Source organism: Hyunsoonleella pacifica (genome assembly GCF_004310335.1).
In the GTDB taxonomy this organism is placed as follows: domain Bacteria; phylum Bacteroidota; class Bacteroidia; order Flavobacteriales; family Flavobacteriaceae; genus Jejuia; species Jejuia pacifica.
This window is the reverse complement of record NZ_SIRS01000001.1, coordinates 807,400-849,299: the sequence shown is the minus strand read 5'-3', so window position 1 is coordinate 849,299 and position 41,900 is coordinate 807,400. Positions and strand designations below refer to the sequence as shown.

Genomic DNA, 41,900 nt, shown 5'->3' with positions numbered 1-41,900 from the left:
TAAGTAACCATTTAGGTAATGTTCTTACCGTAATAAGTGACAGAAAGTTAGTAGACGATCCACTTAATTTTACTAACTTTACAGCAGACGTTCTTTCATATAATGATTACTATCCCTTTGGTAGTCTGCTTCCAAATAGACACGGAAGTACTGACAGCTATAGATACGGATTTAATGGAGAAGAGAACGACAATGAAGTAATGGGAGAAGGAAATTTTCAAGATTATGGTATGAGAATGTATAATCCAAGAATAGGACGTTTTCCATCTGTTGACCCATTAACGAAATCTTACCCAATGTTATCACCTTATCAATTTTCTAGTAATACACCTATTTGGGCAGTTGATTTAGATGGTTTAGAAAGACTTATTTACACAGATAAAGCTTTGTACCACGAAGATGCTAATAAAAAAATTACTTGGTCAGTAGTTGCCAATAGTGGTAGATTAGAATGGCTTAATGACCCAAATTCTCAAGATATAAAATATGACCACGATACTGGAGAAGGTGGTGGACCTATTCCATCAGGCAATTACTTCATTAAACTAGACAGTAAAGAAAGGCTAGAAAATGGAGATAAAAGTGGTGGTGCTTGGGGTAAATATGGAATACGATTAGATTATGGTTTTGGTCAAGCAATAAAGCTAAAATTAAAGTATAAAAATAGAAGCGGATTTTATATCCACGAAGATGGCAATCAATTTACTGAAGGAGGTCTAGGTAGTGGTGGATGTATCGCCTGTACAAAAGGCAACGACATTTTAAAAGTAAGAGACCAATTAGTAGACTATTTTGAACAAGGATTGGAAGAACTTGAAGTTGTTGTTGATTATAATTTTGAATTGCCAATTGTAAGTCATACAGTTAAAAGTGGAGAAACGGTTGGTAAAATTGCAAAACAATACAATACTACTGTAGAGCAGATAGTCAAGGATAATAATTTAAAGAATCCTGATGTGATTAGAAAGGGGCAAGTGTTAAAGATTCCTGGGCAACAAAAAGAAGAGAAAAAGGAAAAGTCGAAAATTGATTGGTCAGAAATATTAAGAGGTCCAAAATATTAAAACAAGAAAACGTGAGAAAGCTAATTTTAACCTTATTTGGAGTAATATTTATCCTGTTCTTATTGGTTTATGGATATTATGCAATAAGGAAAAATAGTTCCGAAGACTTATATAGTCAAAAAGAAATTTTGAATAAAACTAACTTGTTTTTTAATAAAGCATTACAAGGAAATGAAATATACTTTGATACGATAATACAAAAAATGCAAAACGATTATGAAATTGAAGTTGTCAATCAGTATCATCTAAAATTTTTTCCTAAAAATTTTAGTTCACCTGATTTTTACGGCTACGAATTAATGGTTGACTCTACTAACAGAAAAATTAAATATATAGGTCTTTATAAACCTTAAAAAAAAGCTATCGGAAACGGTAGCTTTTTTGTTTTAAGAAAACGCCTGTTTAGTCTTGAAGTTCTGTATTATATTATCAATAAGAAAAAACAGTTTGCTTCTGGTGTCCTCGTCAAGCTGTTCGATATCTTCAATACGTTTTAAGACTTCTTTATCATAATTGGATAAAGAACCCTCCCCTGATGCCGTTAGTTTGTAGTTGTGGCTACCGCTAGCATTTGCTAGTGGCGGTAAAGATTGGAACAAGAGTAAGAATAAAGAAAAGTTTTTATAGAAATATAAAGGCTTTTTTGTTGTTTTGGGAACACTAGCTACAAGCTAGTTGTAGCGTGCTACTCCATGAATAGAGAAAAAAGAGTTAGAAAAGAAAAAAGAACCACCTTATAAACAACATTACCTGCAATCTCAACCCCATTAATTTTTTTCATGTAGATTTATACGCTATAAATAATTACAAGGGTATAGCACATGAAAAAAACCACACTCCTACTCCCATTATTTAAACAGTTTATTCGCGATAGCGAAACAGGAAAACGTCTGAAGAAAAACGGAGAAAGAATAACTAAGGGTTCTATAAATAATTATAAATACACATTTAATAACCTACAGAAATTCAGTATTGATACAGGTTTTGAATTACGCATTTGTGATGCGTCTAAATTAAACAAACGCGAATTACGATCAGAAAAGAATTACTGGAAAAAGTTTTACAAAAACTTTACCGATTACATGTATAAAAATGGATGTTTTGATAATTATGTAGGTGCCAATATAAAGTTAATACGCACCTTTTTTAATTATCTAAAATACGATAGGGACTTCCCTACTGGCGATTTTCAACATTTATTTTATGTAAGAAAAGAAGATATAGATATTCTAGTATTATCTCCAGAGCAACTAAAGTTTTTAATACACGATACCGAATTTGAAAATAGCTTAACACCAGCTATAAAACGTACTAAATCTATTTTTGTATTTGGCTGTACAACTGGCTTACGCTTTTCTGATATTTTTAATTTAACCAATAAAAACTTTGAACAGCAAAATAACGATTGGTACTTAAAAATAAAATCTCAAAAAACAAAAACCTATAGTTTTATTAAACTTCCAGAATACGCCATTGACATTTATAAAACATATAAATCTAAATCTTCTAAAATCCCTGTTTTTAAACCCATTAGCTTATTCATTTTTAATAGAAATCTAAAGTTAATTGGAGAAAAAGCAGGTTTTACGAACCCCATTGCAATGACACGGGAGCGCCAAGGTAAAACTAAAATGCTACATAAAAATGTAAAGCAAATACGCTTTTGTGATAAAATGAGCTCACACATGATGCGACGTACTGCAATAACCACACTACTAATATTAGGTATGCCAGAGCATTTGGTTAGAAAAATTAGTGGGCACAGTTATGCAAGCAATTCCTTTAACAGATATGTACATTATGCACAAGCGTATATTGATAAGGAAATTGATAAAGTACATAGTAAATTGGAGGCATACTAAAAGCTACCTAAAGTGATAATTACTGTATGTTTATCACAGCAATAAAAGTCACGGTATGTAAGTAGGATGAACATTGAGCTTAGTTTAGAATTTCATTATGAAAAATATGAGCATGAATTGCAATAACGCGATTATGTGTTCAGTCGTTTTTGATTAATGAAGATCACGAACAGGATTCACCTCGTGCATACTGGAAAGATATCTATAAAGAAAAACACAAATAGCAACAAAATAATCAGGCTATTAGTTCGCTTTTAACTAATAAAAATAACGAACAGGATTCACTTCGTGCATACTGGAAAGATATCTATAAAGAAAAACACAAATAGCAACAAAATAATCAGGCTATTAGTTCGCTTTTAACTAATAAAAATAACGAACAGGATTCACTTCGTGCATCCTGAAAAGCTCCGCTTTGAAAATAGTCCAAATAAAAAAACGCTCAAGTACACTTGGCGTTTTTTTATTTGGACTATTTATTCGTGATCGCGACAGGATTCGAACCTGTGACCGTCTGCTTAGAAGGCAGATGCTCTATCCAGCTGAGCTACGCGACCATTGACATTTTAAATAAAAATTTATTTAAAAGCGGTGCAAATATAAAATAGCTGTAACTATTAAACAAGATAAATGTTTTTTAATTTGACTTAATTTTTCAGCTAATCAAAATAGCTAAAACTTTCGCCTTCTTTTATATTTAAAAGTGATTCGTAAATTAATTTAATCACGTTTTCCACATCGTCTTTATGCACCATTTCTACTGTGGTATGCATGTAACGTAATGGTAATGAAATTAATGCAGAAGCTACCCCTCCATTGCTATACGCAAAAGCATCCGTATCTGTTCCTGTGGCTCTGGATAATGCCGAACGCTGAAATGGTATTTTCTTTTCTTCAGCTGTATCAATAATTAAGTCTCTTAGTTTTTGCTGCACTGCTGGCGCATAAGCTACAACTGGCCCCTTCCCTATTTCTAGATGTCCTTCTTTTTTCTTTTCTATCATAGGGGTTGTAGTATCATGCGTTACATCAGTAACAATAGCCACATTAGGTTTAATCGTTTCAGTAATCATCTGCGCACCACGTAAACCTATTTCCTCCTGTACTGCATTGGTAATGTATAAACCAAAAGGTAATTTCTTTTTACTTTCTTTTAATAAACGTGCTACTTCTGCTATCATAAAACCACCCATACGATTATCTATAGCGCGACATACAAACTTGTCGTCATTTAATATATGAAATTCGTCTGGGTAAGTTATAACACAGCCTACATGTACGCCTAATTTTTCAACTTCTTCTTTGTTTGCACAACCACAATCAATAAAAATATTATCAGGTTTTGGTGGCTCCTCTTTTGCTCTATTTCTAGTATGTATTGCTGGCCACCCAAAAACACCTTTTACAATACCTTTTTTGGTATGTATATTCACTACTTTACTCGGTGCTATTTGATGGTCGCTTCCACCATTTCTAATAACGTAAATAAGTCCGTTATCCGAAATATAATTTACATACCAAGAAATTTCATCAGCATGTCCCTCTATAACTACTTTATATTTTGATTTTGGATTAATAACCCCAACTGCCGTACCGTAGGTGTCTGTAATAAATTCATCTACGTAAGGTTTCAGGTAATCCATCCATAGTTTTTGCCCGTCCCATTCGTAACCTGTAGGTGCTGCGTTGTTTAAATATTGCTCTAAGAATTCTAATGATTTTTTATTTAAAATCGATTTTTTCGCCATGTGTTCAAGATTTTGCACTAAAATAAAATATTAATATGATTTTAAAGTTCTTAAAGTACGTTTTTATGTTATCTATATTATAATTTATGGACGTAATTCGCATTAGGGATTGCAGTGGTAGCTTTTGGCGAGGCGAGCATCGAGCCAAAACTATTAACGGAAAGCCAGACCCGAGCAACAATATGTTATGAAACTTACAGTATATTCATCGAGGGTAATGCCCAAAAAATAATATTGATTTTAAAGCGAAACAGCTTGTAAATTCTTAATTTTGGTACTGATTTTGCTCCTAAGGTTTTATCATGAATTATTTAAAATACATACTGCTATTGTTGCCTGTTTTGGCGTTTTCTCAAGTGAATGAGGTAGAACAGGATTCTACTGAGTTAACGTATATTGTTGTTGAGGGCGATTCTATACCTAAAACGGCAATTGATTTAGATGAAGTGATGCTGCTTCACAAACTGAAATTTGACAGTAAAAAAGATAGAATCCGCTATTTGATTTTAAGACGTAAAACGATTAAAGTATATCCTTATGCTAAAATGGCTGCCGAACGTTTGGACTCTCTAACGACACATCTTGCTAAACTCACTAAAAAGCGTGAAAAAAAGCGCTATACCAAAAAAGTACAGAAATATATTGAAGGAGAGTTTTCTGATGAGTTAAAGAAATTAACGCGTACCGAAGGACAAATTTTAGTAAAATTAATACACCGTCAAACAGGGCGTACAGCTTTTGATTTGGTTAAAGAGTTACGTAATGGTTGGCGAGCGTTTTGGTATAACACTACCGCCAATGTTTTTGATATAAAACTTAAGAAGGGGTACGACCCTTGGAATGATAAAGAAGATTATTTGATTGAGGATATTTTGCAGCGCAATTTCCAGAGTGGCCGTTTAGAACGCCAAAAATCTAAACTGGACATTGACTTTTACGAACTGACTGATAAATGGGTATATAATAAACCCAAAACTGAGCAGTAATGCGCATTCAATCTGTATTAGAAGAAAAGCTAAATGCTTGGAGTCACGGTTTAGGAGCTATTTTTGGGGTTGTAGCATTAATACTTCTTATAATTTTTGACACTAAAAAAACGGATTACAGTTTAACTAGCGTTGTTATTTATGGTTTTTCTATAATTATACTATTTAGTGCTTCTACATTTTATCATGCTGCGAAAAACGAACGTAAAAAACACTTCCTTAGGGTTGTTGACCATATTAGTATATATCTCTTAATTGCTGGTACCTACACCCCTGTGCTACTTATTACTTTAGAACAAAGTTTAGGGTGGACGTTGTTTTACATTGTTTGGGGTATTGCTGCTTTTGGTGTTATATTAAAACTATTTTTTACCGGTAGGTTTGAAATTTTTTCTACCCTACTCTATTTGGCTATGGGCTGGCTAATTGTTTTTGATTTTTCTACATTAACCAACTTAATGCATAACAACGGTATTTTACTTTTATCAGCTGGAGGTGTAGCTTACACCGCTGGCATCATTTTTTATGTAATTGAAAAAATACCGTTTAATCATGTAATTTGGCACCTATTTGTGTTAGCTGGTGCTATATGTCATTTCTTTATGATATTTTTATATGTAATATGATTACGCTTACCAAGGCTATAACACATACACATTTTAAAGCTATAGAAACACTTGCCTATACCATTTGGCATGAGCATTACATCCCCATTACAGGAAAACCTCAGGTAGAATATATGCTAAATAAATTTCAGTCTGCAAAGGTAATTGCAGAGCAGACAAATGATGGGTTTCAATATTTTATTTTAAGGTATAATGAGATTAATGCGGGTTATATTTCAATTAAAAAAGATGATAATACCTTATTTTTAAGTAAGATCTATATATTGAAACCGTATAGAGGTAAAGGTTTTGGGAAGAAAGCAATGCAATTTATTGAAGAAAAAGCTATTGTGTTTGGTTATAAATCAATCACTTTAACGGTAAATAAAAATAATACAGATTCCATTAAAGCATATAATCGTATGGGATTTAAAAAACTTGAAGCTATAGTTATAGATATTGGAAATGGGTTTGTGATGGATGATTTTAAGATGGAGAAACAGATCCTATAACTTTTTATTCTTCTTAAAGGGAGGTAAGACTAATTCTGTGAATAGGCGTTATATGAGTTGATAAAATACTATATTTAGAACGACAATTAACCCCTAGCTTCAAAAATCTTTAAATGGATAAATGTTGCCATTTTTCTTGCGCGTCGCTTAGCATTTTCTGCATAATCACCTTCAAATAGTTCGTTTATAGTTTCAAACCACAGATTGAGCCAAATCCCAAAATGTAGTTCTGAAATGGAATGGTTAAAATTTTTATCTACTTTAACGTGAGCCGCCAAAGGATCTCCTGAATAACGTGTTTTCAAAAACAGACTGGATTCCCAAAATGTAGTAAGATGCTCTAAATGCGCATCCCAATCTTGTATGGTGTTGTTAAAAAAAGGTCCTAAAACTTTGTTAGCTCTCACTTTTTTGTAAAACATATCTACTAATAAAAACACATCCTCTCTACTTTTAATATCAGATTTTACCATATCTCAAAGATACTTTAATCTCCTTTTAAAACTAATATTACTTCTGTATTTTAGCAATATGATTTCAGTTATAATCCTTGGTGCAGGCAATGTTGGCACGCATTTATTTAAAACTTTTAATAAGAGTAAACAAATTACTGTAAAACAATGGTTTAACAGGAGTTTGAATTCTATATCTAAATATAAAAATGAAACTAATATTACTGACGATTTAAATGCTTTAGAAACAGCTGATGTATATATTATTTCGGTTAGCGATACTGCTGTAGCTGAGATTTCATCTGCATTACCTTTTGAAAATAGATTAGTGGTGCATACCGCAGGAAGTATTAACGTTCATGATTTAGATAAGAAAAATAGGCGTGGCGTATTTTACCCTTTACAATCGTTTACAAAAACTGCAGATTTAGATTTTTCTAATATTCCTATCTGTATTGAAACTCTAGATAAAAAAGATTATCACATTTTAAAATCCTTAGCACTATACCTAGGAAGCCCTGTAAAAAAGGTAAATACAGATCAGCGTAAAGTACTGCATCTGGCTGCCGTTTTTGTTAATAATTTTACAAACCAAATGTATCGTATCGCTCATGAAATCACAGAATCTGAAGCAACAGAGTTTGATTTATTAAAACCTCTTATATTAGAAACAGCAAAAAAAGTACAAGATGTATCGCCCTATATCGCGCAAACAGGTCCTGCAAAACGTAATGATAAAAAAACTATTAAAAATCATCTAAAGCTTTTAGAAAAAGAGACACATAAAAACATATATAAATTAATTACCAAATCAATCCAAGACACCCATGGCTGAAAAAAGTTATAAAGAATACCTAAATCAAATTACCACATTTATTTTTGATGTGGATGGCGTACTTACAGACGGCACAGTACACATAACATCTTCTGGAGAAATGCTACGCACCATGAATATAAAAGACGGTTACGCCCTTAAAGTTGCTGTAGACAAAGGTTATAATGTGTGTATCATTACAGGAGGAAGTAACGAAGGGGTAAAAAAACGTTTAGCAGGTTTAGGCATAACAGATATTTACATGGGAGCTCATAATAAAATTGAGCAATTAAACGATTACTACAAACGTAAGAATATAAGCTCTGAAAACGTACTATATATGGGAGATGACATCCCTGATTACCCTGTTATGAAAGACATTGCCTTACCCAGTTGTCCGCAAGATGCAGTACCAGAAATCAAGGCCATTTCTAAATACGTATCACATAAACATGGTGGTAAAGGTGCTGTGCGAGATGTTATAGAACAAGTATTAAAAGTACAAGGTAAATGGAGTGGTAATTTTGATGCGAAGTATGATTAGTTTGAATAAGCTGTGTTCAGTGAAATAACAGATGAGAGGTTTTGAATTTATGAAGCAATGAGACGCAAAAGTAGACGTATTAGTATTGGTTTTGGTTACATAGGCTTTGGGAACAAGCAAAGTAATTTCAATCAGAAAAATGACAATCCGTTTACTACTGCAAAAGAGCGATTGCATGAAGCATCACATTATCACTTTAAGCTCGATTTTAAACACAAAAACCTATCAAAAGCAGATAAAGCCCTCATTAAAAATAAAATTAGAAAAGCTGAAAAACGTAAAATTATTATCGCAACCATCATAACCCTTATTGTGATGATTATTCTATATTTTCTAGTAAAAATCTATGTGTTTACAGCCATAGATAACAGAAATACACCAATTGAATATTGAGTTTTTTAAACCTAATACGCTGGAAAAATTTAGCAATGATTGTACTAGTACAATTATTAATAAAATATGCATTATTAGAGCCCTTTGGTATAGCATTAGCGTTAGATGGATTAGGGATAATACTATTAATTTTAGCCACAGTAAGCATAGCGGCGGCGGGTAATATAATAAACGATATTTACGATAAAAATACCGATGTGATCAATAAACCTAATAAGATTATAATTGGTAAATCTATTTCAGAAAAAACAGCCTATAATAGCTTTATAATTTGCAATATAATTGGTGTTGGCATTGGGTTTTACCTTTCGCATCGCATAGGAAAAAGTTCGTTTTTTACCATTTTCGTACTAATCTCAGCATTACTCTACATCTATTCATTTTATTTAAAAGGTATTATACTTATTGGTAATATTTTAATTTCACTATTAGTAGCGGCAAGCATACTAATAGTTGGATTATTTGAGCTTACTCCAACATTAACTGCATTAAATAGAAACATTCAGCTTACGTTTTTCAATATTATTTTAGACTATGCCATATTTGCTTTCATGATAAGCCTATTAAGGGAAATGGTAAAAGATATTGAAGATATTGATGGCGATTACCAATCTAAAATTTACACACTGCCCATTGCTATTGGTAGGGAACGTACTAGAAATATTGTAGCCGTATCAAATAGCATACCTACGGTAATACTAATATTTTATGTAGTTTCAGAATTTTACAAACAACCATTACTACTTATGTATTTTTTGGGTTTTGTTATCGGCCCATTGCTATATGTGAGTATTAAATTGTTTAGTGCAAAAACTAAACAGCACTTTCATCACATATCCACGTTGTACAAGTGGATTATGCTATTTGGAATGTTATCCATGTTAAGCTATACGTTTATTTTGTAATTTCACAAGCCTAACTGAATTACACTATACAAAAATATGCTAAACGAAAAGCTAAAACATCATAACGTTATTCTAGCGTCTCAATCCCCAAGACGACAAGCTTTTTTTAAAGCGTTAGATATAGATTTTGAAATACGATTAAAGCCTGTAAAGGAAGAATACCCGCCAAGGCTTACTCACTTTGAAATCACTAATTACTTAGCACAACTAAAAGCACTCCCTTTTAAAGAAGAATTGCAACCCAATGATATTTTAATTACCAGTGACACTATAGTTTGGCACAATAATACAGCATTAGGAAAACCAAAAAATGCTGATGAAGCCTTTGCTATACTAAAATCTTTAAGTGATGCAACTCATGAGGTAATTACCTCAGTTTGCTTTACCGCTTCAAATTTTGAGAAAACACTGTATAATAGTACTAAAGTGACTTTTAAAGCACTTACCAACCGAGAAATAGAATATTACATTACACATTACAAACCCTTTGATAAAGCTGGCGCTTATGGGATACAAGATTGGATTGGGCAGATAGGTGTTACAAATATTGAAGGCTCATATTTTAACGTTATGGGATTACCCGTACACCTTGTTTACAAAACGTTAAATGCTATTGTTGATATTAATTAAGTTTGTAATTTCGATACTATTATTTTGGACAAGGTAAGAAGATTAATATTTATAGCTGGTATTTTAACTCTATTACAAATACTATTATACAAAGCAATAATTAATCTAACTTGTTATTTATTTCCATTGAATTCAATCGGAGTACAGTGGGGTTTATACCAAGCCATATCATTTATTTTATTTGTATTTTTTATATTCTTGATAAATCTATCACTAACCTTACTAAATATAAAAAAAATAACGCTATTCATAACCTTAGGGCTTTGGTTAGGTTATGTTTCTTTAATTTATGAACCATATAACCTAAGACCTTATAGAATTTTACTTAGAATTATGCTAAGCTTTGGTTTTTCTTCTATGTCTTTTGTAATTATTTATTTGTGGAATATGCGCTTAAAAACAATTAAAAATTAAATTGAAATGAAAATAATACAATACTATATAGTGCTAGGAGTTTTTGCATTTCTAATAACTTCCTGCAAAAAGGAAACAAAAAAAGACTTATTAGCCGTTAATACTTCCATGGTGCAACAAAAACCAGTACAACCGCTATCTCAAGAGTTTAAAGACTACTGGTATGCTGGAAAAGCAGAAATTTCATCCTACAAACTAGAGCAGGCACGTTATGGAGAAATACGTGAAGGTACAGCAGTCTTAATTTACGTAACCGAAGATTTTCTACCCGAAATACAGGTAAAAGCAGATTATCAAAACAAAAGTAATATTCCAGTTTTAAAATTAAATGCTACTAAAAACTTTAATACAGGTATTTACCCTTACTCCATAATGCAGAGTACATTTTATCCTGTGGCTAATAACCAACACGCCCTAAAAGTATCAAGCTCTATGCAAGAATGGTGTGGCCATGTGTATGCGCAATTAAACAACAAAGAACAGTTTAATATTATGTCGCATTCTTATTTTCAAGCAGAGGCAGATGAGCAATTCAAATTAAACAAAACCACATTAGAAAATGAATTGTGGGCACAGTTACGTATCAATCCAAAATCATTACCAACTGGTAATATTTCGGTAATCCCTTCCTTTGAATATACCAGAATGAAACACGTAAAAATTAAAGCGTATCAAGCAGAGGCAACTTTAGCTGAAAATAAGTATACACTTAATTATAAAAATCTCGACAGAACATTAGCCATTAACTTTAATCCCAAATTTCCGTATGATATAATTTCTTGGGAAGAAACCTTTAAAAGTGGCGGTAAACTATTAACTACCAAGGCTACAAAACTAAAAACCATAACGTCGCCTTACTGGCAAAAAAACGATAACGCAAGTGCAATTTTAAGAGATACACTACAACTCAATTAATTTGCGTGTATCTTTACATCATAATCCACCAATATTATGATAGCTAACTTTTTTGAAACCCACCAAACAGAACTTATCCGAACAGGATTTTTAATAGGTATACTTTTAATTATTGGTAGTGTTACTAATATTTTAATTAAAAAAATAGGAAGCAAAAGCGGTATTAATGATGCAAGAATACGACTAATGCGCAGGTATGTTACTGTTAGTCTCTTGTTAATTGGTATCCTGATAGAATGCTTTGTGTTAGGTGCTAAGTTTGAAGATATTGCTGTAATATTCTCCTCAATATTTGCTATTATTGGTATTGCTCTTTTTGCGATATGGTCCATATTAAGTAATGTAACTTCTGGTATCATCATGTTCTTCAACTTTCCTTATAAAGTAGGTGATAAAATAGAAATACATGATAAAGATTTTCCCATAAAAGCCATTATTGAAGATATACGCGCCTTTCAATTGCATTTAAGATTAGACAATGGAGACTTGGTAACCTACCCTAATAACCTTATGCTACAAAAAGCAGTAACACTAGTAGAAAAAGATGCTATTGATAGCGATAGTAATGATGACGGTGCAGATATCGTTTAAATAATCTTATATTTATGTCTTACTGTTTATGACAAGAAAAAGACTATACCGTTCCAAAAAAAAACTAGGACAAGTTCCTGGTAGTGTTGTCTATACTGGAGAAAAAGTAAAAGATCAACTTTTCCTTGAAGCTTTCGATTTTACAAAAGAAAATTGTACAGAAACCCAACTAAAAACCGTTGAAAATGTATTTGATTTCAAAGATACACCTACCGTATCTTGGATAAACATAAACGGACTAAACCACGTAAAGCAAATAGAAAAATTAGGGTTGCATTACAATATACACCCATTGGTTCTAGAAGATATCGTAAACATTGCCCAACGCCCAAAAATAGATGAGTACGACGATTATATCTTCTTAGTCCTTAAAATGTTGTATTACGATAAAGAAAAAAACATCGTCTCAGAGCAAGTAAGTTTCGTTTTGGGTAAAAATTATGTACTATCTTTCCAAGAAGCCGAAGGCGACGTATTTGATACCGTAAGAGACAGGATTAGACAAGCGAAAGGACGTATACGTAGCATGTCTGCCGATTATTTACTCTACACTCTTATTGATGCCATAGTGGATCACTACTTTAGCGTCATTGAAATTTTAGGAGATAAGGTTGAGGATTTCGAAACCGACATTTTCTCTAACAAAGTGGATGATGATACTAGCAAAAATATCCAAGATTTAAAACGTGAAATCTTAAGAGTACGCCGTGCTATATTCCCATTGCGCGAAGTGCTTAATCGTATAGAAAAAAACGATAATAATCTTATACAACAAAGAACACTCACGTACTACCGCGATATCTACGACCATCTTATACAAGTTTCTGAAAATATCGATATTTACCGAGAAATGATATGGAGTTTAATGGATATGTATATGACCTCCATAAGCAATAAAATGAACGAAGTCATGAAAGTGCTTACCATTATGGCCTCTATATTCATCCCTCTAACATTTATCGCTGGCGTTTATGGTATGAATTTCCAGAATATGCCAGAGCTACACTACAAATACGGCTATTATATCGTTTGGGCTATTATGATTATCATTTTCATTACCCTACTCTACTACTTTAAACGAAAAAAGTGGTTGTGAATCCCTAAAAATCACGTATTATTAAAAAGTTGTATTTAGCTACAAAATAACTTTACAATTGATTGTTTACAGTTACTTTTTTAGTTAGTTTTATATAAATTATAGTAACAATAATGCCCCCAAGTCTTAACTATTATTTATACATTCTCTTCTGCTGTTCTATATGTTTATGTAGAGCCCAAAACGATTTGTTTTTTAAATCGAACAGGAGTATAAATTCTACACAAAGCAGTAAAAGTAAACTTTATAATTATGATTATAAAGCTCTTAAAAGTAAACTGGATAACATTGATAATTTAAATAACTTTTCTACAAAAGGAGATAATATTATCTCTTTTCCCAATGCAAAAGGCAAATTTGAAAAGTTTAAAATTATAGAGTTGTCAGTAATGCAAAAAAGATTACAGGAAAAATACCCTTCCATTAGATCTTATGTAGGCTATGGTATCGATAATCCATCAAATTATTTAAGGTTTAGTATTTCTCCCTACAAGGGGTTTTCAGGCATATTATTAGGTAATGACAAACCTCTGTATTATCAACCACACACAGATTTAAAAAACGGTTTTTATATTTTAGAGCATTCCCCAGAAGAAATAATAATTACTTCTACATGTAAAACACTTACTCAAAACAAAAACTTTGCATATAGCCATACATCTCATACAAATAAAATCAAAACCTCTGAAAAGAGAGTTTTTAACATAGCATTATCAGCCACTGGTGAGTATTCTATTTTTCATGGAGGAACATTAGCTAATGTAAATGCAGCGATAGTATCTAGTTTAACAAACATCAATGCTGTTTTTGAAAGAGATTTAAACATTAGCTTTGTTTTGGTAGAAAATAATGATGCTATAGTTTATTTAAATGCAGAAAGCGATCCGTATTCTAATTTTCCATCCAACTATGGAGAAGAGTTACAACAAAATCTTGATACAACTATTGGTAATACAAATTATAATATTGGTCATCTATTATCAGCTGTAGGAATAGGTGGCAATGCTAATTGTATAGGTTGCATTTGTGAAGATGGAAAAAAAGGGAGTGCATACTCCTCTAGTGACTTTCCATCAGGTTTTCATTTTGATTTCAGTTTGTTAGCACATGAAATAGGACATCAATTGGGAGCTAATCATACATGGACTTATCTTGGAAATGAAGGCACTAAAGTACAAGTAGAACCTGGTAGTGGCTCTACAATAATGGGGTATTCTGGTATTGGAAGATCTGCTAACATACAACTGGCAAACGATTCGTATTTTCATGGTATTTCAATAGAACAAATAAACAATGTAGTAAGCAAAACTCAATGTGCTAGTGGTACTTTATTGAATAATTTAAGCCCTATTGCTAACGCAGGTACAAATTTAACCCACCCCATAGGTACTCCTTTTAAATTGATAGGCGTAACAGATAAAGATGATAACGGTACATTAACCTACTGTTGGGAGCAAATTAATGATAACGGATCAAAAACTGTATACCCTAATCCTGATTTAAGTGATAGTGATGCTGTTTTATTTAGAAGTTTTCCACCAACTAATAATCCAATTAGATATTTTCCCAATTTGCTTGATTTAAGATTTGGATTAAATGAGACTTTATGGGAAAAAGTACCAAATGTTAATAGAACAGCAGATTTTAGATTAACCGTTAGAGACAATAATCCAGAAGGCGGTAAAACTAGCTTTGATGATATTACCCTAACATTTGATAATGCTTACGGGCCTTTTGAAATTATAAATTTTGCTGAGGAAGATTTAATTCTTACAGCAGGAAGTACTCAAACAATTAGGTGGTTAGTAAACAATACTGATAATATTGATGGAGGAGAAAATGTAAATATATTATTATCAACAAATGGTGGTATTTCGTATGACACTGTTATTGCTAAAAATATTCCTAATAATGGATCTTATACCTTTGATATCCCAGATATTATTGCTTCAGAATGCAGATTTATGTTAGAAGCTTCAAACCATCATTTTTTTGCTGTGAATAAAAGTGATATTGCTATTGGTGTAGAAGTAGTTAACACTTGCAAAAAATTCGAATCTCATGAAAGCTTAAATCTACAAATTATTAGTGATGAAACGAATACCATATCTACTTTAATACATAGTATAACCATCCCGGAATCATCTATTATATCTGATATTAATATAGGTGTTGCTATATCTCATCCCATCATTGGGGACTTAGGAATTACTATAACAAGCCCTAAAGGTACCGAAGTCATACTTAAAACATATAAAAGCTGTTCAACAGAAGAAAACTTATTTACAGTATTTGATGATCAAACTTTAAATTTTAACTGCGCAAAGAGTGATTTAAATATTAATCAAAAATCACTAAGTGGTACATTAACTACATTTAGTAATGAAGATGCTATAGGAGACTGGACTATTGAAATAATGGATAATGGTACCGAAAATATAGGAATTTTCAATTCTTGGTTTATTGAGTTGTGCAAAAAAGAACAAAAAGATATTGCTTTAAATGACGAGATATTTAATGAATTTACCATATTTCCAAATCCTAATTCTGGAAGTTTTAGCATAAAAGCAAAGGCTCTTCATTCTTATAAAAATTTAAACATAGAAATATTTAATCTCAGCGGGCAATTAGTGTACACTGAATTTATACCAGAAACAACCTTCTTAAACAAAAATGTTACAACCTTGGGGTTGCAATCAGGAATGTATTTTTTGAGAATTACTGATAAAAACGCATCGTTTTCAGAGAAAATAATAATCAATTAAACTAGTACTAAAAATTAGTTAACTATTTATATAATTACATATACTTTTAAAAGCCATTGACTACATAAGATACTATGAAAATAATTCATACTAGTCTTCTTCTTTGTGAACTAGCCTCAACATTCAACATCACTTATTGTTTATTATATAAAAAACTGCCTAAAAAAATATTTTTTCAGGCAGTTTCTAAAGTCTATTACATCTAACTAATTTTGGATATGTATTTATGGATTGTTAACAAATCTTGTAGTAACATCACGCCATAAAATTTCCGCTTCTCCACCTTTACAACGGTAAGCCCCCATACGCAATTTAGCTTGTAATGCTCTGTCTGGATTTGGCACTCTAAAACTTCTAAAGACACCGTTAATAGTCGAATTTACATAATGTCTAAATTCTCCACCAGACACATCAAAACCAGTTTTAACAGTAATGTCAAAATCTCTGTTTTGTCTTACTCTAGTTATTGGTCCAAATAATGTTCTTCCTCCTGAGCCTGATCCTCCACGTTCAGTAATTTGTTCTCGATAAATATCATAATATTGTATCCCATTTTCTTCTATAGGCTTAGCAACAAACAAACAAATTGCTGGGTCTGCACTTCCTACTACAGGCTCACCATCAGGAGTAGAATGTTTTCCCTTAGCTTGTATAAGGTAAGTTCCGTTACTATTACCAAGCTCTCCATTAGTAGAGGTAGAATCACCATCACCTACGCGCTTAATGCGAACTGTTCCTTTAATTTCGATAAAATTCCCAACCTTCACATTTTTGACTACCTTACTTGCTCTTTCTATTCTTGGTTGTAGGTTGTCTGTACTTGTTCCTGCTCTAAGTCTATAACTACCCCAAGTATGCGGAGTACCATTAGTTGTTTGCGCATAGTTGTAAGGACAAGACCTATCATCTATTTCATCATCAACAGCTTCATTAACATCATTTCCAGGACCACTGTACGTATACTTTGTATTTCCAAAACTACATACGGCAGATAAATCACTATTTTCAGGATCTTGAATCTCATTCAAATCCTCTTGAAACACTTCTTGTTCTTCATTAGAACAAGACATAACAACTGCTAATAAAGCTATTATCATTAGCATTTTTAAATTCATTAGGTTAAGTAAATTTTTCATTTTTTTCTAATTTAGGTTAAATAAAATTTTTAAAAACTTATACGAAAATATATCAAAAAATGTATTTTTTTCATCGGTAAAATACACGTATATTCTTATAAACTAAAAAACAGCGTATTGGAAAAATATAATAGTTAAAAACATGTAAAGTTTAACAGTTAATTAAACTTTAGGTAACAATCTAGAAAATCATCCATGAAATGCATTTTAAACATCGTTAAATAAAAATTAAAACCAGAACATCCGCTAGTTTCTTTATTTATATTTGGCAGTCAGCAAAAGAAAGTTATGCAAAAACGATTACTTTTAACCCTGATAGCCATCTTTATGCTATCATCCATTAGAGCACAAAAACCAAAAGTGCCATCATCTTCAGAAATTTATGAATCCATTCAAAAACTTAACGTTTTAGGATCTGTATTGTATGTAGCGGCACATCCTGATGATGAAAACACTAGGCTTATTGCTTATATGGCAAACCACGTAAAAGCACGTACAGCTTATTTATCTTTAACACGTGGAGATGGCGGACAAAACTTAATTGGTCCAGAAATTAGAGAGCTTTTGGGAGTAATTAGAACGCAAGAGCTATTAGCTGCTAGAAGTGTAGATGGTGGTAAACAACGCTTTACTCGTGCTAACGATTTTGGCTACTCCAAACATCCTGATGAAACTTTAGAAATTTGGGATAAAAATGAAGTACTGAGTGATGTAGTATTTGCCATAAGACAATTTAAACCAGATGTGATTATTAATAGATTTGATCACAGAAGAGCCGGACAAACTCATGGACATCACACTACATCTGCTATGCTAAGCATTGAAGCATTTGATATGGCAAATAGCGCAACAGCTTACCCAGAACATTTGCAATACACTTCACTTTGGCAACCAAAACGCTTGTTTTACAATACCAGTTGGTGGCGTTACGGTAATAAGGAAGCATTTGATAAAATAGATAAAAGCAACATGCTAAAGCTAGATATTGGTGTATACTATCCATTAAAAGGAATGTCTAACAACGAATTGGCGTCTATTGCAAGTAGCCAGCATTTGTGCCAAGGATTCGGGCGTATTTCTACTCGAGGCACACAAGATGAATATATTGAGTTTTTAAAAGGCGATCCTCTTAATGGTGCAAACAATGTATTCGCTGGAATTGATACGTCTTGGAATCGTGTAAAAGGAGGAAAAGCCATTGGAACTATTTTAAATGCTATTGAATCTAATTTTAATTTCACAAATCCTTCTGTACATGTGCCAGACTTAGTTAAAGCTTATAAACTGCTACAACATATTGAAGATGAACACTGGAAAGCTTTAAAATCTGAAGAATTAAAACGTATCATTCAAATGTGTGCTGGTATATATCTAGAAGCCTCTGCTGATAGTAATTGGGCTACAGCTGGCAATATGGTAAATGTTGGTTTAGAAGTTTTAAATAGAAGCGATTTACCTATTACATTAGTAAGCATAGGTAACATTAGTAATATAGATGTATCAAAAAACATCAAATTAGATAACAACACCCGATTCATATTTAAAGAAGTATTAAAAATAGAAGATGATGCCAAACCTACTACACCATATTGGCTAAATAAAAAAGGCACTTTAGGTATGTATCAAGTAGAAGACAAAACCTTAATTGGAAAACCAGAAACACCACGACAATATACAGTTGATTTTAATTTGCTTATTGAAAATACACCAATAACATTTTCAAAACCAGTAATTCAACGATTTTCAAAACCAGACAAAGGCGAATTATACCGTCCGTTTGAAGTTATCCCAGAAGTATCTGCTAGAATCAAAGAAAAAGTGTTCATTTTTGAAAATGATAAACAACGTGATATTACAGTTGTAATAAAAGCAGGTAGAGATAATTTAGAAGGTGATGTTGAAGTATGTCATCCAAACGATTGGCAAGTATATCCTAAAAAGCAAAAAGTATCTATTTCACATAAAGGCGAAGAACAAACCTTGGTATTCACTGTAATTCCTCCAGAAAATCAAAGTGAAGGATTTATTGGTCCCATTGTACATATAGACGATAAAGATTATACAAAAGAACTTATTGAAATTGATTATGAGCACATCCCCTTTCAAACAGTTTTATTGCCAAGTGAAAGTAAGGTAGTACGTTTAGACATTAAGAAACGAGGCGAAAACATTGGGTATATCCAAGGAGCTGGGGATGTAGTTCCTGAAAGTTTACGCCAAATTGGATATAATGTTCGTACGATTTCTACAGATGAAATTACTCCAGAAACCTTAAGTAAATTTGATGCTGTAGTTGTTGGTATTAGAGCGCATAATATCTTAGATGACTTACAGTTTAAACAACAACAACTATTCGATTTTGTATCTAACGGTGGTAACGTAATTGTACAATACAGTACTTCTTATCGTTTAAAAACAAAAGATTTAGCACCTTACGATTTACAATTATCTAGAGACCGTGTAACGGATGAAAATGCCGAAGTGCGTTTTATAAACCCAGATCATGAAGTACTTAACTACCCAAATAAAATTACCCAAAACGATTTTAAAGGATGGACTCAAGAGCGTGGTTTATATTTTGCAAACGGTTGGGGTAATGAGTTTACGCCTATTTTGTCTATGAATGACAAAGGAGAGACAGCCAAAAAAGGAAGTTTACTTGTAGCAAAACATGGTAAAGGCTACTATATATACACTGGGTTAAGCTTTTTTAGGGAGTTTCCTGCTGGGGTTTCCGGGGCTTACCGCTTATTCGCAAATATGTTATCTTTAGGAAAGGACGAGATTAAAAACGCTCTAAAACTAGAAGACTAATTATGAGAGAAGACTCACCAAAGCAACAATGGCAAAAACTGTACACCATAGTGTTGGTGGTTAATCTGTTGTATTTTTTGGCATTTTATATCATCACTAAAACCTTCTAAGTCATGCACATGCTAAATTGGGTAGATTGGATAGTGCTTTCTATAACTTTAATTGCTATTGTAGCTTACGGCACATGGCAAACACGAGGAAGTAAAAATGTAAAAGACTATCTACGTGGTGGTAATACCTCTAAGTGGTGGACCATTGGCTTATCAGTCATGGCAACACAAGCCAGTGCTATTACGTTTTTATCCACACCAGGACAAGCTTACAATGATGGTATGGGCTTTGTACAATTTTACTTTGGCTTACCTATTGCCATGATTGTAATTTGTATAGTGTTTATTCCTTTATATCATCGTTTAAAAGTATATACTGCTTACGAGTTTTTAGAAAATAGATTCGATTTAAAAACCAGAACACTTGCTGCTATTTTGTTTTTAATACAACGTGGCTTAGCTGCTGGTATTACCATCTTTGCTCCTGCTATTATTTTATCTGTAGTCTTAGGTTGGGATTTGTTAACATTGAACATAGTCATAGGTATATTAGTGATTATTTATACCGTTTCTGGAGGTACACGAGCAGTAAACGTAACACAGAAACACCAAATGGTAATTATTTTTGCAGGAATGTTAGTGGCATTCTTTTTAATTGTGGATAAATTACCAGAGGATATCACATTTCAAAAAGCTCTAGAAATTGCTGGAGCTAGTGGTAAAATGGAAGTTTTAGACTTCTCTTTTAATCTGGATAACCGCTATACGGTATGGTCTGGACTAATTGGTGGTACGTTTTTAGCCCTCTCTTATTTTGGCACAGATCAAAGCCAAGTACAACGTTACCTATCCGGAAAATCGGTAAAAGAAATGCAATTGGGATTAGTCTTTAATGGCCTTTTAAAAATTCCAATGCAGTTTTTTATTCTGTTAGTTGGTGTCATGGTATTCGTGTTTTATCAGTTTAATGAAGCACCTGTGAATTTTAATCCAACTGCAACCGAAGTCGTTTTAAATTCTGAATATGCTGAGGATTATAAAAAACTTCAGAACGAACAACAGCAGATTTTTAGAGATAAGCAAAAAATTATAAAAGCCTATGTGAACTCTGAAAATACAGAAGCTGCTAAATATATTTCAGCAGCTAATACTGCAAATGAAGAGTTACGCAAAGAAGCCAGAGACCTAATTAAAAAAGCAGGAGAAAGCAAGGACTTAAAAATAGAAAGTAATGATAAAGACTATGTGTTTATTCATTTTATTTTAAATAACCTACCACGGGGTTTAATTGGATTACTATTGGCTGTTATTTTAAGTGCTGCTATGTCTAGTACCGCTAGTGAATTGAATGCTTTAGGCTCCACTACCACAATAGATTTATACAAGAGAAACGTTTCAGAAAAAACTGAAGAACAGATGGTTAAGGCGTCTAGATGGTTTACACTGTTATGGGGTATTATTGCCATAGCTGTAGCTTGTGTTGCCAAACTTTTTGACAATCTAATTCAGCTAGTCAATACCATTGGATCTCTTTTCTATGGAACTGTGTTAGGAATATTTTTAATAGCATTCTTTTTTAAAAAAATTAGAGGAAATCATGTATTCCTTTCTGCACTAATTACACAAATTTTTATATTAATATTTTATTATTTTGGAATATTTAAATTAGAACAACAAGGCCTTAATCCAATATTAAGTTATTTATGGCTTAATTTTATTGGTTGTATTATGATAATTTATTTGAGCTTAGTTTTCATTTTGAAGAAGCTTAGTTTGGCTAACAAAATTATTTTATTCCTAATTAGTGCTAACATTAGTAAAATAGTTTATGACATCATTTTATCCAGTAATACAAGTATTTACTATTTACTATCCTTAATTTTACTTTTCTTAATTATTGGAAAAACAAACTATACTGATAATGCTACAACTACCTAAAACCATAAATTGGGGTATTATAGGCCTTGGTAATATTGCTCATAAATTTGCAACAGATTTGTTAACGATTAAAGGTGCTAAACTCTATGCAGTAGCTTCAAGAAATCAGGATAAAGCAGATGCTTTTGCGAAAAAATATGACGCAATAACAGCTTTTGACAGCTATGAAGCGTTAGCTAAAGACACAAATATAGATGCAGTTTATATCGCTACACCACATGCGCTTCACAAAGAGAATACCCTACTCTGCTTAAAAAACGGTATTGCTGTACTTTGTGAAAAGCCTTTTGCCATGAATACAGAAGAGGTTGCGGAAATGATTGCATTAGCCAAGGAAAAAAACGTTTTGCTTATGGAAGCTCTATGGACGTATTTTTTACCGCACTATCAATATGTTTTAAATGCTCTAAAAGAAAAAAAGTTTGGCAAGCTTTTAAAACTAGAAGCAGATTTTGGATTTTATCGCACTTTTGATGATAAACATAGGTTATTTAATAAATCTTTAGGTGGTGGAAGTTTATTGGATATTGGCATCTACCCTATTTTTATTGCCTTATCTACATTAGGTATTCCTAAAACCATTGGTGCCAAAGCAACTTATTTTGATAATGGCGCAGACGCTTCTTGCAATATGGAGTTTGAGTATGAGGATACTACAAAAGCCTATTTAAAAAGTTCGCTTATTGAAGACACCCCTACAGAAGCTATTTTTTATTGTGAACATGGTACTATTAAAATAAACACTATGTTTCATGCACCAGCAACTGTAACGCTTATGCCTAACGAAGGTGTTAATGAAACTTTAGATTTTGGTTACAACACTATTGGTTATAATTATGAGGTTATCCATTTTAACCAATTACTTCGAGATGGTAAAACTGAAAGCGATATAATGACTTTTGAGTTTAGCAAGCAGTTAATTAACACCTTAGATCACGTTCGTTCGCTTATCAATTTACAATACTAAGCAGTAAAAAAAGACTAATTTTTAAGACTTAATGTAATTTTTATTTGTCTAAATGTAAAGTTTATATTACTTTTGATACATCAATCATTTTATCAATTTTAAAACGAACATTTATGAAAACAAATTATTTATTGCCACATAGGTACAAAATCTTAGGATGGATTCTTTTCTCTCTAGGTATTCTTTCTGGTATTTGTCTTTTTATTAACGGTTACGAAGTTAAGTACCTTAATGACACCAAGGTATTAGCTGCATACTATCACGATATTTTGGAAAGTGAGTTCTTTAAAGTCATCAATAATCAAATTTTAGATGAAATTATTATGGTATTTATATTATTAGGGGGACTAATTTTAGCTTTTACTAAAGAGAAAATAGAAGATGAATTCATCTACAAGTTGCGTAAAGATTCTATAGTCTGGGGAATTATTTTTAATTATGCCATTTTACTTTTTACAATAATATTCATTTATGAAATAGCATTTTATTATGTATTGGTGTTGAATATGTTTACACCACTTATATTCTTTATAATTCGCTTTAATTTCTTAAAACTTAAATCCAGAAGCAATGAAGAATAGCATAAAGGTACAACGTGCCATACACGATATGACCCAAGCTGATTTGGCAAAAAAAATTGGAGTGAGCAGGCAAACTATTAACGCCATGGAAAAGAATAAGTATGTGCCATCTACTGTGCTTTCCCTTAAAATTGCAAAGCTTTTTAATCAGCCCGTAGAAAAATTATTTTTTTTAGAAGACACAGATTAAAAGTTTAAGACCTTACTACAGCAAATACGCCCGCGTTAGCGATTGCAGTGGTAGCTTTTGGTCCCGCCATTGCGGGAAACCAAAACTTTTAACGGAAAGTGCGCCCCCTTGTGGGTAACACCCAAAAATAAAAAAGCGCAACCTAAAATGTTGCGCTTCTTAAATTAAAAGTAATCTTATATAAGGTTAAAAGCCTATTACTACATAGCTCCCCACTCTTTTAAAGAATCTTGGTTCATTTTTACATATCCTTTATTCCCTGCTTTTTCAGCAAGCTTTAAAGACTGCTTAGCAGCAGCAATAGCTATATCTTTAGCACCAGCTTTAGCGTGTATTAAAGACTGTTGTCTTAAAATCCAAAAGCGTGGTTTATCACTTGTTAGTTCCACGGCTTTATCAATCCAAGTTTTAGCTTTTTTTATGTCTTTATTCTCTTGTAAGTAGTATACAGCAGCCGAATAATAATCATTAACACTTGGCCCACTCATTACCTTGTTAATATTAGATAATACTGCCTTATCAGTTGGTACCTGAAAAGTAACTGCGGCATAAGATTTTTCCCAAATCAACTCTAAAGTAGCACTACTATTCTTAATATTGTTAATATCTATAGTAAATGTTTCTACGTTAAAAGGAATATCAGTTACCTCTATGGAAGCAGTAGCAACCACCTTGCTCTCATCCCATTTACGAGGTGTACCCCAGTTACTTGTATCACTATAAAACATAACATCCCACGATTTAGCAGAATTTAATCTTGTAAAAATGGCATAGCTACCTGCTTTTAATTTTTGTCCAGCAATAGTTACCTCAGTACTAAAAGTAATAATCGTATTTTTATTAGCTCCAGTTCTCCAAATTGTTCCAAAAGGTTCTAAACCACCAAATATTTTGCGTCCTTTTACACCTGGTCTAGAATACTCTATGGTTACATCTGTTAAACCTACTTTTTGCTCCAATTTAGCCGAAGGACTTGGCTGTGGTGTTTCAAGCTGTGCCTGTACACAAGTTATAGTTGCACAAGCCAAAAATAGTAATAGTAATTTTTTCATTTTTTGTAGTTATTTATAATAAAGTTTTAATAGATAAAATTAACCAAACTAAAATCGCTTATTGTTAACAAAAGCTTAAAATAAGAGGTTGTATATTTGTCCATAATTAATTTGGGCGTTACCGCAAGGGTCGGGCTTTCACTACTCAATCCCTCCTACGTCGGGGATTTCAAACATGCCGTTCAATCCCTAACGCAAATTCGTTCAGACATTAATAATAAGTAATGAAACAATACATATCTGAAACCATTGGTACTTTCATCATGATTTTTTGCGGTTGTGGTGCTATGACTATAAACGAAATAACAGGTAGAAGCATTTCCCATGTTGGTGTTGCTATAACTTGGGGACTAATTGTTATGGCGATGATTTATGCTTTTGGAGAAATATCTGGCGCTCATTTTAATCCTGCAGTAACCATAGGTTTTGCTTTTGCTAAAAAGTTTCCATTAAATAAAGTACCTAAATATATTTTAGCACAGGCCATAGGTGCTATTCTTGCTGTATTATTGTTATGGTTTTTATTTCCAGAAAGTCAATTTTTAGGAGAAACCACTCCTGCAGAGAGTTTTCCAGCTTATAAAGCAGCAATTTTAGAATTTTTGTTGACGTTCTTTTTAATGGTAGTTATTATTAATGTTTCCACTGGAAGTAAAGAAATAGGTACCATGGCAGCCATAGCAGTTGGAGGTGTTATATTGCTAGAAGCCATGTTTGCTGGTCCAATGACAAAAGCATCTATGAATCCTATACGCTCTATAGCTCCTGCCCTGTTTACCGGCAACTTTCAGCATTTATGGTTGTATATTACCGCGCCTATTTTAGGGGCTATTGCTGCTGTATCTAGCTGTAAGTTGGTTAAAGAAGAACAGTGCTGCTAAACACTCAATAAATAAATCCAATAGTATTACATCTTATTTTGTTTAACTTTTTTATTTAATTGTTAAACATTTTGTATCTTTACCATAAATAAACAGATTATGGCAAAGAAAAAATCTATTTCCAAAAATGATATTATTACTTGGTACATGGATTATGTATTAGAGCATGATGAAAACCCAAAGACAGTATTTGCTTTTGCCAAAGCAAATAATTTTGAAGAAGCAAAATTCTACGAACATTTCTCCTCTTTTGAATCTATTGAAAAGGGTGTTTTTGAAGCCTTTTACACTAATTCTTTAAAGGCTCTAGAAAAAAGCGAAGATTACAACATATTTGATGCTCGTAATAAATTGTTAAGCTTTTACTACACGTTTTTTGAAAACTTAACTGCTAATAGAAGCTATGTAAAGCATGTGCTTGACAAGTATAATAACGACCTTAAAGGTTTAAAAATGCTAAAAGGTTTAAAACATCATTTTACGAAATATATCAGTGAATTGGGCATACAAATGCTAGATATAAAGCAAGAACAACTTGAAAAAATTCAAGATAGAGCATTAAAAGAATCTGCTTGGCTTCAATTGCTTCTTACAATGAAATTTTGGCTGGATGACACCTCTACTTCTTTTGAAAAGACAGATATTTTCATAGAAAAATCAGTTAATACCACTTTTGACGTGCTTGATATAGCACCTGTAAAAAGCGTATTAGACTTAGGCAAATTTTTATTTAAGGAAAAATTCCACATGAATTAAACGTGTATGAAAACCATTGATAACATACCTACATCAAAAATACAACGTGCTACCAAATTGGTATCCACAGGAGCCAAAGTAGGCGTAAACTATTTAAAATATTATGGTGATAAAATTGTAAAAACTAAGGAAGAAGCAAAAGAACGCTTAAATCAAAATAATGCTGAGGATATTTATGATGGTTTAAAGCAACTAAAAGGTAGTGCTCTTAAAGTGGCACAAATGCTAAGTATGGAAAAAAGCATTTTACCTCAGGCTTATGTTGAAAAATTTTCATTAGCGCAATTTTCTGTTCCACCATTATCGCCACCATTAGTTATAAAAACATTTAAAAAATATTTTGGAAAACACCCTAAAGAACTGTATGATACTTTTAATGCAACTTCTGTAAATGCCGCAAGCATCGGTCAGGTGCACGTTGCCTTTAAGAATGGGAAAAAACTTGCTGTGAAAATCCAATATCCAGGAGTTGCAGAAAGTATCGCTTCAGATTTAGCTATGGTAAAACCAGTAGCGATGAGCATGTTCAACATTAAAGGAAAAGATTCTGATAAATATTTTAAAGAAGTAGAATATAAATTGATTGAGGAAACTAATTATGTACTAGAAGTAGAACAAAGTAAAGCAATTGCAAAAGCATGTTCACACATTACTAATCTTAGATTTCCATGTTATTATGAAGATTTATCTTCAGAACGTATAATCACTATGGATTATATGGAGGGAGAGCATATTTCAGAATTTACAGCACATAATACCAATCAAGAAAAAGCAAATAAATTAGGTCAAGCCCTCTGGGATTTCTACATGTACCAAATTCATAAACTGAAAAAAGTACATGCTGATCCACATCCTGGAAATTTCCTAATTTCTGAAAAAGGAGAATTGATAGCTTTAGATTTTGGGTGTATGAAATATATCCCTATGGATTTTTATACACCCTATTTTGAGCTAGCAAAACAGGAAAATATTGATAACAAAGAATATTTTACATCTAAGTTATACGAATTGGAAATACTTAGAAAAGACGATTCTAACGAGGAAATAACTTTTTTTACAGCAATGTTTCATGAGATGCTTAGTCTATTTACACTGCCCTTTCAAAATGAAACTTTTGATTTTTCTGATGCTGGCTTTTTCGGTAAAATTGCCGAATTAGGAGAACGCTATTCTAAAAGCACAGATTTAAAGAAAATGAATGGTAATAGAGGCTCAAAGCACTTTATCTATATCAATAGAACCTTTTTTGGGCTTTACAATTTGATGTTTGACCTCAAAGCAAAAAACATCAAAATTGATAATTATTTAAAACTGTAGTACAATGAAATATTTTAGCGAATCAGATATTCAAAATTTAGAACACATCTATAAAATCAATTTGATTAATAGTTGTTCTGGTTATAAATCTGCTAATTTAATTGGTTCTATTTCAGAAGATGGTGCAGAAAACGTAGCTGTATTTAGTTCTGTAACTCATATTGGTTCTAGCCCTGCAATATTAGGATTCTTTTTGCGTCCCACTACAGTAATTCGTAACACTTATGAGAATTTAAAAGCTACAGGGTATTATACCATTAATCATATCCATGGAGCTATAAAAGAAGATGCACATCATACTTCTGCAAAATACGATAGTAACATATCAGAATTTGAAGTTACAAACCTTGAAGCAGAATATAAAACAGACTTTAAAGCACCTTTTGTTAAAGGTGCTCCAATACAGTTAGCAATGGAATATCTTGAAGAATATCCCATTAAAGCTAATAACACCATTTTGGTTATTGGAAAAGTAATAGGTTTATATGTTGATAATGAATTAATTGAAGACGATGGCTTCATAAACTTATCTAAGGCTAATGTAGCTGCTATAAACGGATTGGATGGTTATGCAGTTCCAAAACAAAATACACGTTTTGGATACCAAAGACCAAAAACCTTAGCAACAGAAATATCATGAAAGTTCTTATAACAGGAGCAACTGGTTATATAGGTAAACGCCTTATCCCTTTTTTATTACATCAGGGACACACTGTTGTTTGTGTTGTTAGAGACCGCTTAAGAGCTGATAAACGTTACGCTGAGGACGAAAATGTATATATTATAGAAGCCGATTTTCTAAAGCCTAAAACGCTTGAAAATATTCCTAAAGGTATTGATGCCGCATATTATCTAATACATTCTATGTCTAACTCGTCTAAAGATTTTGAATCTCTAGAGGAAAGATGTGCGATTAATTTTAAAAATTATATTGAAACTACAGAAGTAAAGCAAGTAATTTACCTAAGTGGTATTACAAACGAGGATAAGCTTTCTAAACATTTAAGGTCAAGAAAAAACGTAGAAGATAAACTAGTTTCAGAGCATTACGCACTTACCATATTTAAGGCAGGAATTATCGTAGGTTCGGGGAGTTCTTCATTTGAAATCATAAGGGATTTAGTAGAAAAACTCCCCTTTATGATAGCACCTAAATGGTTAAATACTAAAACACAGCCATTAGCAGTGAGAGACGTTCTAGCATTTTTATCTCGTGCGGTTGGTAATGAAGCTGTCTACAATAAAAGTTTTGATGTTTTTGGCCCCGAAATAATAACTTACAGAGAAATGCTCTTGCAATTCGCCACTGTACGCGGATTAAAACGACGTATTTTAACCGTACCTGTAATGACACCAAAGTTATCATCCTATTGGTTGTATTTTGTAACTTCAACGTCATACAAACTAGCAACATCTCTAGTAGACAGTATGGGTGTTCAAATTATTGGTAAACCTAGCGATATTAATGAAATTCTAAACGTAAACCCTATTACTTATAAAGAAGCAGTATCCTTAGCCTTTGAAAAAATTGAACAAAACGGTATAGTCTCCAGCTGGAAAGATTCTATGGTAAGTAGTGGCAGATTAGGCAAACAGTTACACAAATATATTAATGTGCCAAAATTTGGCTGCTTTAAAGACTATAAAGAACGCTACGTTATTGATGCGAATGAAACCATGGAAAAATTATGGAGTATTGGCGGAAAAAATGGTTGGTATTACGGTACGATACTTTGGCGTATTAGAGGTTACATTGATAAGCTTTTTGGTGGAATTGGTTTAAGACGAGGGCGTACAAGTCCAACCGATTTAGATGCTGGAGATGCTTTAGACTTTTGGCGTGTAATTTTTGCCGATAAAGAAAAACAAAAACTACTGCTCTATGCTGAGATGCGCTTACCTGGCGAAGCTTGGTTAGAATTCAAAATAGAAGATTACAAACTAAAACAAACTGCTACATTTAGACCACGTGGTATATGGGGAAGACTCTATTGGTATAGTGTTTTACCATTTCATGGTTTTATATTTTCTGGAATGATTAACAAACTTGTTAAAGTTGAGTCACAAAAAACAACACTTACCACAGAAAACGTGTAAAATCTGCAATTTACCTTTTACTTGGAGAAAGAAATGGGAAAAGAATTGGGACAACGTTAAATATTGTAGTGAACGATGCAGGAAAAACAAAAAAACACAGGCTTAATTTGGTTTAGAAACGATTTAAGAGTTAATGATAATGTGGTTCTAAATAAAGCTACGCAACTACATAAACATTGTATAGCAGTTTACTGTTTTGATCCCAGACATTATGAAGTTAACCATTTTGGTTTCAAAAAAACAGAAAAATATAGAACTAAATTCTTAATTGAAACACTCGAAGATTTAAAGAAAAATCTAAGCGACTTAAATATTGAACTATTTGTCTACCAAGACAAACCTGAGGATGCAATTCCTAGACTAGTTAAACAATTCAATATAAATTCCATCTACCTACAAAAAGAATGGACTCAGGAGGAAATTGAAGTTTTAGAACAGGTAAAATCAAGCAATCCAGAAGATACAATATACAAAGAATATTATAATCAGTTTCTATTTCATCCAGATGATATTGGGATGGCATTTGCGCAAATACCACAAGTATTTAGTAATTTTAGAAAAAAGGTTGAAAAATACAGTATTGTAAGACCTGTAAATCATCCAGAAGCTTCAAACACTAAACATAGCATTTCTAATTCTACACATATTCCAACAATAGAAGACTTAGGTTTTGACAATTTTAACACACATCAAAATTCATCTTTTCCATTTAAAGGTGGGGAAAATGCCGCTTTAAATCGTTTAGATGATTATTACTTTCAAACTAAAAAAATAGGCGTTTATAAAAAAACAAGAAACGGACTTATTGGTAAAAACTACAGCTCAAAATTCTCATCTTGGTTAGCTAATGGTAGTATTTCTCCGCGTACAATTTATTGGCAGGTAAAACAATTTGAAAAAGAATACTTCAAAAATCAATCTACGTATTGGTTAATTTTTGAATTGATTTGGAGAGATTATTTTAAATACATAGCATTAAAACACGGTAATAGTATTTTTAAAATTGGAGGTATTCTAGACAAAGAATATTCCTGGAAAGCAAATAAGAAATTAATAGAAAGTTGGATTAACGGGCAAACCCCTTCAACATTTGTAAATGCTAATATGTTAGAACTGAAGCATACTGGCTGGATGAGTAACAGAGGACGACAAAATGTAGCTTCTTATTTCGCAAAAGACTTGCTGCTAGATTGGAGAATTGGAGCTGCATATTTTGAATCTATGCTAATTGATTACGATGTACATAGCAATTATGGCAATTGGATGTACGTGTCTGGTGTTGGCAACGATCCTAGAGATCGAAAATTTAATGTGGATTTACAAGCAGAACGCTATGATGCATCCAGCACATTCCAAAACATGTGGCTACAAACTACCTTATTCTAAATATGCAAAACCTACAAACACATATAATATTTCCGCATCAATTATTTAAAACTTCTAAGGTCTTAGATAAAATCAATCACATCATTTTGGTTGAAGAATATTTGTTTTTTAGTCAATATAAGTTTCATAAACAAAAAATTGCATTTCATCGCGCCAGCATGAAAGCGTATCAAGCTTATCTAGAGTCTCTTGATAAAACTGTAACATACATTGAAGCTACAAATGACGCATCAGACATAAGAGTACTATTACCAAAACTTTTAAAAGATGGTTTTTCTACAGTACATATCATAGACCCAACCGATAATTGGCTTGAGAAACATATCAAAACATCAGCTTTAACGATAGAAATAAAATGGTATGATAATCCGCTTTTTATCAACACTAAAGAAAACTTATCTACTTTCTTTAAATCCTCGAAAAAAAAATTTTTTCAAACATCATTTTATAAAAGCGAGCGTAAGCAAAAGGATATTTTAATGCACGGCGATCAACCAGAAGGTGGCAAGTGGACTTATGATGCTGATAACAGGAAAAAATATCCAAAGGGTAAAACACCTCCTGCTATTTATTTTCCTGAAAAAACGACTTATCATCAAGAAGCAGAATCTTATGTAGAATACTATTTTAAATCTCATTACGGTAAGCTTAATGATTTTGTACTCTACCCTATCGATTTTACATCTGCAGAAGCTTGGTTTGAACAATTTCTAGAACAGCGATTTTATGAATTTGGTGTATATGAAGATGCCATTGTTAAAGAAGAACACTTCTTAAATCACAGTCTTCTTTCTCCTTTAATTAATGTTGGTTTACTAGAACCTAAAGCAATTATAGGTAAAGCCATTATTTATGCTAAAGAACATGACATCCCCATAAACTCTACTGAAGGCTTTGTGAGGCAAATTTTAGGATGGAGAGAATTTATACGTGGCGTATATGAAGTTAAAGGTACCGAAGAACGTACAAAAAATTTTTGGAAGTTTTCAAGAAAAATCCCAGCTTCATTTTATGATGGATCTACTGGTATTGCACCTGTAGACAATGTTATAAAAAAAGTATTAAAAACAGGATATGCACATCATATAGAACGCTTAATGATTCTGGGAAATTTTATGGTATTATGCGAATTCGATCCAGACGATGTTTACAAATGGTTTATGGAACTATTTATTGATGCTTATGATTGGGTAATGGTACCAAATGTATATGGCATGAGTTTATATGCAGATGGAGGGTTGATGTCTACTAAACCATATATAAGTAGTAGTAATTACATTATGAAAATGAGCAATTATGGTAAAGGAGAATGGCAGAATAGCTGGGACGGATTGTTCTGGACCTTTATGGATAAACATCGTGATTTTTTCTTAAGTAATCCAAGATTAAGCATGCTCATAAGAACTTTTGATAAAATGAAACCAGAAACCAAACAAAACCATTTTATACATGCTGAACATTTTCTTAATATCCTAGATAATGCCTAAAAAAGAACACCTACATATTGTTTGGTTAAAACGCGACTTACGCTTACATGATAATGAAGCTATTTTTAATGCACTAAAAACGAAGCAGCGTATTTTATTGCTGTATAGTTTTGAGCCTTTATTGTTAAATGATCCGCACTATAGTGAGCGCCATTGGAATTTCATTAAAGAATCGTTAGTTGATATAAATAATGAACTAGAAAAATACAAATCTAAAGTTTTAGTAGTACAATCAGATATTATTGCAACCATTAATCAATTACAAACACGTTATTATATCTCTGATATTTTTTCACATCAAGAAACTGGAATTTTAGCAACCTACGAGCGTGATAAGAAATTTAAACGCTTTTGCAAAAACAATTTAATACAATGGCACCAAAATATAAATAATGGTGTGTTGCGTGGTTTAAAAGACAGAGAGGGTTGGAGTGAAAAAGTAGATACCTTTTATGCCATTACCCCTTTAAGCTTTCAACCAGAACAAAATCAACTAGTTACTATTGAAGCTATAAATAATCTGGAGCAAAATTTTAATATTCCAGATCTAACCACACCAGAATTTACTTCATTTCAAAAAGGAGGGCGCTCTACGGGAAAACGCTATTTAAAATCCTTTTTTACAGAACGTTATCCTAATTATATGGTTCACATTTCTAAACCAGAATTAGCAAGAACCAGTTGTAGCAGAATTTCTCCATACATAGCTTGGGGTAATGTATCAGTTAGAGAAGTATACCATGAAGCCTACCATTTAAAAGAAACATCAAAACATAAAAAGGCTCTAGAAGGATTTATGTCTAGATTACGCTGGCAAACGCATTTTATTCAAAAATTTGAAATGGAACATACTATGGAAGAAGCTAGCGTTAACAAAGGGTTTCATAAACTAAAAAAAAGTATTTCCAAACGATATCAACATGCTTGGAAAACTGGTAATACAGGTTACCCTTTAGTAGATGCATGTATGCGTTGTTTAAACGAAACAGGCTATCTTAATTTTAGAATGCGAGCACTAGTAGTTTCATTTTTTACGCATAACTTATGGCAACCTTGGCAGGAGGCAACAACGCATCTATCACAAATGTTTTTAGACTTTGAACCTGGGATACATTTTCCTCAATTACAAATGCAGGCTGGAGAAACAGGTATTAACATGCTTCGTATTTATAATCCTGTTAAGAATAGTTTAGAGCATGATCCTGATGCAAATTTTATAAAGAAATGGGTAAGTGAATTGAAAAATTTAGACATACCATTTGCACACCAACCATATTTAATGACTGATATGGAACAACAGTTTTATAATTTTAAGCTTGGAGTAGACTACCCAAAACCAATTGTTGATTTAGAAATCTCAAGAAAAAAAGCAGGAGATGTGCTTTGGAAACTACGTAAAGACAAAATAGTTCTTGATGAAAGTAAAAGAATCTTAGAAAAACATACTCTTAAAAGCAGACTTAAAAACAGTTAATTAACTATTTTACAAATAGTTAAACTTTCCATAAATTTTACTGATAGTAACATGTTAATTTTTTGTTTAATATTACAACAAAAAGATTAAACATTTTGTATATTTGAAGTGTAAAGCTAAGGAAATTGATACTTGACACAACATTTCATAACAAGGAACACAAACAAATTCTAACAGATTTAGTAGGACGATCTTTTACGCTTTTAGAATCTCTAAAAATGAAAGGTGTGGGTTCTAAGAGAATGATTGTGAGTGAAGTTAGTCTTAATATGCAAAATTACATGAATAGAGTATCAGACATCAATTATGCAAATATAGAATTACGTAAATCTGGCATACTTATATTTATAAATAAAGGGTTGAAGAATTTTACCTGGGCTATCCCCTATTTTCAACTTGTTATTTATAAAACTAACGGGGCAAGTATCCATGCACAAGGAAAGTATATTCATTTTAAAAACAACAAAACATTTAAGGAAAACAAAAGTTTTTTTAGAAAAATGTTAGATGAAAAAATTGAATACGACCAACAATATAACTTTCAAAATTTATGAATCTATCTGTAGTTGAGGTTGATAGGATTATTGAAATGGCTTGGGAGGATAGAACCACTTTTGAAGCTATTGCATTTCAATTTGGTTTAAAAGAACAAGATGTAATTGAATTGATGCGAAGAGAGATGAAACCCAGTAGCTTCAAACTATGGAGATCTAGAGTACAAGGGAGAAAAACAAAACATGAAAAATTAAGAACATTTGAAAAAGGCCGTTTTAAATGCAGCCGACAAAAACAAATAACACACAATAAAATTTCAAAACGTTAACGTGCTTTGACTAATAAAAGGTTAAGAATTAATATTCTGGTAAAAACAAACTATTAGTACAGCACATAAAAAAGAGGATATGCAATTAGAAAAATTAAAACAAAAAGCTAACGGACACAAGTTAAATGGGTTTTCAATAGACGATATAGGAGACGACCATCTCTTTACTGGATTAGATACACCAATGCGATCAGATGCCTTTAAACTTAGTGATACAGAAAAGAAGGCACGTATTGCCATTTTATTTGAAGAAATTATGGAAGTTATGGGACTAGACCTAACTGATGATTCTCTAAAAGGCACTCCAAAGCGTGTAGCTAAAATGTATATAGATGAAATTTTTTCTGGATTAAATCCTGAAAATAAGCCAAAAGTAGCGCTGTTTGATAACAAATATCAATACAATCAAATGCTAGTGGAAAAAAATATTACGTTTTATTCTAACTGTGAGCATCATTTTGTACCAATTATAGGTAAAGCCCATGTAGCATATATTTCATCTGGTAAGGTAATTGGCTTATCTAAATTAAACAGGATAGTACAATATTATGCCAAGCGTCCACAGGTACAAGAGCGACTTACCAATCAAATTGCTAACGAATTAAAAGAAGCTTTAAATACAGAGGATATTGCTGTTATTATTGATGCTAAACACCTTTGTGTATCATCAAGAGGTATAAAGGATGATACTTCAGCAACAGTTACTGCATATTACGGCGGTAAATTTAATACCTCAGAAAAGATTACAGAATTACAAAATTATTTAAATAATTAAGATTATGGAATTGGAATTAATTAACAGAGCTTTAGAATTTGAACAAAGAAAGATGAGATCATTATCAACCAGTGATCGTGTAAAACTTTCAAGAGAGGCTAAAGCATTAATTTTAGATTTAAACCAGATTTATAAGGTTAAAAAAGACGAAAAAATTATGGATATCATGAAACGTTTAACCGTTATTAAACGTAAAGTAGAAAAACGTTTAAAAATGCGTGTCTAATAGCTTTACCATAAAAAATAAGGTAAGAACACGCCTAAATATTAAATTTTACCTAATAAATAGCCGTAAAAACAGTTAATCTGCTATATTTTATTATATTGCGAAGCTGACCAAACTATAGGTTAGTGAATAAAAATTATAGTAATAAAAATTATGGAGATTATTGATAAGGCTTTAGAATTCGAGCAGCGCAGGCACACTTTTAAAACAACAAGTGAGCGTATCGAATCGTCTAGAGAAGTGAAAAGTTTAATTTTAGGTTTGAACGACATCTATAAAAAAGAAAAAGATCCTGAATTAATGGATTTGATGAAACGTTTAACAGTCATCAAACAAAAAATAGAAAAGCGGCTAAAGGGCAGGCCATAGAAATTACATGCCCTGAAACCCATGAGAACAATAATAGTAATTGGTGGAAGTAAGGGCATTGGAAAAGCTTTAATAGAAAAGCTACTTCCCCATTCTAATGTTATAAACATTAGCAGAAGTACCCCAGAAATATCGCATAATAATCTCTCTCACTATAATTGCGATGTAACACAAGACGAATTACCAGAAATTGAAACTGCAGATGGGCTTGTGTATTGCCCTGGTAGTATAAATTTAAAACCGATATCTCGCTTAAGCATTGATGATTTTAAAGATGACTTTGAAATCAATGTATTAGGTGCAGTAAAAGTAATTCATAAATACCTCTCTGTTTTAAAACAAGGCAGTAAGCCATCAATAGTGCTATTTAGTACAGTGGCTGCTAAACTAGGTATGCCCTATCATGCCAGCATAGCTGTTGCCAAATCTGGTGTGGAAGGTTTGGTAAAATCATTAGGTGCTGAACTAGCACCAACACTTCGTATCAATGCTATTGCTCCCACTGTAACAAATACTGATTTAGCTTCAAAGTTATTACGTAATGATAAAATGATTGAAAACATTACAGAACGTCACCCTTTAAAAAAGTTTTTATTACCTGAAGAAGTAGCTGATATGGCTGAGTTTTTGTTATCTGAAAAATCATCATCAATTTCAGGTCAGGTTTTTGAAATGGATTGTGGCATTGTAAGTTTTAAAATTTAAGATATGAATTTATTAAAAACAGTTGTTGCTACTTTGGGGGTGTCCTCTGAAGACACAAAAATAGATGCAGAGCATATTTACGATATAAAAATTAATGCCATTAATGGACAGCCTATAGAATTATCTCAGTTTAAAGATAAATATATACTGTTTGTAAATGTTGCCTCTAAGTGTGGATTTACGCCACAATATAAATCTTTACAGAAGTTATTTGAAACATACAAGGATACCCTGCAAGTTATAGGAGTACCTTGCAACCAATTTGGAAGTCAAGAGCCCGGAAATTCAAAAGATATAACAGAGTTTTGCGAAATGAATTATGGTGTTTCCTTTTTAATTACAGAGAAAATTATAGTAAAAGGGAAAGAACAACACCCGCTGTATAGTTGGCTAACTCAAAAAATAAATAATGGTGTTTCTAATTCTTCAGTAAAATGGAACTTTCAAAAATACTTAATAGATAAAGATGGTAATTTGGTAGATTATTTCTTTTCATCAACCAATCCGTTAAGTTCAAAAATAATAAAACACTTAAAATAGAAATGCTATGTTTGGATTATTTAAAAGAAAATCAAAAAAAGAAAAATTAGAAGAACAATTTAAAAAGCTAATGCAAGAATGGCATAGGTTATCTTCAATTAACAGAAGTGAAAGCGATAAAAAGTATGCTGAAGCTCAAGATATTGCAAAACTCATCAACGAGCTAAAACATGAAGAAGCTGCTTAAATATGCTTTCATTTTTTTAATTATCAATTTTGGTGCTTTAGCCATAGGTAACTGGCTTATGGCTAACGGACCACAAACACAATGGTATATTAATTTAAATAAAGCGCCTTGGACACCACCTGGTTGGGTTTTTGGAGCAGCTTGGACTACTATTATGTTATGCTTTTCAGTATACATGGCGTATTTATACAGGCTAAAGCCAAATATTACTGTAATTGGTTTATTTATAATACAGTTTGCTCTAAATACTACTTGGGGACTTCTATTTTTTAATCTGCACTTTGTCGGTTTAGGTCTTACTGTAATCTTACTTCTAACTTTTGTTGTTGGAGTATTTACAGTGCTATTTAAAAATGATTTGAGAGCAAAAACCCTTTTAATACTTCCATATTTATTATGGCTATGTATTGCAACTTCATTAAACGGATATATTATATTAAATAATTAGAATAAACATTTATACATAATTTTAGTTTAAAAAATACAATACCAACACTGTATATTATAAAAATACAGACTAACACATGAAAATATATACACTACATAAAAAACAAAACCTACCAATAAGTATTGAGCAAGCTTGGGACTTCTTATCAGATCCAAAAAACTTAAAAACCATTACACCTGATTATATGGGCTTTAATATACTTTCGGGAGCAGATAGAGCCATGTATGCTGGCCAAATAATTCAATATATTGTAACACCAGTTTTAGGCATTAAAACCAAATGGGTAACAGAAATTACACACTGTATCGATAAGCAATATTTTGTGGATGAACAACGTTTTGGTCCTTATACTTTGTGGCACCATAAACACTTTATTAAACCAATTGAAGGTGGCGTAGAGATGGAAGACATTATAGATTATAAAGTACCTTTTGGCTTGCTTGGGCAACTTGTGCATCCTATTTTAGTAAAACCAAAATTAGAAGAGATTTTTAATTATAGAACTGAAAAGTTAGAGGCACTTTTTGGTAAATATTAAAGTAAAACAAAAATATTAATTTGAATTTATTTTAGGCTTTAAACCTAATTAAGTTAAGTACAAACGGCATTAGTACAAATGAAGGAATCCATATCCATTTTTTGGTTTAGACGAGATTTAAGATTAGATGACAATAAAGGATTTTATGAAGCTTTAAAAGGAGAATATCCCGTATTGCCTATTTTTATTTTTGACACTGAAATTTTAGATAAATTGCCTAAAAATGATGCTCGCGTTACGTTTATACATAACACACTCCAAGAAATGCGCAATACATTACAATCTAAATATGGTAGTAGTATTGCTATTTATTACGGAAAGCCAATAGATATCTACAAAAAATTAATTGAAGCTTTTAATATAAAAACCGTTTATACTAATCACGATTATGAACCTTATGCTATGGGGCGTGATAACAACGTAAAAGATTTTTTAACAACGCATAGTATTATATTTAAAACATACAAAGACCAAGTAATTTTTGAAAAAGACGAGGTGGTAAAAGGAGATGGTAATCCCTATGTAGTTTATACACCCTACATGAAAACTTGGAAAGCTAAATTTAAATCTCATAATTTAGAAATATATGATACAGCATCTTATTTGAAAAATCTGGTTAAATTGGCTCAACTACCTAACTTAAGCTTATCTGATATTGGGTTTAAAACTTCTAACCAAAATATTAAGCCTTACACCGTAACATCAACTCTTATTCAAGAATATGAAGATACACGCAATTTCCCTGCTAAAGATGCAACTTCTAGATTAGGGCCGCATTTACGTTTTGGTACTGTAAGTGTACGCAAAATGGTAAAAAAAGCAGTTGCAGAGAAAAATGAAATATTCTGGCAAGAATTAATCTGGCGTGAATTTTTTATGCAAATCTTATGGCATTTTCCTCATACAGCAAATACTAGTTTTAAGTCAAAATATGATCGCATACAATGGCGCAATAACGAAGAAGAATTTAAAGCTTGGTGTGCGGGTAAAACTGGTTATCCTCTAGTTGATGCTGGTATGCGCCAGTTAAATAAAACTGGATTTATGCATAACCGTGTGCGTATGTTAGTAGGAAGTTTTTTATGTAAACATTTGCTTATTGATTGGCGTTGGGGCGAAGCCTATTTTGCAGAAAAATTACACGATTACGAGATGGCCAGTAATATTGGTAACTGGCAGTGGGTAGCCGGATCTGGTGTAGATGCAGCACCATATTTTAGAATTTTTAACCCTACTACACAAATACAAAAGTTTGATAAAAACTTAGAATACATTACAACATGGATACCAGATTTTCAAGAACTTACTTACCCACAACCTATTGTAGACCATAAATTTGCTAGAGAACGTTGTTTAAAAACTTACAAGGCTGCTTTATATTAGGCTTTTGTTTTAATGAGCCTAAGAAAGCTATTCTTTTAATGGTTTGAGACTTTAATAAATTCATACACTTCAAAAAAATGACTTCATTTTAATTCAAAATCCAAAGATAAAATTATAAAGTTTTCTTGTTTTTTTATAATTCTTACTAATGCTAACCAAAAACAGTATTGCATAATTTTATCTTTGGATTTTGTAGTAAAACATTTCTATATTACATATATTTATACATAATGTGTGTCTATGAAAAGAATAAAACTCACGCCTCTCAACTATAAAAACGCACTCCAGATTGCGATTTCTTTTAACTATGATGATGAAATAAGGTCTCATCTAAAAAAGCTACCTGAAGTGAAATGGAGCCAAACACATAAAACATTTTATATTCTATTTACAACAGAAAATAAACAACAAGTATACCAACATCTAAGATTAAAAAATTGGTTTGTAGATTATAAGGAATTGAAAGTACCTAAACATATAAAAGCTAAGTCTCTTCAAATAAAACTACCCCACTTTCAGAGTATCAAAAAAAAGATATTGCTAGATTTAAAAAATGGCTGCAACAAAAAAGATTTAGTATTAACACAGTAAACGCCTATACAGAAGTTACGGCTTTTTTTATAAGGTATAGCACACTAAAAAACGTAAGTCATTATTCTGCAAGGTTGATAGAATCTTTTAATTACTATTTTATTGTTAAGGCAAATAAATCGGTATCCTACCAAAATCAATGCATCAATGGTATAAAGAAATATTTAGATTATAAAAGTATAGATATTAACCAACTTAATATAAAACGCCCAAAAAAAGAAAAGCGATTGCCAACCGTATTGAGTTTGGAAGAAGTAAAACATCTTTTAGACAGTATTACAAATTTAAAACACAAAACGCTTTTAAGCTTAATTTATTCTGCTGGTTTAAGAATTAGGAGAAGCCATCAACATAAAAGTTACAGATATAGACAGTAAAAGAATGCTAAAGGCAAAAAAGATAGATATACCTTGCTATCTACAGCATTTCTTGAGCTTTTAAGAGCATATTATAAAACCTACAAACCAGAGCATTATTTGTTTGAAGGACAAAATAAGCAAAAATATAGTAGTAGTGCAGCCCAAAAAATTTTAAAAAAAGCAACAGAGAAAATAGGTCTAAAAAAACGTATTACGTTGCATAGCCTAAGACACAGTTTTGCTACTCATCTTTTAGAAAACGGTACAGATATTAGATATATTCAAGAATTATTAGGCCATAATAGCCCAAAAACTACTATGATTTACACACATGTATCAGAAACTAGTATTAGAAAAATCAAAAATCCGTTTGATAAAATTTAAAAAATGGCGACATTGCACAAACATCAGAATTTTCATTCTTTTATAGTAAAGTCTAAAAGGTATAAAAAAAGTCAAAAGTTCCGTATAGCCAACCAATTTGGCTGTATATAAAGAATAAAGTTCCGCATATAAACAAGTTGGCAGTAATAT

At 32.0% G+C, this 41,900-nt stretch carries 48 protein-coding genes and 1 tRNA gene; 43 read left to right on the top strand and 6 right to left on the bottom strand.

Annotation, left to right across the window (positions count from 1 at the left end; genetic code table 11):
• Together EYD46_RS03420 and EYD46_RS03415 are read left to right on the top strand one after the other, a co-directional pair.
• On the top strand, window positions 1-1,064 hold a 1,064-nt coding region (locus tag EYD46_RS03420; RefSeq protein WP_130935639.1), incomplete at its 5' end, for a LysM peptidoglycan-binding domain-containing protein.
• An 11-nt stretch (window positions 1,065-1,075) separates the two neighbouring features.
• Window positions 1,076-1,417, top strand: coding sequence for a hypothetical protein (locus EYD46_RS03415; RefSeq protein WP_130935638.1), 342 nt, complete (start codon window positions 1,076-1,078; stop codon window positions 1,415-1,417).
• Window positions 1,418-1,450: 33 nt separating this feature from the next.
• Here the strand turns inward: EYD46_RS03415 and EYD46_RS03410 are convergent, their stop codons facing one another.
• Entirely contained in the window at window positions 1,451-1,663 is a 213-nt protein-coding gene (locus tag EYD46_RS03410; RefSeq protein ID WP_174719883.1) for a hypothetical protein, read from the bottom strand.
• A gap of 222 nt (window positions 1,664-1,885) precedes the next feature.
• Here EYD46_RS03410 and EYD46_RS03405 point away from each other — a divergent pair, with 222 nt between their 5' ends.
• Window positions 1,886-2,926, top strand: coding sequence for a tyrosine-type recombinase/integrase (locus tag EYD46_RS03405; protein ID WP_130935637.1), 1,041 nt, complete (start codon window positions 1,886-1,888; stop codon window positions 2,924-2,926).
• 483 nt (window positions 2,927-3,409) lie between these two features.
• Here the strand turns inward: EYD46_RS03405 and EYD46_RS03400 are convergent.
• Both EYD46_RS03400 and EYD46_RS03395 read right to left on the bottom strand, forming a co-directional pair.
• Window positions 3,410-3,483, bottom strand: a tRNA-Arg gene (locus EYD46_RS03400).
• 102 nt (window positions 3,484-3,585) lie between these two features.
• The gene (locus EYD46_RS03395) at window positions 3,586-4,674 is read right to left on the bottom strand and encodes a M42 family metallopeptidase (RefSeq protein WP_130935636.1); all 1,089 of its coding nucleotides are present in this window, start codon (window positions 4,672-4,674) and stop codon (window positions 3,586-3,588) included.
• A gap of 302 nt (window positions 4,675-4,976) precedes the next feature.
• Between EYD46_RS03395 and EYD46_RS03390 the strand changes: the two genes are divergently transcribed.
• Genes EYD46_RS03390 through EYD46_RS03380 form a run of 3 tightly spaced genes read left to right on the top strand, consistent with a single transcriptional unit; the run spans window position 4,977 to window position 6,777 of the window.
• Complete coding sequence (locus EYD46_RS03390; RefSeq protein ID WP_130935635.1) at window positions 4,977-5,660, top strand: DUF4294 domain-containing protein; 684 nt, start codon at window positions 4,977-4,979, stop codon at window positions 5,658-5,660.
• Window positions 5,660-6,286 (top strand): PAQR family membrane homeostasis protein TrhA, encoded by a 627-nt coding sequence (trhA, locus tag EYD46_RS03385; RefSeq protein ID WP_130935634.1) that lies wholly within the window; start codon window positions 5,660-5,662, stop codon window positions 6,284-6,286. The genes EYD46_RS03390 and trhA overlap by 1 nt, the downstream gene beginning before the upstream one ends.
• The gene (locus tag EYD46_RS03380) at window positions 6,283-6,777 is read left to right on the top strand and encodes a GNAT family N-acetyltransferase (protein WP_130935672.1); all 495 of its coding nucleotides are present in this window, start codon (window positions 6,283-6,285) and stop codon (window positions 6,775-6,777) included. The genes trhA and EYD46_RS03380 overlap by 4 nt, the downstream gene beginning before the upstream one ends.
• A gap of 86 nt (window positions 6,778-6,863) precedes the next feature.
• On the opposite strand, the gene EYD46_RS03375 is transcribed toward EYD46_RS03380, so the two are convergent.
• The gene (locus EYD46_RS03375; protein WP_130935633.1) at window positions 6,864-7,250 is read right to left on the bottom strand and encodes a group III truncated hemoglobin; all 387 of its coding nucleotides are present in this window, start codon (window positions 7,248-7,250) and stop codon (window positions 6,864-6,866) included.
• 58 nt (window positions 7,251-7,308) lie between these two features.
• Between EYD46_RS03375 and EYD46_RS03370 the strand changes: the two genes are divergently transcribed.
• The 9 genes from EYD46_RS03370 (at window position 7,309) to EYD46_RS03330 (ending at window position 16,296) form a co-directional block, all read left to right on the top strand.
• Entirely contained in the window at window positions 7,309-8,064 is a 756-nt protein-coding gene (locus tag EYD46_RS03370) for a Rossmann-like and DUF2520 domain-containing protein (RefSeq protein ID WP_130935632.1), read from the top strand.
• Window positions 8,057-8,587 carry a KdsC family phosphatase gene (locus EYD46_RS03365; protein ID WP_130935631.1) on the top strand — a complete coding sequence of 177 codons (531 nt, stop codon included), beginning with the start codon at window positions 8,057-8,059 and terminating at the stop codon, window positions 8,585-8,587. Before EYD46_RS03370 ends, EYD46_RS03365 begins: the two co-directional genes overlap by 8 nt.
• A 57-nt stretch (window positions 8,588-8,644) precedes the next feature.
• Window positions 8,645-8,980, top strand: coding sequence for a hypothetical protein (locus tag EYD46_RS03360; protein WP_130935630.1), 336 nt, complete (start codon window positions 8,645-8,647; stop codon window positions 8,978-8,980).
• Complete coding sequence (locus EYD46_RS03355) at window positions 8,977-9,885, top strand: geranylgeranylglycerol-phosphate geranylgeranyltransferase (protein ID WP_130935629.1); 909 nt, start codon at window positions 8,977-8,979, stop codon at window positions 9,883-9,885. Before EYD46_RS03360 ends, EYD46_RS03355 begins: the two co-directional genes overlap by 4 nt.
• Window positions 9,886-9,921: 36 nt before the next feature.
• The gene (locus EYD46_RS03350) at window positions 9,922-10,515 is read left to right on the top strand and encodes a Maf-like protein (RefSeq protein WP_130935628.1); all 594 of its coding nucleotides are present in this window, start codon (window positions 9,922-9,924) and stop codon (window positions 10,513-10,515) included.
• Window positions 10,516-10,935: 420 nt separating this feature from the next.
• Window positions 10,936-11,844 carry a septum formation inhibitor Maf gene (locus EYD46_RS03345; protein WP_130935627.1) on the top strand — a complete coding sequence of 303 codons (909 nt, stop codon included), beginning with the start codon at window positions 10,936-10,938 and terminating at the stop codon, window positions 11,842-11,844.
• Between the two features lie 36 nt (window positions 11,845-11,880).
• Window positions 11,881-12,435: a mechanosensitive ion channel family protein gene (locus EYD46_RS03340; protein ID WP_130935626.1), complete on the top strand. Its 555-nt coding sequence runs from the start codon at window positions 11,881-11,883 to the stop codon at window positions 12,433-12,435.
• Window positions 12,436-12,463: 28 nt separating this feature from the next.
• A complete protein-coding gene (gene corA / locus EYD46_RS03335) occupies window positions 12,464-13,531 on the top strand; it encodes a magnesium/cobalt transporter CorA (protein ID WP_130935625.1) in 1,068 nt (355 codons plus the stop codon).
• 188 nt (window positions 13,532-13,719) lie between these two features.
• On the top strand, window positions 13,720-16,296 hold the full coding sequence (locus tag EYD46_RS03330; RefSeq protein WP_165454327.1) for a zinc-dependent metalloprotease: 2,577 nt from the start codon (window positions 13,720-13,722) through the stop codon (window positions 16,294-16,296).
• Between the two features lie 224 nt (window positions 16,297-16,520).
• Here the strand turns inward: EYD46_RS03330 and EYD46_RS03325 are convergent, their stop codons facing one another.
• The gene (locus EYD46_RS03325) at window positions 16,521-17,432 is read right to left on the bottom strand and encodes a hypothetical protein (RefSeq protein WP_130935623.1); all 912 of its coding nucleotides are present in this window, start codon (window positions 17,430-17,432) and stop codon (window positions 16,521-16,523) included.
• A gap of 288 nt (window positions 17,433-17,720) precedes the next feature.
• On the opposite strand from EYD46_RS03325, the gene EYD46_RS03320 reads away from it, so the two are divergent.
• The 5 genes from EYD46_RS03320 (at window position 17,721) to EYD46_RS03300 (ending at window position 23,972) form a co-directional block, all read left to right on the top strand.
• Window positions 17,721-20,246, top strand: coding sequence for a PIG-L family deacetylase (locus tag EYD46_RS03320; RefSeq protein WP_130935622.1), 2,526 nt, complete (start codon window positions 17,721-17,723; stop codon window positions 20,244-20,246).
• A 113-nt stretch (window positions 20,247-20,359) separates the two neighbouring features.
• On the top strand, window positions 20,360-22,234 hold the full coding sequence (locus tag EYD46_RS03315) for a sodium:solute symporter (RefSeq protein WP_130935621.1): 1,875 nt from the start codon (window positions 20,360-20,362) through the stop codon (window positions 22,232-22,234).
• Entirely contained in the window at window positions 22,218-23,201 is a 984-nt protein-coding gene (locus EYD46_RS03310; protein ID WP_130935620.1) for a Gfo/Idh/MocA family protein, read from the top strand. Before EYD46_RS03315 ends, EYD46_RS03310 begins: the two co-directional genes overlap by 17 nt.
• Before the next feature lie 113 nt (window positions 23,202-23,314).
• Window positions 23,315-23,782, top strand: a complete 468-nt coding sequence (locus EYD46_RS03305) for a hypothetical protein (RefSeq protein ID WP_130935619.1) — start codon at window positions 23,315-23,317, stop codon at window positions 23,780-23,782.
• Window positions 23,772-23,972, top strand: a complete 201-nt coding sequence (locus tag EYD46_RS03300) for a helix-turn-helix transcriptional regulator (protein ID WP_130935618.1) — start codon at window positions 23,772-23,774, stop codon at window positions 23,970-23,972. Before EYD46_RS03305 ends, EYD46_RS03300 begins: the two co-directional genes overlap by 11 nt.
• Before the next feature lie 200 nt (window positions 23,973-24,172).
• Here the strand turns inward: EYD46_RS03300 and EYD46_RS03295 are convergent, their stop codons facing one another.
• A complete protein-coding gene (locus tag EYD46_RS03295; RefSeq protein WP_130935617.1) occupies window positions 24,173-25,024 on the bottom strand; it encodes a DUF2911 domain-containing protein in 852 nt (283 codons plus the stop codon).
• Between the two features lie 224 nt (window positions 25,025-25,248).
• On the opposite strand from EYD46_RS03295, the gene EYD46_RS03290 reads away from it, so the two are divergent.
• The 23 genes from EYD46_RS03290 (at window position 25,249) to EYD46_RS17920 (ending at window position 41,750) form a co-directional block, all read left to right on the top strand.
• Entirely contained in the window at window positions 25,249-25,905 is a 657-nt protein-coding gene (locus EYD46_RS03290; RefSeq protein WP_130935616.1) for an MIP/aquaporin family protein, read from the top strand.
• Between the two features lie 99 nt (window positions 25,906-26,004).
• A complete protein-coding gene (locus EYD46_RS03285; protein ID WP_130935615.1) occupies window positions 26,005-26,661 on the top strand; it encodes a TetR family transcriptional regulator C-terminal domain-containing protein in 657 nt (218 codons plus the stop codon).
• A 6-nt stretch (window positions 26,662-26,667) separates the two neighbouring features.
• A complete protein-coding gene (locus EYD46_RS03280) occupies window positions 26,668-27,978 on the top strand; it encodes an ABC1 kinase family protein (protein ID WP_130935614.1) in 1,311 nt (436 codons plus the stop codon).
• 4 nt (window positions 27,979-27,982) lie between these two features.
• A complete protein-coding gene (locus EYD46_RS03275) occupies window positions 27,983-28,618 on the top strand; it encodes a flavin reductase family protein (protein WP_130935613.1) in 636 nt (211 codons plus the stop codon).
• Window positions 28,615-30,075, top strand: coding sequence for an SDR family oxidoreductase (locus EYD46_RS03270; protein WP_130935612.1), 1,461 nt, complete (start codon window positions 28,615-28,617; stop codon window positions 30,073-30,075). The genes EYD46_RS03275 and EYD46_RS03270 overlap by 4 nt, the downstream gene beginning before the upstream one ends.
• Complete coding sequence (locus tag EYD46_RS03265; protein ID WP_130935611.1) at window positions 30,035-30,181, top strand: DUF2256 domain-containing protein; 147 nt, start codon at window positions 30,035-30,037, stop codon at window positions 30,179-30,181. Before EYD46_RS03270 ends, EYD46_RS03265 begins: the two co-directional genes overlap by 41 nt.
• The gene (locus EYD46_RS03260) at window positions 30,151-31,461 is read left to right on the top strand and encodes a DASH family cryptochrome (protein ID WP_130935610.1); all 1,311 of its coding nucleotides are present in this window, start codon (window positions 30,151-30,153) and stop codon (window positions 31,459-31,461) included. Before EYD46_RS03265 ends, EYD46_RS03260 begins: the two co-directional genes overlap by 31 nt.
• Window positions 31,462-31,463: 2 nt before the next feature.
• On the top strand, window positions 31,464-32,948 hold the full coding sequence (locus EYD46_RS03255) for a cryptochrome/photolyase family protein (RefSeq protein WP_130935609.1): 1,485 nt from the start codon (window positions 31,464-31,466) through the stop codon (window positions 32,946-32,948).
• Window positions 32,941-34,422, top strand: coding sequence for a cryptochrome/deoxyribodipyrimidine photo-lyase family protein (locus EYD46_RS03250; protein WP_174719882.1), 1,482 nt, complete (start codon window positions 32,941-32,943; stop codon window positions 34,420-34,422). The genes EYD46_RS03255 and EYD46_RS03250 overlap by 8 nt, the downstream gene beginning before the upstream one ends.
• A 125-nt stretch (window positions 34,423-34,547) precedes the next feature.
• Window positions 34,548-34,976, top strand: a complete 429-nt coding sequence (locus tag EYD46_RS03245) for a hypothetical protein (RefSeq protein WP_130935607.1) — start codon at window positions 34,548-34,550, stop codon at window positions 34,974-34,976.
• Window positions 34,973-35,245, top strand: coding sequence for a TIGR03643 family protein (locus EYD46_RS03240; protein ID WP_130935606.1), 273 nt, complete (start codon window positions 34,973-34,975; stop codon window positions 35,243-35,245). Before EYD46_RS03245 ends, EYD46_RS03240 begins: the two co-directional genes overlap by 4 nt.
• Before the next feature lie 79 nt (window positions 35,246-35,324).
• The gene (gene folE / locus EYD46_RS03235; protein ID WP_130935605.1) at window positions 35,325-36,020 is read left to right on the top strand and encodes a GTP cyclohydrolase I FolE; all 696 of its coding nucleotides are present in this window, start codon (window positions 35,325-35,327) and stop codon (window positions 36,018-36,020) included.
• 10 nt (window positions 36,021-36,030) lie between these two features.
• Entirely contained in the window at window positions 36,031-36,246 is a 216-nt protein-coding gene (locus EYD46_RS03230; RefSeq protein ID WP_130935671.1) for a hypothetical protein, read from the top strand.
• A gap of 153 nt (window positions 36,247-36,399) precedes the next feature.
• Window positions 36,400-36,615, top strand: coding sequence for a hypothetical protein (locus EYD46_RS03225; RefSeq protein ID WP_130935604.1), 216 nt, complete (start codon window positions 36,400-36,402; stop codon window positions 36,613-36,615).
• A 21-nt stretch (window positions 36,616-36,636) separates the two neighbouring features.
• Window positions 36,637-37,320, top strand: coding sequence for an SDR family NAD(P)-dependent oxidoreductase (locus EYD46_RS03220; protein ID WP_130935603.1), 684 nt, complete (start codon window positions 36,637-36,639; stop codon window positions 37,318-37,320).
• Window positions 37,321-37,323: 3 nt separating this feature from the next.
• A complete protein-coding gene (locus tag EYD46_RS03215; protein ID WP_130935602.1) occupies window positions 37,324-37,860 on the top strand; it encodes a glutathione peroxidase in 537 nt (178 codons plus the stop codon).
• A 7-nt stretch (window positions 37,861-37,867) separates the two neighbouring features.
• The gene (locus EYD46_RS03210; protein ID WP_130935601.1) at window positions 37,868-38,047 is read left to right on the top strand and encodes a Lacal_2735 family protein; all 180 of its coding nucleotides are present in this window, start codon (window positions 37,868-37,870) and stop codon (window positions 38,045-38,047) included.
• The gene (locus EYD46_RS03205) at window positions 38,031-38,495 is read left to right on the top strand and encodes a TspO/MBR family protein (RefSeq protein WP_130935600.1); all 465 of its coding nucleotides are present in this window, start codon (window positions 38,031-38,033) and stop codon (window positions 38,493-38,495) included. Before EYD46_RS03210 ends, EYD46_RS03205 begins: the two co-directional genes overlap by 17 nt.
• A 76-nt stretch (window positions 38,496-38,571) precedes the next feature.
• A complete protein-coding gene (locus EYD46_RS03200; RefSeq protein WP_130935599.1) occupies window positions 38,572-39,033 on the top strand; it encodes an SRPBCC family protein in 462 nt (153 codons plus the stop codon).
• Between the two features lie 78 nt (window positions 39,034-39,111).
• Window positions 39,112-40,416 (top strand): cryptochrome/photolyase family protein, encoded by a 1,305-nt coding sequence (locus EYD46_RS03195; protein ID WP_130935598.1) that lies wholly within the window; start codon window positions 39,112-39,114, stop codon window positions 40,414-40,416.
• A gap of 240 nt (window positions 40,417-40,656) precedes the next feature.
• Window positions 40,657-41,007 (top strand): hypothetical protein, encoded by a 351-nt coding sequence (locus EYD46_RS17930; protein WP_174719881.1) that lies wholly within the window; start codon window positions 40,657-40,659, stop codon window positions 41,005-41,007.
• Complete coding sequence (locus EYD46_RS17925) at window positions 40,953-41,384, top strand: phage integrase N-terminal SAM-like domain-containing protein (protein ID WP_371870106.1); 432 nt, start codon at window positions 40,953-40,955, stop codon at window positions 41,382-41,384. Before EYD46_RS17930 ends, EYD46_RS17925 begins: the two co-directional genes overlap by 55 nt.
• A gap of 33 nt (window positions 41,385-41,417) precedes the next feature.
• Window positions 41,418-41,750, top strand: a complete 333-nt coding sequence (locus EYD46_RS17920; protein WP_229731263.1) for a tyrosine-type recombinase/integrase — start codon at window positions 41,418-41,420, stop codon at window positions 41,748-41,750.
• Window positions 41,751-41,900: the final 150 nt, after the last annotated feature.

Bases quoted from the DNA above. Each gene is read 5' to 3' on its own strand.
- EYD46_RS03405 (WP_130935637.1), top strand. From the start codon at position 1,886: ATGAAAAAAACCACACTCCTACTCCCATTATTTAAACAGTTTATTCGC.
- EYD46_RS03395 (WP_130935636.1), bottom strand. From the start codon at position 4,674: ATGGCGAAAAAATCGATTTTAAATAAAAAATCATTAGAATTCTTAGAG.
- EYD46_RS03390 (WP_130935635.1), top strand. From the start codon at position 4,977: ATGAATTATTTAAAATACATACTGCTATTGTTGCCTGTTTTGGCGTTT.
- trhA (WP_130935634.1), top strand. From the start codon at position 5,660: ATGCGCATTCAATCTGTATTAGAAGAAAAGCTAAATGCTTGGAGTCAC.
- EYD46_RS03380 (WP_130935672.1), top strand. From the start codon at position 6,283: ATGATTACGCTTACCAAGGCTATAACACATACACATTTTAAAGCTATA.
- EYD46_RS03375 (WP_130935633.1), bottom strand. From the start codon at position 7,250: ATGGTAAAATCTGATATTAAAAGTAGAGAGGATGTGTTTTTATTAGTA.
- EYD46_RS03370 (WP_130935632.1), top strand. From the start codon at position 7,309: ATGATTTCAGTTATAATCCTTGGTGCAGGCAATGTTGGCACGCATTTA.
- EYD46_RS03365 (WP_130935631.1), top strand. From the start codon at position 8,057: ATGGCTGAAAAAAGTTATAAAGAATACCTAAATCAAATTACCACATTT.
- EYD46_RS03360 (WP_130935630.1), top strand. From the start codon at position 8,645: ATGAGACGCAAAAGTAGACGTATTAGTATTGGTTTTGGTTACATAGGC.
- EYD46_RS03350 (WP_130935628.1), top strand. From the start codon at position 9,922: ATGCTAAACGAAAAGCTAAAACATCATAACGTTATTCTAGCGTCTCAA.
- EYD46_RS03345 (WP_130935627.1), top strand. From the start codon at position 10,936: ATGAAAATAATACAATACTATATAGTGCTAGGAGTTTTTGCATTTCTA.
- EYD46_RS03340 (WP_130935626.1), top strand. From the start codon at position 11,881: ATGATAGCTAACTTTTTTGAAACCCACCAAACAGAACTTATCCGAACA.
- corA (WP_130935625.1), top strand. From the start codon at position 12,464: ATGACAAGAAAAAGACTATACCGTTCCAAAAAAAAACTAGGACAAGTT.
- EYD46_RS03325 (WP_130935623.1), bottom strand. From the start codon at position 17,432: ATGAAAAATTTACTTAACCTAATGAATTTAAAAATGCTAATGATAATA.
- EYD46_RS03320 (WP_130935622.1), top strand. From the start codon at position 17,721: ATGCAAAAACGATTACTTTTAACCCTGATAGCCATCTTTATGCTATCA.
- EYD46_RS03315 (WP_130935621.1), top strand. From the start codon at position 20,360: ATGCACATGCTAAATTGGGTAGATTGGATAGTGCTTTCTATAACTTTA.
- EYD46_RS03310 (WP_130935620.1), top strand. From the start codon at position 22,218: ATGCTACAACTACCTAAAACCATAAATTGGGGTATTATAGGCCTTGGT.
- EYD46_RS03305 (WP_130935619.1), top strand. From the start codon at position 23,315: ATGAAAACAAATTATTTATTGCCACATAGGTACAAAATCTTAGGATGG.
- EYD46_RS03300 (WP_130935618.1), top strand. From the start codon at position 23,772: ATGAAGAATAGCATAAAGGTACAACGTGCCATACACGATATGACCCAA.
- EYD46_RS03295 (WP_130935617.1), bottom strand. From the start codon at position 25,024: ATGAAAAAATTACTATTACTATTTTTGGCTTGTGCAACTATAACTTGT.
- EYD46_RS03290 (WP_130935616.1), top strand. From the start codon at position 25,249: ATGAAACAATACATATCTGAAACCATTGGTACTTTCATCATGATTTTT.
- EYD46_RS03285 (WP_130935615.1), top strand. From the start codon at position 26,005: ATGGCAAAGAAAAAATCTATTTCCAAAAATGATATTATTACTTGGTAC.
- EYD46_RS03280 (WP_130935614.1), top strand. From the start codon at position 26,668: ATGAAAACCATTGATAACATACCTACATCAAAAATACAACGTGCTACC.
- EYD46_RS03275 (WP_130935613.1), top strand. From the start codon at position 27,983: ATGAAATATTTTAGCGAATCAGATATTCAAAATTTAGAACACATCTAT.
- EYD46_RS03270 (WP_130935612.1), top strand. From the start codon at position 28,615: ATGAAAGTTCTTATAACAGGAGCAACTGGTTATATAGGTAAACGCCTT.
- EYD46_RS03260 (WP_130935610.1), top strand. From the start codon at position 30,151: ATGCAGGAAAAACAAAAAAACACAGGCTTAATTTGGTTTAGAAACGAT.
- EYD46_RS03255 (WP_130935609.1), top strand. From the start codon at position 31,464: ATGCAAAACCTACAAACACATATAATATTTCCGCATCAATTATTTAAA.
- EYD46_RS03250 (WP_174719882.1), top strand. From the start codon at position 32,941: ATGCCTAAAAAAGAACACCTACATATTGTTTGGTTAAAACGCGACTTA.
- EYD46_RS03240 (WP_130935606.1), top strand. From the start codon at position 34,973: ATGAATCTATCTGTAGTTGAGGTTGATAGGATTATTGAAATGGCTTGG.
- folE (WP_130935605.1), top strand. From the start codon at position 35,325: ATGCAATTAGAAAAATTAAAACAAAAAGCTAACGGACACAAGTTAAAT.
- EYD46_RS03225 (WP_130935604.1), top strand. From the start codon at position 36,400: ATGGAGATTATTGATAAGGCTTTAGAATTCGAGCAGCGCAGGCACACT.
- EYD46_RS03220 (WP_130935603.1), top strand. From the start codon at position 36,637: ATGAGAACAATAATAGTAATTGGTGGAAGTAAGGGCATTGGAAAAGCT.
- EYD46_RS03215 (WP_130935602.1), top strand. From the start codon at position 37,324: ATGAATTTATTAAAAACAGTTGTTGCTACTTTGGGGGTGTCCTCTGAA.
- EYD46_RS03210 (WP_130935601.1), top strand. From the start codon at position 37,868: ATGTTTGGATTATTTAAAAGAAAATCAAAAAAAGAAAAATTAGAAGAA.
- EYD46_RS03205 (WP_130935600.1), top strand. From the start codon at position 38,031: ATGAAGAAGCTGCTTAAATATGCTTTCATTTTTTTAATTATCAATTTT.
- EYD46_RS03200 (WP_130935599.1), top strand. From the start codon at position 38,572: ATGAAAATATATACACTACATAAAAAACAAAACCTACCAATAAGTATT.
- EYD46_RS03195 (WP_130935598.1), top strand. From the start codon at position 39,112: ATGAAGGAATCCATATCCATTTTTTGGTTTAGACGAGATTTAAGATTA.
- EYD46_RS17930 (WP_174719881.1), top strand. From the start codon at position 40,657: ATGAAAAGAATAAAACTCACGCCTCTCAACTATAAAAACGCACTCCAG.